Here is a 53,483-nt window from a genome sequence, read left to right as displayed (position 1 = left end):
CATCGGGCTGGAGACCGAGACCGCGCGCCTCGCCGCCGCCCGCCGCACGCCCGAGGACCTCGCGGCCCTGCGGGCGACGATCGACGACCTCACCGTCGCCCACGACCGCACGGCGTTCCGGCTGACCGACTCCCGGTTCCACGCCGCGCTCGCCCGCGCGGCCCGCAGCTCCCGCCTCGGCGCGGCCGTCGAGACGACCCGCGCCGAGCTGTTCAACACCCACGACCTGCTCCCGTTCATCGACCCCGTGCAGGAGTCGGTCGACGACCACCAGGCGGTGTTCCGGGCCGTCGAGGCCGGCGACGTCGACGCCGCGGCCGCGGCCATGCGCGACCACATCGAGCACACCCGCACGCAGCTGCGGGCCATCGTGTTCGCCACCGACCCGCTGCCCACCGAGCCCGCTAGCTGATCAGGTCCGACAGCAGCTTCGCGGCCTCCGTCGTCGCCCCGATCTGTTCGGTCATCACCGACGCCCGCGCGGCCGGCCCGGCGAGGCACAACGCGCCCACGACCTCCCCGCCGCGGCTGCGGATCGGCGTCGCGCAGCAGGCGATCCCGTCGGTCAGCTCGCCCCGCTGGTGTGCCACGTCGGTCCGGCGCACCTGTGCGAGCTCGGTGTCGAGCACGTCCGGGTCGATGATCGTGTGCTCGGTCAGCTGCCGCAGCTGCGGCAGCGCCTGGCGCCAGTCCGGCAGGTGGGCGAGCAGGAGCTTGCCGGCCGCCGAGGCGTGCGGATGGCGCAGCAGGTCGTGCTCGGAGTGCAACGGCCGGTCGGGGTCCTGGTCGCCGACCCGGACCGTGGCACCCAGGTAGATGATCAGGTGCACCCCGAACCGGATGCGTCCGCGCAGCTCGTCGAGCACGTCGCGGGCCGCCGACGGCACGAACGGCGGGACCGCCGCGGTCACGATCTCGTCCATCTTGCGGCCGATGGCGAAGCCGCGCAGGTCGTCGACCCGGACCAGGAACTCGCTGGCCGTCAACGTGTTCAGTAGCCGGTAGCAGGTCGCGGGCGGCATCCCCACGAACGCCGCGAGCTCCTTCGCCGTCACCCCCGTGCCCAGCCGGGCGACGGCCTCGATCAGCCGCATCGCCCCGTCGATCGGTGCGGGTGGCCTGCCACGCCGTGGCCCCGAGGTCACCGGAAGATCCCTCGTTGCGCGCCCCGGGAGACGTCGGAGGCGATCGTCTCGTCGTAGACGCCGACGGCCGCCAGCCGCGCCGGCGCGCGTCGGCGCAGCACCAGCGCCAGACATCCGCTGCCGAACAGCACGGCCAGGAACACCGACACCAACACCGGCTGCTCGCTGAACGTCTGCACGATCGCGAGCGCGATGATCACCGTGAGCAGCAGGGCCGCGGTGACCGAGACGACCCAGCTCGCCCGCGTCGCCTCCCCGATGCGGCGCAGGAACAGTGGCGTCGCCACGCAGACGACGACGTAGGTGCCGAGGTAGCCGAGCGCGGACAGGGTCAGCAGGTCGGCCAGCGCATGCTGCTGCGCCCCGGCCAGGATCAGGATGCAGGGCGTCACGACGACGGGGGGCAGCACGACGGCCAGGGCGCGCGACGGCGTCCGGTAGCGGGGGTGGGTGTAGCCCAGCCCGCGTGGCGCGACCCCCTCGCGACCCATGCAGAACAGCACCCTGACCAGCGCGTTCAGCGACGCGAGCGCGCAGCTGAACCACGACGCGGCGATGGCCAGGTCGAGCACGATCGACATGACCATCGGCTGGTGCGCCGCGACCAGGTCGGACACCGGGGTGACCTCGTGGCTGATGGTCGGAGTCGGCATCGCGACCGACTGCACGAGGCTGGAGAACAGGTAGAGCACGCCGGCGGCGGGCACGGTCCAGCGGACTGCCCGCGGCACCGACTCCAGCGGCTTGGCCGCCTCGACGCTGAGCGTCGTCGCACTCTCGAACCCGATGAACGCGCTGATCGCGATGACGATGCCCACCGCGAGGGGGCGGATGTCGGGCTTCCACGCGAGCACCGCCGACAGGTCGGCAGTGGGCAGGACGACGACGAACAGCACGATCAGCACGACCAGCACCAACAGGATCGACACCGACTCGACCAGCAGGGTGACCCGCGCCGACAGCCGGATGCCGGCGACGAGGACGACGCCCACCGCGACGCCCGCCACCAGGACGACCCCCACGGCCAGCGGGGGGCCGACCGACGGCGGCGCGCCCAGACGCTGAGCCAGGTCGGCCAGGTAGAGCCCGACGGCGAGCAGTCCCGCCATTGCCACGACCGCGTAGCCCAGCAGTGCCGACCAGCCGGTCACGAGTGCGCCGCCGGGGTGCAGCGCCCGCGCGCTGTAGCTGTAGAGGCCGCCGGGTGCGCGCATCCGGCAGGCGAACTGCTGGATGCACCAGCTGACGAGCATGCAGACGACCGTGGTGCACACGAACGCGAGCAGCGCGCCCGGTCCGGTCGCGCCCAGGACGATCGCCGGGATGATCGCCGCGGCGCCGCTCGGGGCCACTGCCGCGACCGACTGCGCGAGCACGGGCAGCGGGCCGAGGCGCCGTCGGTCCAGCCCGGTCACCGACGACCGCGCGGGCAGCTCGGGACGAGCGACACCGTGCATCCGCACCTGCCTTCCTGCCGTCGAATCCCGGCACGAGCGCAGCGAGCGTACGTCCCGGAACGGCGCGCGGCACATTACAGACATGTTTCGTGGGGTGGGAAAAGATGCGTCGACAATTCTCGGCCGGATTTGTGGCACAGGGTTGGCAGCGCGGGAAGCGGTCTCTACTGTCGAGGCACGCCGAGCGCCGTCGATGTCATTCCGCGGGTGCTTGAAAGGGTCGGCCCGGAGCTGTCCGGGAAATGATCGGTCGCGCCATTCCTTCATCGTCGAGGGGAGATGTGCATGAGTCGTGAACCGCGTTGTCGCCATTCGGTGGACCCGTTCTAGCGGGTCTCGGCACTTCTCTCACCAGTAGTCATCGATCGCGTCGGCCGGCGCGGGGTGGACCGCGGGACGGCCACGCCCGTTCCCGACGGATTCGACGAGCGATGTTCGAATTCGTGTACGAACGCCCACCCCCAGCCACCCGGAGTCGCCGTGCCTGCATCTCTCGATTCACGTATGGCCGCGTTGGCGCGGCGGGACCGAATTCTTGCGATCACCTTCACGGTCCTCATGTGGGTGGTCCTGGTCTTCGTGTTCTTCGCCGCCACCGCGGTCGCCCCCACTCCCGCTATCACCGTGGTCCTCGCCGTGGCCACCCTGCTGCTCGGGGTGTTCAACACGGCGTCGCTGCTCGCGCTGCTCACGCGCTATGCGGCCAACCGCGAGCTGATCTACCGGCCCGACGTCGTCCACCTCGACCAGCTCCGCGCCGCGCGCGGGACCAAGGACTGACTCCATGGCCGAGTACCAGCCACCCGAGCAGAGCCGGCGCGGACAGCTCGTCGACGCCGCGACCATCCTCGTCCTGCTGTTCGCCACCCTGTTCGTGACGACGTTCCTGGTGCAGGACACCGCCACCGGTGCCGACGCCGCGGCCGCCGAGCGACCGGTCGCGGAGATGCCGGTCAACCCGGCCGAGCGCCGGCAGTACCAGGCGCTCATCGACTCCGGCGCCACCGACCTGGCCACCGTGAACGCCGCGATCGACTCGCACGCCGACCGCCGGGACAAGTACGCCATCAACGTCTGGGCGCTGCTGGGCACCGCGGCGCTGCTGGCGATCTACCTGGCCTTCGTCTACCGCACCTCGTTCCGCGAGTACCGCGAGGTCATCGAGGAACGGTTCGGGCCCAGCGAACGGGAGCGGACGCCATGACCACCGCGAGCATCCTCAACCTCCTCGCCTGGGTCCTCAGCGCGGTCATCGCCGCCTGGCTGGTCTACGACGTCGTCCGCGTCGCGCGGACCCACGACGAGGAGGACCTGATCAACGCCGCGGAGATGTTCGACGACCTCGACCCGCAGGCCGCCGTCCCCACCCCGTCGTCGCCGTCGGCGAAGGAGGACGGCCGATGACCGCCGCGGGTGAGTCCGGCGCCGCCACCACCGCGGCGCAGGCGCCCGGGCACCACGCCCCGGCGCTGCGCAAGGTGTTGTCGCCCATGCACATCTGGGCGCTCGGCGTGGGAATCGTCCTCGTCGGCGAGTTCATGGGCTGGAACTTCTCGGTGGAGAAGGGCGGCATGTACGGGGCGCTGGTCGCCGCCTGGTTCGTCGGCTTGCTCTACACGTGCATCGTGATGATCAACTCCGAGATCACCTCGGCGATCCCGGCGGCGGGCGGCCAGTACGCGCAGGCCAAGCACACCGTCGGCCCGCTGATGGCCTTCAACGTCGGGCTCTACCTGACGCTGGCCTACACGATGCTCGAGGCCGCCAACGCCAACGTGCTCAGCTACCTGCTCAGCCAGCTGTCGTCGCTGACCGGCAGCTCGGAGGAGCTGTCGCCCTACGCGTTCGCGACGCTCGCGATCATGGCGCTGGCCTGGCTCAACTACCGCGGCGTCTTCGCGGCGCTCTCGCTCAACTTCGTCATTACCGGCTTCGCGTTCATCACGATCATCGTGCTGTTCTTCGGCGTCTCCGGGTGGAACCCCGCCGTCTCCCTGCACCTCGACGGGCTGATCGGCAGCCTTGACAACGGCCTGCCCTACGGCTGGATCGGCGTCATCGCCGCGTTCCAGTTCGGGATGTGGTTCTACCTCGGCATCGAGGGCACCGCCCAGGCTGCGGAGGAGTGCCGGTCGGCATCGCGGTCGGTCCCGATCGGCAGCATGGCCGGGATCATGACGCTGATCATCGCGGCCGGGCTGACCTGGTACGTCTGCGCGGGCCTGCTGCCGTGGCACTACCTCGGGGTGTCGATCACGCCGCTGTTCGACGCCGCCCGCGTCAGCGGCAGCGGTGTGCTGGTGCTCCTGCTGCTGCTCGGCACCCTCTTCGCGACGATCGCCTCGGCCAACGGCTGCATCAACGACGCCTCGCGCGCCTGGTTCTCGATGAGCCGCGACCGTTACCTGCCGGCGTGGTTCAGCGCGGTCCATCCGCGCTACCGCACACCGTTCCGCTCCGTCGTGTTCCTGGTGCCGATCGCGATCGCGTTCGCCCTGCTGCCGGTGCTGCTGAACCAGCCGACGCTGCTCGCCACCGTGATCACGTTCTCGATCCTGTCGGGCCTGCTGACCTACAGCTTCATGGGACCGAACTTCATCCGGTTCCGCACGCTGTGGCCGATGGGCACGATCACCCGCGGCTACGTGCTGCCGCTGCACCCGGCGCCCGCGATCGCGCTGCTGTTGTTGTCGGGCATCGTCTTCTTCGCGACGTTCCTCGGCTACGGCACCGCGCTGCTCTCGCTGCTGGCGTTCTACCTGCTGGCGTCGATCTGGTTCGTGAAACGCCGGTACAGATACGTCAAACGCGGCGCCCAGTTCACGGCCGACCTGCCCCGGCCCCGTGGCTACTGAGCAGGCCCTCACCCTGGCGGCGGCGGCGCTGGTGGTGCTGGCGGTGGCGTACCGGGAGATCCGCCGGTCGCGGGCCGAGCGGGCGGCGCGCGACGGCCTGTTCGACGCGGTCGTGTGGATGCTCTCCGACGCCCGGGTCCACACCGGACCCGGCCGCTACCCCGTCCTCACCGGGTCCCACGGCGGGCACCCGGTGCGGGCCGACGTCGTCGTCGACAGCCTCACGCTGCGCAAGCTGCCGCTGCTCTGGCTCGTCGTCACCGTCTCCCGGCCGGTCGCGGTCGACGGGACGGTCGGCGTGCTGACCCGGCCGGGAGGGACGGAGGTGTTCTCCCGCAACGCCTCCCTCGCCCACCGGGTGCCCACCCCGGACGGTTTCCCGGTGCCCGCGCGCATCGCGACCTCGCGCGCGGTCGACGTGCCCCGGCGCGTCCTCGCGGCGCTGGGCGAGCGCGTGCGCGACGACCGCGTCAAGGAGATCGAGGCGGGGCCGGCCGGGGTGCGCGTCGTGTACCGGCTGGCCGAGGCCGACCAGGGCCGCTACCGGGCCGGCCGGCGCGTCGACTTCGGGATGCCCACCCTCACGCCGCTCGCGCTCGCGGCCCTGCTGACCGGCCTCGACAGCGTCGCCGAGGCCCTGACCCGGGAGCACGTCCGATGACACCCCGCCCGCCCCTGCTCGTCCTCGCGGCCGCGATCGTGCTGCCCGGGGCGGGCCACGTCCTGAACCGGTGCCCCGTCCGCGGCCTGATGTTCGTCTTCTACATCCTGCTGCTGGGAGTGGTCACCTACCACCTGACGACGCCCGACCACTCCATGATCGGGCGCCTCGCCGGCGGGCTGTTCGTCTACGCGATCAGCGTCATGGACGCCTACCGGACCGCGGCCCTGCGCGCCGCGCCACAGCGGGCCGGCCGGGCGTGAGGAGAGGTCGGGCGGCACCCCGGCGCCCGGCGCCCCGGACCGGGACCATCGGCCCTCCCCGGACCCCGCCCGGAGGGCCACCCTGTGACCCGCTGTCCGCTCGCCCGAGCCCGACGAGAACGGAGGTCAGTGATGAGTGTGATCGTGATCGTGGAGTTCCCCGGTGCCCGCGTCGACGCGTTCACCGCTGCCTACCAGCGGCACGCGGAGACGATGGCGGCCATCACCGCGGACGGGAGGAGCAGGGGCGCGCTCCACCACATGTTCGTCGAGAACGAGAACGGCGACGTCATGGCAGTCGACGAGTGGGAGACCCGCGAGCAGTTCGACGCGTTCTTCGCCGCGCAGGACGACATCCGCAAGGTCATCGCCGAGGTGGGCCCCTCGGGCCCGCCCCGGACGACGAGCTACCGCGTCATCGACACCGCCGACAGTTTCTGAGCCCGGCCGCAGCGCCACGGCCCTCCCGGGCGGGCGCCCGCCCGGGGAGGGCCGTGGCGGGCGTCAGCCGGTGTGCACGCGCACCGCGAGGTGCTCCAGGCCGCGCAGCCCGTTGTTGAGCAGCGGTCGCGACGCCGTGACCTCGAACCGGGCGACGCGGTCGGCCAGGTGGTTGAGCAGCGCGCCCATCTCCATGCGCGCCAGGTGCATCCCGATGCACACGTGCTCGCCGCGCCCGAACGCCAGCTGGTCGGACGGGCGCCGGGTGATGTCGAACCGCTCCGGGTCCGGGTACTTGCGCTCGTCACGGTTGGCCGACCCGTAGAGCAGCGCCACCCGGGTGCCCGCCGGCAGTGCGACGCCGTCGACCTCGTGGTCGTGGGTGAGCACCCGGGTGAACTGGGCGACCGGCGACTCGATCCGCAGCGACTCGTTGATCGCGTGCGGCACCCACGACCGGTCCGCGCGCAGCAGGTCCCACTGGTCGGGGTGCGCGGCGAACAGCGCGATCGTGTTGGTGATCGCCAGGATCGTCGTGTCCAGGCTCGGCGTCACGTAGTCGAGCATCATCACCGGGCACTTCTCCCGCGGCAGCTCGCCGCGGTCCGACGCCTGGTAGAGCTGGTCGGCCCAGCCGCCCGGGGTGATCTTCCCCGGCACGGCCTCCGTCGCCGCGAACGCCAGGAACTCCTCGACCAGCGGCATCGCCGCGGTGAACCGGTCGTTCACCGGGCCCTGCACGTCCCAGATCGCGGCGGCCCACTCCAGCATCCGGCCGCGGTGGGTCTCGCCGAGCCCGACCAGCTCCGACACCAGCGTCATCGGCAGGTGCTCGGCCAGCTCCGTGGCGGCGTCGAAGTGGCCGCGGCCGACGAGCTCGGTCACCACCTGCTCGGCCGCGGCGTCCATCCGGTCGGCGATCTCACGCATCCGGTCCTGGCGCAGCGGCCGGCCCAGCACCCCGCGCAGCGTCGAGTGCTCGGGTGGGTCGCTGCACAGCGTGATGCCCTCCAGCTGCTTGTTGATCTCCGGGTCGACGAACACGCTCCGGGCGGAGGAGAACGTCTCCCAGTCCATCAGCGCGGTACGGACGTCGTCGTAGCGCGACAGCGCGAACGTGCCCTGACGACTCAGGTGCACGACCGGTCCGGCGTCACGCAGGCGCCGGTAGATCGGGTACGGGTCGATCCGTGCCTCGTCGGAGAACAGGTCGATGTCGTCGACGGGGATGTCGGTCGCGGCAGGTGTGACGGACACGGATCGGCCCTTCGCCGTCGGGGAGCACTCGGACCCACGACTCTGCTGGTGTCGACGCCGTGCTGTCCAGGCCGGGGGAGCGGCTGCCGAGCGGGCATCGTGCGACCTCCACGACCCGGGCCGGGAGCGGTCGGGTGCGTGCTCATCCCCACTCGATCGTGTGATGCCGCTGTCGGGGCCGGTCGTCCGCTGGTGGACTGCACGCGTGACGATCACCCGTCCGTGCCCGCGCGTTCGGCCGCTGCCGTGACCGAACGTGTGGCGGCGGCCGCCGCGCCCGCCCGGGCGCCGTGGCAGAGCAGGCAGGCCCGCGTCGTGGCCTGGCAGCTCGGGTACCTGGTGCTCGCGCTCGCGCCGCTGCCGCTGTGCCTGATCGACCTCGACCCGGGCCGCGGCTTCTGGGTCAACCTGTCCGTCGCCGCCGGGTTCATGGCGCTGTCGCTGCTCGGCCTGCAGTTCCTGCTGGCCGCCCGCTGGCCGCGCGCCACGACCCCGTTCGGCGCCGACGTGCTGCTGCAGTTCCACCGCCAGGTCACGGTGCTGATCGTCGTACTGGCGCTCGGGCATCCGACCGTCCTGTTCGTGTGGGACAGCCGCTTCCTCGGGCTCCTCGACGTCGTCAGCGCCCCGGTGCGGGCCAAGCTCGCGGTCCTGTCGGTCGTCGCGCTGCTCGTCCTCGTCGCGACGTCGGTGTGGCGCAGCACGTTGCGCCTGAGCTACCCGGCCTGGCAGGCCCTGCACGCGGGCCTCGCGCTCGTCGTCGCCGGAGCGGGGCTGGCGCACGTGATCATGATCGGCTACTACGTCGACCAGCGCTGGGAGCAGGCGCTGTGGATCGCCTACACGGCCGCGTTCGTCTGGGTCGGGGTCTACGTCCGCGTCGTGAAACCGATCGGGCGGTACCGGCGCAGGTTCCGCGTCGTCGCGGTGACGAAGGAGGCCGGCGGCAGCCACGGCCTGGAGCTCGAACCGGCCACGCCGGCCGCCGTCCGGGCGTTCGCACCCGGCCAGTTCGCCTGGATCATGGTCGGCCGCTCACCGTTCGCCCTGACCTACCACCCGTTCTCCTACGCCTCCAGCGCCGAGCACCCCGAGCGCGTCCGCTTCGTGATCCGCGGCATCGGCCCGTTCACCGCCGGCATCGGTGAGGCGGCGCCCGGCGCGGAGGTCTACGTCGACGGCCCGTGGGGACACTTCAGCCCGGACCGCGTCGACGCGACCGGGTGGGTGCTGATCGCCGGAGGCGTCGGCATCACCCCCATGCTCTCGATCCTGCTGACGCGCCGCGACCGCGGCGACCAGCGGCCCGCCTGGCTGTTCTACGCCGTCCGCGACGAGCAGTCCCTCGTCGCCGGCGACGTCCTCGCCGAGCTGGCCGCCGACCCGGGCGTGACGATCGTCCCGGTCCTGAGCAGGCCCTCGGACGGCTGGGGCGGCGAGCGCGGCCGGATCGACGCCGACCACCTGCGCCGGAACCTGCCTGCCGACGTCGCGGGGTTGCACGCCTTCGTGTGTGGGCCACCCGGTATGACCGACGCCGGCTGCGCCGCCGCCGAGGCGGCCGGGATCGACCCGCGCGCCGTCCACAGCGAGAAGTTCTCGATGGTATGAGAAGTCACCGCGAGCGCCGCACCACCGGCGCGGTCCTCGTCTTCGGCCTCGTGGTGCTGCTGGCGTGCCTGGGCTGGGCGGTCCTGGTGCAGGACGTCCGGCCCGACGCCTGCCAGGTCCGACCGCCTCCGCCGAACGCCCAGTACCTGCACTGCTGACTCCCGGCCCGTGCCGGTGCGCCGGATGCCGGACGCCGCGGCCACCTGCGCGACCGACCTGGACGAGATCCGCTACGGCAGCGCCGCCGCTGGCGCGCGGCAGGGCGGACCCGGTACGTGGCGCGCGACTCATTGCACTGAGTGCAGCGAAATTCCTAACCTCGATCAGGTGACGGCGTCGACGGTGCGGGATGCGCAGAAGGCTCGCACGCATCGTGCGCTCCTCGACGCCGCGCTCGCCCTGACCGCCGAGCGCGGCCGTCCGGGCCTGACCGTCGAGGCCGTCGCCGAACGGGCCGGGGTGTCGCGGCGGACCGTCTTCAACCACTTCGCGACGCTCGACGAGATCGTCCTGGCGGCCTGCACCGAGATGCTCGACGTCCTGGTCGACGGGTTCGTCGAGGCCGCGGCCGCCGCACCGCCCGGGGAGCCGGGCCTGGCCGCGGTGGTCGACGACGTCGTCCGCGCACTGCACGCCACGGACCTCGTCGGCCCCATGGCCTACCTGACCCACGTCCTCGGTGCCCCCGACCAGCAGGACCCACGGGTCGAGGTGATCGTCGACGCCGCGTTCGGGCGGTGCCGCCGGCACATGCTCGGCGCCGTCGCCGACCGCTACCCGGGCGTCGACCCCCTCGACGTGGAGCTCGTGGTCGGCTCCCTGCTCTCCGGCGTCCACGTGCTGCACGGGCACTGGTGGGAGCGCACCGGAGCGGGCGACGACGCCGCGTCGCGCCGTGAGTGGGAGCGCCTGCTCGAGCGTCTGACCCGCGCACTCCGTACCGGCTTCGGCCACTGACCGCCACTCTTCCCGGGAGCGTCTCCTCGTCATGGCAGAACTGCTGTACCGCCTCGGCCACCTCGCCGCCCGCCGTCCGTGGCGGGTCGTCGCGGCCTGGGCCACCCTCCTCGTCGCGGCCGTCGTCGCGGTCCTGTTCACCGGGGTCAACCTGACGGGCGCGACCTCGATCCCCGGCACACCGACCGAACGGGTCTCCGAGCGGCTGCAGGCCGAGCTGCCCGGCGCCGGTGGCGGTACCGGGCTGGTCGTCCTGCACACCGTCGACGGGCAGCCGTTCACCCCTGCGCAGCAGGCCGCGGTCTCGGCGGCGCTGCAGCGCGTCGGCGGGGTCGAGGGCGTCACCCAGGTCGTCGACCCGTTCGCCGTCGCCGCGAGCAGGGCCGCGCAGGAGCAGCAGCTCGCGGGCGGGCGCGCACAGCTCGACCAGGCGCAGGCGCAGCTCACGCAGGGGCAGGCGCAGCTCGACGCGGCCCGTGCCGCGGGCGTCCCGGCGCAGGCCCTCGCCGCGCAACAGCAGCAGCTCGACCAGGCCCGCGCGGGCCTCGAGGCCGGGACCGCGCAGCTCTCGGCGGGGGAGTCGCTCGCGGCGCTCGCCGCGGGCATCCGCACGGTGTCGCAGGACGGCTCCGCGGCCGTCGCGACGGTCGCGTTCGGCGCCTCGCAGACCGCCATCCCGACCGCGACCAAGGACGCCGTCGTCGCCGGGATGCGCGACGCCGCGATCCCCGGTGTCGACGTCGACTTCTCCTCCGAGATCACCCAGAACATCGACGGTATCGCCGGGCCGGCCGAGGTCGTCGGCGTCGTGATCGCCGCGGTCGTGCTGCTGGTCATGCTGGGCACCCTCGTCGCGGCGGGGCTGCCGATCCTCACCGCGCTCGTGGGCGTCGGCGTGGGCGTGGCCGGGGCGATGGCGTTCTCCGGCCTCGTCGAGATGACCTCGGTGACCCCCATCCTGGGCCTGATGCTGGGCCTCGCGGTGGGGATCGACTACGCCCTGTTCGTCGTGAACCGCCACCGCAGGCAGCTGCGGGCCGGTGTCGCGCTGCGCGAGTCCATCGCGCTGGCCACCGGCACGTCGGGCAACGCCGTCGTCTTCGCGGGCTTCACGGTCGTGATCGCGCTGGTGGCGCTCACGATCACGGGTATCCCGTTCCTCGGGTTGATGGGTGTGGTCGGCGCGGCGTGCGTCGCCGTCGCCGTGCTCGTCGCGGTCACACTGACCCCGGCCCTGCTGTCGCTGATCGGGCCGCGGCTGCTGTCGCGCAAGGCTCGCGCGCTGCCCCCGGCCCCGCAGGCCCCGCACCGGTCCCCGATGTCGACGGGATCGGCCGTGCTGCGCGCCGTCGGCGGGATCGCGCTGCTCGTGCTCATCGCGGTCCCGGCGCTGTCGATGCGGCTCGGGCTGCCCGACGGCTCGTCCGAGCCGCAGGACTCCACCCAGTACCAGGCCTACTCGACGGTCGCCGACAAGTTCGGGGCCGGGGCGAACGGACCGCTGGTCGTCGTCGCCGACCTGCCCCCGGGCCTGGACGAGCAGGGCCGCACCACGGCGCAGGCGACCGTCGCCCAGGAGATCGGCGGCGTCGCGGGCGTCGCAGCCGTCGCACCCGTCGCCGTCGCGCCGAACGGCTCGTTCGCGCTGTTCCAGGTGGCGCCCACCGACGGGCCGACGAGCGAGGCGACCGAGCAGCTCGTCGACGACCTGCGGTCGATGACGACGCCCTCCGCCCCGAACACGCCGCTCGGCGTCGCGGGCTCGGCGTCGGGCAACATCGACATCTCGGCCAAGCTGGCCGCGGCCCTGCCGATCTACCTCGCGGTCGTCGTCGGCCTGTCGTTGCTGATCATGATCGTGGTGTTCCGGTCGATCCTGGTGCCGGTCACCGCGACCCTCGGGTTCGTCCTGTCCTACTTCGCGGCGATGGGCGCTGTCGTCGCGATCTACCAGTGGGGCTGGCTGGGTGCGGTGTTCGGCGTGCACGACCCGGGGCCGGTGCTGAACTTCCTGCCGACACTGCTGGTCGGCATCCTGTTCGGCCTGGCGATGGACTACCAGCTGTTCCTGGTCTCGGGGATGCGCGAGGCGTTCGTGCACGGCTCACCGGCGCGGCGCGCCGTCACCGAGGGGCTGCACGCGGGCCGCGCCGTCGTCACCGCCGCGGCCATCATCATGTTCTCCGTCTTCGGCGGGTTCGTGTTCTCCCACCTGGCGATGATCCGGCCGATGGGCTTCGGGCTGGCCTTCGGTGTGCTGTTCGACGCGTTCGTGGTGCGCATGCTGGTCATCCCCGCGCTGATGCACCTGGCCGGTGAGGCCGCCTGGTGGCTGCCGAAGTGGCTCGACCGCATCCTGCCGAACGTCGACGTCGAGGGCGCCTCGCTGGAACGGGCGCATCCGGCGGCGTCGCCGGGGCAGCCGTCGCCGGCCCCGGCCCGGTAGGTGTGCGCCGGACCGGCCCGGGCCTGCGGTGCCGGGCTGCGGCCGGGGGTGCCGGGCACCCTCCCGGGCCGCGGCGCCGCCCGCCCGGCCGGTCGGGTCAGCCGTCGTGGGGACGGACCCCGCCGTAGGTCTGCCAGGAGGGGGAGATGAGCCAGCCCGCGTCGACGGGGATCGTCACGCCGGTGATCGCCGACGACTCGGGCCCGGCGAGGAACGCGACGGTGCTCGCGATCTCGGAGGGCTCGATCATGCGTCCCAGCGCGGTGGAGTTCGTGATCGACGACGCGTCCCGCTCGCCCGCCTCCAGCAGCCGCCGGACCAGCGGGGTCAGGGTGTAGCCGGGGGCGACGCCGTTGACGCGGACACCGGCGCGTCCCCACTCGCCCGCGAGGTTCTCGGTCATGCGGATGACCGCGGCCTTGCCGATGCCGTAGGAGTGCAGCGGCGTGGAGCGCAGGCCGGTGATCGACGAGATCGTGACGACCGTTCCCCGGCGGCGGGTCACCATGGCCCTGCCGAACCCGACGGCGGCCGACCAGGTGCCCCGGACGTCGACGCGCATGACCTCGTCCCAGGTCTCGGTGGCGAGCTCCTCGGCGGGGACCGGCAGGTGGGTGATGCCGGCGGCGGTGACGACGATCGTGACGGGCCCGACCTCGTCCTCGACGCGGTCGGCGCAGGCGCGCACGGCGTCGTCGTCGGTGACGTCGAGGGTGAGCGTGACGTGGTCGTCGCCCTTGAGGGTGCCGACGGCCTGCTGCAGCGCCGACTCGTCGATGTCGGTGAGCACGACGCGGGCGCCGCGTTCGGCGAGCAGCTGGGCGCACGCGAGCCCGATGCCGCTGGCGCCTCCGGTCACGACCGCGATCTCGCCGTCGAGTGTCACGTCGTCCTCCTGGGTCGTGTGCTGCGTGGACCGCCCGGCCCGGCCGATCTTCGACCGACCGGTCGGTAGGGCCGATGCTCGCAGGGGTGCGGCCGATGGTCAATCGCCGGGCGCGTAGCTGAACCACCGGTCGGTTACGGAGGCGAGGCGTCCTCGCACGCTGCCATGGATCGGCACGAAAGTTGACACCTCCGGCGACGGAAGCCACCCTGGCGAAGGGCGATAAACGACTCGTGGTTCGGCAACGACGTCGAGTCCGTCGCCTCCGGTCGTCACATCGTCGTGGGACAGGAGTGCACGTGAACAGGTTCGAAGGCAAGGTCGCGGTCGTCACCGGCGGAGTACAGGGGATCGGGCGCGGGGTCGCGCTGCGGCTCGCCTCCGAGGGCGCCGCCGTCGTCATCGGCGACCTCCAGGAGAACGACTCCACCGCCGCGCAGATCGTCGCCGACGGCGGCCGCGCCACCCACGTCGTCATGGACGTCCGCAAGCCCGGCGACTGGAAGCGGCTCGTCGACGAGGCCGTCGGCGGGTTCGGCGCGGTCGACGTGCTGGGCAACATCGCGGGTGTCGTCAACTCCGTCGGCCCCGACACCGTCGTCGACCTCGACGAGACCGGCTGGAACCTGGTGATCGACACCGACCTCAAGGGCGTCTGGCTCGGCATGCAGGCCGTCATCCCCCGGATGCTCGACAACGGCGGCGGCGCGATCGTCAACATCGGGTCGATGGCCGCCCTCAAGGGCCTGGAGAACCTCGCCGCCTACTCCGCGGCCAAGGGGGGCGTCGTCAGCCTCACCCAGCAGGCCGCGATGGAGTACAGCCCGCGCGGGATCCGCGTCAACTGCATCTGCCCCGGCACCATCGACACCCCGATCCTCGCCGGGATCACCGACAGCATGCGGGAGAACTTCGTCTCCGCCCACCTGATCCCGCGTCTGGGCACCGCGCAGGACATCGCCGCCGCCGCCGCGTTCCTGCTCTCCGACGACGCGAGCTTCTGCACCGGTGAGATCCTCCCCGTCGACGGCGGCTGGAACACCAAGGGCAGCGCAGGCTGACCCCGCGGCAGGACACGGCCGCGCTCACCGGGCCGCGGACCTGCCCGGGACCGGCAGCTCGCCGGTCGCGACGACGTCGTCCGCGACGTCGCGAAGCTTGCGGTTGGCGTTCTGGCTCGCCTCCCGCAGCTCCCGGAACGCCACGTCCTGCGTGCAGCACCGGCGCGCCATCAGCACACCGATCGCCGCGCCGATCGTCCGGCTCGACGCCAGCGCCTCGGTCAGCTGGTCGGCGCGCGCCCGGGTCGCGACGGCGGTCAGCGCGAGACGGGCCGCCGCCGCGGCGGCGGCCACCGCGTCGTGGTCCGGCCCGGGAACGCCCAGGTAGACGTTCAGACTCGCCGCGGTCCCTTCGCACAGCGGAAGGCTGAGCACCCCGCCGACCGTGGGCTCGCCCGCCAGCCGGTGCCGGAACCGCGGCCAGCGCTGCTCGCCCACGCCTGCGGCGAGGTCGAGGACGACGGGCTCGCCGGCCGTCATGGCGTGCAGGCACGGCCCCTCGGCGGTCTCGTACTGCAACCGGTCGGCCCGGTCGGCGAGCCGGTCCGTGCTGACGGCGGTGACCGGGGAGCGCCCGGAGCCGCGGGTCACGCTCACCGAGACGACACCGGGGACATGGTCGCGCAGCAGACCGATGACCGCGGCCTCGTACCGGGTACGGTCGACCGGGCCGGGCGCGGTGAGCAGGGCGGTGAGGTCGTGGAGTCGCGCGGCGAGGCCGGCCGCCGGGATGAGGACATGTCTGTCGCCGTTCGGGTACGCGTGGGCCGGCCGACCGAACGACACGGTCGATGCCGGTTGCCGCGGACACAGGGCGACGGGGGCAGGGCGACGGGGGCCCGTCACCGGGAAGTTTATGCGAACCGGGCGCGGTGCGCCCGCCGCCGGCCCGACCGGTGGGCCCCCGCCCCGCCGTGCATGTCGGACGACAGGTCCGGGCATACCGATCCGTCAGGGGCCCGCCGGGCCGCCACCGCGACACCTCCAGGAGACCTCCACCGATGGCGAACATCGACGTCGACCAGCTCACCGCCGGGCTGCGACGCCTCGAACCGGCCGACGAGGCAGACCTCGCCGGCGCACTCGACGCCGTCGTCGAGGCCTGCGTCGACGTGTTCGGTGTCACCGGGGCCGGGCTGATGGTGGCCGACGAGCAGGACTCGCTGCGCTACGCCGCCGCGACCGACGGGCCCGGCCGCGTCCTCGAAGAGGTCCAGACCGAGACCGGTCAGGGTCCCTGCATCGACACCTTCGTCCACGGCTCACCGGTCACCACCGACGACCTCGCCCACGAGAGCCGGTGGCCCGCCAGCCGCGGCATCCTCGTCGACCACGACGTGTACTCCGTGCTGGGCGTGCCCGTGCGGCTCGGCGGGGTGACGGTCGGCTCCCTCGACGTGTACCGCGACCACCCGCACACGTGGGACGCGTCGGAGAGGTCCGCGCTCGTCCGCTACTCGGCGGTGCTGGAGACGATCCTGCGGACCCTGCTCGCGGCCCACCGCTCCGACGAGCTCGCCCGCCAGCTGCAGTACGCGCTCGACTACCGCGTCGTCATCGAGCGGGCCGTCGGGTACCTGATGGCGGCCCGGCACACCGACGCGGTGACGGCGTTCGACCTGCTGCGGCGCGCGGCACGCAACCGCAGGCGCAAGGTCGCCGACCTCGCACAGGAACTCCTCGACGGCGGCAGCCTGGCTGCCGGTGACGGGCGAGGGTAGCGCCGCCACGCCCGGGTAAGCCGGGGCCATGACGTCCTTCGGCTACACCCTGATGACCGAGCAGCGCGGCCCGCGCGAGCTCGTCGCCGACGCGGTCGCCGCGGAGCAGGCCGGCTTCGACTTCGAGGTCATGAGCGACCACTACTTCCCGTGGCTCGACGAGATGGGCCACGCCCCGTACGCGTGGAGCGTCCTCGGGGCCGTCGCGACGGCGACCGAGCACGTGCCGCTCATGACCTACGTGACGTGCCCGACCGTGCGCTACCACCCGGCCGTGGTGGCGCAGAAGGCCGCGACCGTCGCCCTGCTGTCCGGGGGCCGGTTCACCCTCGGTCTCGGCGCGGGGGAGAACCTCAACGAGCACGTCGTCGGCCGGGGCTGGCCCACCGCCGACGTGCGCCAGGAGATGCTCGACGAGGCCGTCGCGATCATCCGCGACCTCCTCGACGGCGGGTACGTGACCCGGGAGGGCAGGCACTTCCGGGTCGACTCCGCGAAGCTGTGGGACCGCCCCGACGAGGGGGTGCCGCTCGCGATCGCGGTGTCGGGGGCCCAGTCGGTGCAGCGGTACGCGCCCGTCGCCGACGCCATGGTCGCCGTGCAGCCAGAGGCCGACCTCGTCCGCGACTGGGACGCCGCGGCCGGCGCGCAGCTGCCCAAGATCGGCCAGCAGCCCGTCAGCTGGGGCCCCGACACCGCCGCCGCGACCGACCGCGCCCACGCGCTGTTCCGCTGGTTCGGGGGCGGCTGGAAGGTCAACGCGGAGCTGCCGGGGACCGCGGGTTTCGCGGCGGCCTCGCAGTTCGTGCGCCCCGCGGACGTCGCCGACGCGATCCCGTGCGGGCCCGACGTCGACGGCGTCGTGGAGGCGGTGCGGCCCTTCGTCGACGCCGGGTTCACCCACGTCGCGCTCGTCGAGGTGGGCGGGGAGATGCAGCCGGACTTCTGCGAGTTCGCCCGGACCCGGCTGCTGCCCGCGCTGCGAGAGGAGTTCGGCAAGGCCGAGCAGCCGGAGATCGGCGTCCGCCGACGGTGACCCGCGCGGCTCAGGTCGGCGCGGCGGCGACCGCTTCCCAGTCGTCGGTGGCGGGGTCGTGGCGGACGAGCCCCGCCGCCGCGAACGCCTCCAACCAACCCGTCATCGGCCACCGGCCCCACCGGCGGCGGAACAGCGCGCCGTTGCGCAGGATGTCGTCGAGGTGCTCGACGGGCGGGTCGCTCACCGGGTGGTGCTGGTGGAAGGCGAGGGCACCACCCACCCAGCGCAGCCCGACCCCGGCCGCAGCGGCCGTGTACCCGAAGTCGGTGTCCTCGCCGCCGTACCCGCGGTAGCCCTCGTGGAACCCGCCGAGGCGCGTCCACACCGGTGTCGTCACCGCGAACGACAGTGACCAGAACAGGTCGTGGTCGGCGGCGTCGACGACCTCGCCGTCGGCGGGGGAGGGCCGGGCGGGGTGCGGTGCCGCGCTCGCGGCCAGTGCGTCGGCCCGGTAGCCGCCCTCGGGCGGTGGCGGCAGGTAGGCGACGGGCCCGCACAGCAGCCGGTCACCCGCCCCGGCGGCGGCCTCGCGGTAGCGACGGAACAGAGCCGGGCCGGGGATGCAGTCGACGTCGAGGAACACCAGCAGGTCCGCACCGGCCGCGGTCGCGGCGCCGGCGCCGACGTTGCGGGCGTGCGCGATCGGCAGCCCGCCCCCGCCGGAGCACACCTCGACGGTGCGGGCGGCCCGGGGACCGCCCGCACCGGCCACGATCGTCGCGACCTCGGGATCGTCGACGGCGACGACGACCCGCGTCGCCGGTGGGTCCTCGGCGGCGGCGAGCCCGGCCTGCTGCCGACGCAGGTGCGCGTGCCTGCCGTGCACCACGGTGATCAGCCCGACGTGCACGGCGACACCTCCCCGGTCAGCTCCCGGATCAGGCCCGCGGCACCGGCGGCCGCACCGCCGGGACACCACAGCCGCCACCGGTCGCCGTCGTCGGCGGTGGCGTCGGCGAGCAGCGTCGCCCACACCGCCGGGTCGGGCCAGCGCGGGCAGACGGTGGCCAGCCCGGCCGCCGCGATCGCCGACGACGCTGCGAACTGCTCGCCGTGGGGGCGGCGCTGGGGGACGACGATCGCGGGCCTGCGCGAGGCCGCCACCTCGGCCAGTGCGTTCTGGCCTGCGTGGGTGACGATGACGTCGGCGCCCCGCAGCAGCGGCCACGGATCGGGGACCCAGCCGTCGCCGCCACCGAGAACGGTCCAGGTCCAGTCCGGTGTGGCGCGGGCCGCCGCGGCGAGGTCGTCGTCACCGACGTCGCGGCCACCGGCGCCGAGCAGGACGACGACGCGGCGCCGCCGCGTCCGCGCGGGCCGGTGCCCCACGTCGTCCGGCGTGGCCGCGGCGGGACCCGCCGGGGTGCCGATCCGGTCGTCGTAGCGGGACAGGGCGCCGACGAACCGGGTCTTCGCGGTCCACGCCGACGGCCACGGCGGATCGAGCACCTCGCGGGGCCAGCACGCCAGCAGCGCGTCCGCGACGTCGTAGGCGCTGCGGTGGGCCCGGTCGGTCCGGTCACCGGGCATCGCGACGACCAGGACCGGCACCCCCAGTAGCCGGCACAGGAGCGCGACCTCCACCGACACGTCGACGACGACGAGCCGCGGGGCCGTCCGGGCGATCCACGACGCGATCGCGGCCATCCGGTCCCGCAACCCGGGGTCGTGTCGCGGCACCCAGTGCAGGACACCGCCCGCGGTCGGGTCCCGCGGTCGCGGGGTCTCGTCGTCGCGGCGCAGGTCCACCCAGTCGACACCGGATGACGACCCGTCGGTGGGCCGGGGCACGCTGCTGAGCACGGTGGCCGGGCCGCCGTGGGCGGCGAGGATCCCCAGGGCGCGGGTGAGGTGCCCACGGCCCTGGTGGTGGACGTAGTAGCCGATCACGCCGCCACCCCCGACGCCGCGGCCCGCGTGTAGAGCGCCACGTACTCGTCGACCATGCGCCGGTGGCTCCAGTGACGCTCGGCCCGGCGGCGGGCCGCCGTGCGCGACAACGACTCCACGACCGGGACGACGGCGGCCAGCGCCGCGGTGTCCCCGGCCGGCACCAGCCGCCCGCAGCTGTCGTCGACGATCTCGGGCAGCGCCCCGACGGCGAACCCGGCGACCGGTGTTCCGCACGCCAGCGCCTCCGCGACGACCAGCCCGTACGGCTCCTCCCAGCAGGGCGTGACCAGCATCGCCGCGGCGTGCGCCACGAGCCGGGTCAGCTCGGGGTGCGACAGGTGCCCGACGTGGCGGACGTCGCCGCCCAGAAGCGGCGCCACCATCGAGTCGAAGTAGGCGCGGTCGCTGACCGGGCCCGCGATCAGCAGCGGCCGGCCCGCCGCGCGGGCGGCGCGCACCGCGAGATGCGTGCCCTTCTCGGGGACGATCCGACCGGCCCACACCAGCGGCCCGCCGCCCGGGCCGGGCGGGCGTGTCCCGACGTCGACGCCGTTGCGGATGACCGTGATCTCCTCGGCGACGTGCCGCCACGCCCCCGCGGTGTGGCTGCTGACGGCCGTGAGGACCCCGTGACGTCCGCCCGCCGCGGCGACGGCGGACTCCAGCCACGGCGTCGGGGGGGTGTGCAGCGTCGTGACGAGCGGGACCGGGAGCGTCCGCGCCATCGCGACCGGCAGGTGGTGCAGGCTGTTGTTGTGCACGACGTCGAACTCGCGACCGCGGGCCAGCCGCAGCATGAGGTCGAGGTAGGCGTGGTGCTCGGCCATGAACCGCTCGGCGGGCATCGACACGTCGCCGCGCGCGGCGGCGCTGAACGCCAACGCCCGCATCTCCTCGACCCGGGCCCCGGGCACGGCGTCCGAACCCGGCGCGGCGAACACGGTGACCGCGTGCCCGCGCGTCGTCAGCTCCCGGGCGAGCAGCGCTGTGTGCGCCTCCAGGCCGCCCGCGAAGGGCTCGGCGATCGGGTGGTTCGACGACGCGATCAGCGCGATCCGCAGCACGGTCATCCACGCACCCGCTCGAGCGCGCGGGAGTAGATCCGGTCGTGGGCGTGGGCGAGCGCAACCCGCTCGGCCGTGCGCCGGCCCTGCCCCGGCCGCTGGGGCGGCGTGCTCCGGCATGCCTGCGCCACGGCGTCGGCCAGCGACGCCGCGTCGAGCCCGGCGGTCTCGTCGTTGCCGTAGCTCAGGCACGGCCGCTGCTCGCGGTAGTAGCCGCAGTCCGGGGCGACCACGGTCGTCCCCAGGTCGTGGCAGGCCTCCAACCACCCCGAGTGGGTGCCGAACCGGTACGGGAGCACGGACACGTCGATCTCGTCGCGCAGGTAGGCGAACAGCGCGGCGTCGGGGAAGAAGTCGTGGACCTCGAGCCGCAGCAGGCCGCGCCGCTCCGCGCGGCGCAACCGGCTCGCGACCTCGGGATCGTGACGCTCGCCGGCGGGGTCCATGACGTCGTGGTGCACGTCGACGCGCAGCGCCACGCCGTCGAGGTCGGCGACGGCCGCCGCCACCGTCTCCACCACGGGGAGGGGGTCGGTGTTGGTGCGCAGGCTCTTGAGATGGATGCCGACGACGCGTCCGTCACGGGGCGCGCGCGGCGCGTCGACGGCCGCGAGGTCCACGACGTGCGGGTGCGGCAGCACGGTCGCGTCGCGTCCCCAGCGGCGGGCGATCTCGTCGGCGGCGCCGCGGGTGAGCGTGATCAGCTCGGCGGCGGCGGGGATCAGTACGTCGAGCTGACGGTCGTGCTCGGCGCGCCGCGCATGGTGCGGGTTGCGCAGATCGTGGACGGTCTGGACCAGTGGGGTTCCCGTGGCGTCCAGCATCGCGACCAGCGCCCGGAGGTCGTCGACCGGCTGAGCATCGAATCCGAAGTGGATGTGGAACACGTCGAAGGACCGGTGGTTCCCGGCCACCCACGCCGGGTCGAGCATCGCCGGTGGCCACCAGACCGACTGGTCGCTGGGTGCCGTGCACGGCCGCGGATCGGGGAGCCTGCGCACACGGTCGCGCGCCACCGGGTTCGAGAGGTGCTGGACGTAGACGTGGCCGGCCGGTACGGACGCGACGGTCAGGACGTCGGCGTGTGGCGGACGGCGCACGACCGCGGCGCCGCTCATGACGCGGTGGCCGCGCCGCCGCAGCCGGCAGCAGTCGAGGTCGGGGTCACGGCGCGGGCGATACCCGGGGGCCGGGCGCGGGAAACCGCCGGCGCGCGCACGTCACCGACCGTGCCTGCCGATGCATCAACGTGTCCACCGTGGGAACCCTCCGCACCTGACGGAAAGGGGGTCGCGTGGACACGCACCTGTACCTGGGCGTGGACGCCCAGCCCACCGAGCTCGGCCTCGTCCGCCGTGCGGTGCAGACCTGGCTGGCCGCCCACGACTGGCCGGGCCCGGCGACCGACGCGCTGGTGTTCGCGGTCACGGAGGCGTTCGGCAACAGTGTCGAGCACGCGTACCGGGGGCTGGAGGCAGGCCGGGTGGCGATCGACCTCGACGTCGCCCCGGTGTGCGGACACCGCCGTGTCACGGCGGTGGTCACCGACACGGGACGCTGGCGGGACGGGGCCGGACGAACCGACTGCCGCGGGAACGGGCTGGCGATGATCCGTGCGATCACGCCGGGGATGGACGTGACGACGGGGGAGTCCGGGACCCGGGTGACCGTGTGGACCGACGACGACGTCGCGCCCACACCTCCCTGAACACCGCGCACGGCCGCGTCTGCGCAGGTCGGACGCCGACTTCGGCTCGTGGGGGTTGCGCCCGGGCGGACCGGGTACCCACTCGTGTTGTGGACCGTCCATGTCGAGGACGGACACAGCGGACGATCCGGGTCCGGCACGGACCGACGATCCGGCTCCGCAGAGATACTTCCAAGAGGTACAGCCAGCTGCCTCCCGGTCGCGAACAGCGAGGTGGCCCAATGCAACACGCCCCCCGAACCATCCTCGAACCACCGCAGCAGCGGGCTGCGTCCGTCGAGGACCCGCCCGCGCGACGGGCGCCGCCGCCCGGTCCCGGACCGAGCGAGTACGCCGACCAGATGCCGTTGCTGTACCACTACGCCACGTTGGCCGACGACGATCCGGACCGCGAGCGGATCCGCTCCCGGCTGGTCATCGCGTTCCTGCCCATCGTGGAGCACCTCGCGCGCAGGCACGGCCACGGCTACCGGGTCGCCGCGTACGACGACCTGGTGCAGACCGGGACCGTCGGTCTCATCACCGCGATCGACCGGTGGGACCCGCAGCGCGCCAAGGGTGAGTTCCTCGGATACCTGATCCCCTGCGTGCGGGGGGAGATCCTGCGCTACTTCCGCGACCGGACGTGGTCGATGCGTGTCCCGCGCCGGCTCAAGGAGCTCGGTGTCGCGATCGGTAAGGTGTCCGGCCCCATGACGCAGGAGCTCGGCCGCGCACCCCGGCCCAGCGAGCTCGCCGTGCGTCTCGACGTCGACCGCGAGGAGATCATCGAGGCGCTGGCCGCGAGCGCCGACCGGCACGCCGCACCGCTCTACCCCGTGGACGACGAGGGCTCCGGCGAGGAACGGATCGGGTCGGTGGAGAAGGCCTACGAGCGGGTCGAGTACGAGCTCGCGCTGCGGCCGCTGATCGCCGAGCTGCCCGAACGGGAGCGTCGCATCCTGCAGCTGCGGTTCTTCGAGGACCAGTCGCAGTCGCGGATCGCCGAGCAGGTCGGCGTGTCCCAGATGCACGTCTCGCGGCTGCTCACGCGCACCCTCCGGACGCTGCGCGACGGGCTGACGGCCGACGGGCCGGTGGGTGGACCCGGTTCACCGGGCTGACCCACCGGCAGGCGGCCGGCGCGCAGCCCGGGGAGGACGCGCCGCCCGGGGGAGACGCCGGTGCGGTCAGCGGCCCTCGGCGTGGTCGCGGCAGCGGTCGGTCTCCGGTCGCGCCTCCAGTCGCTCGTCGTCGACCTCGCGACCACACACCGTGCAGCGGCCGTAGCCACCGCTGTCGAGCCGTCCGAGCGCCGCCTCGACGCGCACACGTTGCTCACGCAGCGTGCTCTCGACGAGGTCGGCCTCCATCGTCTCGGTCGCGCGGGACGCCTGGTCGGCCGCGTCGACGGCACGCCGGTCGGCCTCGTCGGGCCGCAACGGGCCACCCTGGCGATGGGCGGCGGCGTCGGCGTCGATCCGTTCGAGCTCGGCGGTCAGCGCGGCGCGGGCACGGGCGTCGTCCATGTGGTCCTCCGGAGGATCGGGGTCGCCCCCTCGCGGACGAGCCGGACCGTGGAGGCCGGCCCTGCGGGGACGAACGCGCACGTACCCGGGATGCGCGCGACGAAACCGGCCGCGGGCTAGCCCTGCGCCGCGACGGCCTCGGGGCGCTCGACGGGGCTCTCGACGTCGGCGCCGGCCGTGGTGGCCCGGTCGTCGTCGCCGCGGCGGACGCGGGGTGGCGAGCCGGGCCGGGTGCCGGGGGAGGCGGGACGCCACAGCCGCAGGTCGCAGTTGTCGATGCTCACGTGTCGATCTCCTCGCTGGACCGGGCGTCGTCCCCGATCACCGACGATCGGATACCCGCAGTGATCGGCACGCAACCCCGTCACGCCCACGATCCGGTGTGCGGGCGCCGTCGTGCGGTCAGGGGCCGGCCGGGCACGGTGGCCGCCCTGCGCCACGACGGTTGAGACCGCGCGTGACGGGAACCCTTCCGAGTCAGACCGACGAGAACCCCGGGAGGGCGACCGATGACCTCGACGCGACGCCACCGCGACGACCGCGACGACGCCGACTCCGACGACGTGCAGGGGCAGCCGAACCCGCGTGAGGTGTTCGTCCGGCTGCTGCTCGACACCGTGCGCGACGACCCGTACCCGAGCGGGACCCAACTCGACATGATCGAGGAGTCGATCCCCGCGGAGCTGGTTCCCGAGTACGTCCAGCTCCTCGCGGACAAGTCGCGGGAGGGCTGCTTCCCGAGCACCGACGTGCTGCGTCGCATGCAGCGCATGTCGTCGGCCGGCGGTGCCACGCCCCGCTGCTGACCCGGCCCTCGCCCCTGGACCACCGGGGCCGTTGCTGCCTACCATCGGGGCGGGCTACAGCCTGCTGCCTCGCCGACCGGCCCAGGGAGCGCACATGGCTGACCGAGGACGCCCGTGACGACGGTGGGGACGTGAGGGCGGTCGTGACGTGGAGGCGGTGATCACGTGATGGCTGCCGTGCATGTGAAGGCACCTGCACACATCGACCCGCACGTCATCGAGGCCGAACTGGCGCGCGCGGTGAACGGCGACCGCAAGCACGCGATGACCGCGGAGGTCGCGTTCGCCCGCGACGTCATCACACCGCCACGCCGCGACCCGTTCCGGCGGCACGGGTTCGTCGCGATCCTGACCTTCGGGGACGGCGACCGGCCCCGGCGCCCGGCCCGCCGGGTGCGCAAGATCGTGCGCCGGGCCCTGCGCAAGCGCTTCGGGACGGACATGTCGGCCCAGGTCAGGACGGAGCTGACGACCGCCGAGATCGCCGCGTACTGGTGCAGCGTGCGCGGTGCGCCCCACCGCTCAGCCTGAGCGCCTGCCCGGCCGCGTCGCCCAGGGGCCGCGGGCCCGACCGTGTCGTGTCCAGGCCTGTCCGACCGTGGCGTCTTCGGGCCGGGCGGGCGGCCGGGGGTGTCCGAGGAATTCCCGAATGCCCGCGGGCCGCCACCCGCGGGCACCTCGTCCCCCGGACGGCGGTGCGCGGAAGCCGCCGGATGATCCGTTCACTGCGGCGGGCGGGCGAAATCGACGAATTCACGCCCGGAACGGGTAGCGCGCCACCCGGCTCGGGTAATTGGCGTCCGTCGCCCCACCGCAACGGGCGTGGGGCGCGGCGGAGGGGTGGACGCATGCGGCCGACGACGGCTCTGGAGTTCGACGCTGAACGGCACGTCTCGACGAACGGTCACCGGCCGCCGGACGCCGAGCGGCGGGCCGCCGCCCTCGCCGATCTGAAGGACAGCCTGAAGGAGCTCCTGCGCTCCGCACTGCGCGCGACGACGGGCCTCGTGCTGGACCAGGTGGAGGGCCTCGCCGGCATGTTCGACAGGATGGCGGCCGCAGGTGGGCTCGCCGCCGGCGGCCTCCTCGGCGGCCTACGTGCAGGAATGCAGGGCGGGAACCCGGTCTGGGGCGCGTTCAAGGGCGCGGTGGGGGCCCTGAGCCCGGGTATGCGCGCCGCACTCGTCGCGATCCTGCTGCTCGCGATCCTCCTCCTGCCGATCACGGTGGTGCTCCTGCTCGTCGCCCTCATCGTCCTGGTGATCGTCGCCGCGACGAAGGCGTCGTCGTGACGGGGCCCGGCCACCGGCGCGGACCCACCGACGGGGCCGGAGGTCCTGGCCCGGACGCGGTGGCGATCCGGATGCGCGGTGGAGATCCGTTGCACCGCATCTCGATCATCAGCTCCCGATGCGGCGTTCGGGGACCTCTCACCCGGTTGATACACGATCACCTCCGTGGAATGGGTCGGTGGCCTCCGCCGAACGGCGCAAATATCGTCGAGGACCGCCCCGAAGGTGTGCGTTCCGAGTGCTCCGGGTAATTGGATGCGACCCTGGTTCGCCCCCCTTGCGGTGTCGAATTCGATCACGAATTCGTCGTCGCGAACTCCCGGCGCGGACCACAGAGAAGGAGGAACGATGAAATGCGGCGCACGCGTCGCTCTCGGGGTGGCCGGTGGCTACTTCCTGGGCCGAACGAAGAAGATGAAGCTCGCCCTGATGCTCGGGGGGATGGCAGCGGGACGCCGCGCAGGCGGCCCGGGTGAGCTCCTCGCCCAGGGCAGCAAGCTGCTCGGCAAGTCGCCCGAGCTGGCGGCGCTGAGCGACCAGGTCCGCGGCCGGTTGCTCGACGCCGGCAAGGGCGCCGCGATGGCTGTCGCGGCCCGGCAGGTCACCGCGTTGACCGACAAGGTGGGCAAGCGGGTCGAGGCGTTGGGTGACGTCGGGTCCGGCGCGAAGGACGCGGGTACGGACGCCGCCTCGTCGGCCCGGGACACGGCTTCGGGGGCCGGCGGCAAGGTCTCCGACACGGTGCGGGGCCGCGGCCGGTCCGGCGACGACGACCGTGACGACGAACCCCAGGACATCGCAGACGAGGACCGTGGCGACGACCGTGACGACGGTGCTGTCGACGACCGGGCCGACGAACCGGACGACGCATCGGACAACGGCGTCGACGACCTGGAGAGCGACTCCGACGGGGCGGCCACCTCGGACGAGGCCGAGGAGCGTCCGGCTGCGCGCCGCCGCACCGCCAAGGCCACCGGCGGCGCCCGTCGCAGCGCCGCCGCCGGCAAGCGGGGCGCCGAGGAGACCGCCACGCGTGCGACACGGTCCGGCACGGCGTCGCGGACGTCGGGCGCCGCCGCCAAGACCACCCGGACCGCGGCGAAGACCGCCGGTGGCGCCGCCAAGACGACCCGGACCGCGGCGAAGTCGGCGTCGAGCGCAGCGGGCAAGAGCACCGGGCGGCGGAGGACGAGCAATGCCTGACACCAAACTCACCGACGCCCTGCCCACGGACGCGCTCAAGGAGTCCGGCCAGCGCCTGCTGACGCTGCTGGTCCAGCGCGCCGCCGAAGCGGCGACCGACCGCGTCAGCGGTCTGACCGACCGGCTGGACGGCGTCACCGAGAACGGCGGCACCGGCGTCCGCAAGGCGCTGAGCGGCCGCGGGTCCGACGACGACGACGACGATGACGGCCGCGACGACGACCGCGACGGGGACGGCGACGACGACTCGGACAAGGATTCCGGCGGCGGGTTCTTCGCCGGTCTCAAGGACAAGGTGTCCGGCCTGTTCGGCGGCGGTTCCGGCGGTGGTGGCGGCTCCGGCAGCGGCAAGAAGCTGAAGGTCACCAACATCGTCGAGGAGATCGACGTGGGCCTGCCGCTGCGCACCACCTACAACCTGTGGACGCAGCTGTCGGACTTCCCCAGCTTCATGAAGAAGGTGGAGAGCGTCGAGCAGGTCTCCGACGAGAAGACCCAGTGGAAGGCGCAGATCTTCCTGTCCCACCGCGAGTGGGAGGCGACGACCCTCGAACAGGTTCCCGACTCCCACATCGTGTGGCGGTCCAAGGGCGCGAAGGGGCACGTCGACGGCGCCGTCGCGTTCACCGAGATCGGCCCGAACATGACGCGGATCCTGCTGGTGCTGGAGTACTGGCCGCAGGGCCTGTTCGAGCGCACCGGCAACATCTGGCGCGCCCAGGGCCGTCGGGCCCGGCTGGAGTTCAAGCACTTCCGCCGCCACGCCATGGCGTCGGCGCTGCTGCGTCAGGACGAGATCGAGGGCTGGCGCGGCGAGATCCGCGACAGCGAGGTCGTCAAGACGCACGAGGAGGCGCTCGAGGAGGAGGGTCGGGCCGACGAGGACTCCGATACCGACGAGCGTGACACCGAGGCGCCCGACGACGAGTACGCCGACGACGAGTACGCCGACGACGCGGAGGACTCCGAGGACGACGAGCTCGACGGGGCGGACGACGAGTACGACGACGACTACGAGGACGAGGCCGAGGCCGACTCCGACGACGTCGCCGACGACCCGGAGGGCGCCGACGCCGAGTACGCCGACGACGACGTCGCCGACGACGCCGAGTACGACGAGGACGCCGACGACGAGTACTCCGACGACGGAGCACGCGATGCGGCCGACGACGATGCGCCCGACGACGACTACGACGAGGTCGCCGACGCCGACGCCGAGGCCGAAGAGGGTGCCGACGACGAGGCGGACGAGCCCGCCGACGAGCCCCCGGCCCGTCGACGCAACGCGCGCCGCCGGCCCGCGACAGCCGGAAGGAGCCGATGAATGACGGTCGCGACTCAGCCCGCAGGCGGCGGTTACGTCGACCGCGGCGGTGGCGGTGGATCCAGCGGATTGGCCGACGTCGTCGAGCTGATCCTCGACAAGGGACTGGTCATCGACGTGTTCGTCCGGGTGTCCCTGGTCGGGATCGAGATCCTCACCATCGACGCGCGGATCGTCGTGGCCAGCGTCGACACCTTCCTGCGGTTCGCGGAGGCCACCAACCGGCTCGACCTCTACGGCGAGGGCAAAGGCGGTAAGGACCTCACCCAGCTGACGCAGGGGATGATGGAGGGCGGCGCCAAGGGCAAGACCTCCGGTGTCCTGGACGCGGCCGTGGACAAGGTCGAGGAGGTGCTCGGCGGCAACCGCAGCGACGACCGCGAGGACGAGGACGAGCCGGTCCGCAGGCGGCCGCGGCAGCGTGCCCGGGAGCGTGAACGGTGACGGCCACCTACGTGTACGGCCTCGTGGCCGCGGGCACCGACCTCCCGGACGGTCTCGTCGGTCTGGGCCCGTCGGGGGAGGTGCGCACGGTCGAGCACGACGGCGTCGCCGCGATCGTCGGCGACGTGCCCGTGGACCGGCCTCTCGGCACCCGCGACGACCTGCTGGCCCACGAGGCCGTCGTCGACCGGGTCGCCGCGTCGACGACCGTGCTGCCCATGCGGTTCCCGGCCGTCGTGGAGGACGACCAGGTCGTCGACGAGCTGCTCGTCCCGCACCGTGACCGGTTCCTGAGAGCCCTGGACGCCCTCGACGGGTTCGTCCAGTACTCGCTGAAGGGTCGCTACGTGCAGGAGGTCCTGCTGCAGGAGATCGTCGACGAGGAACCGGCGGTCGCCGACCTGCAGGAACGCATCCGCGGCGTGTCCGAGGACGCCTCCTACTACGACCGGGTCAAGCTGGGCGAGATCGTCGCAAGGGCGATGGAACAGCGTCGCGACGTCGACGCCCGCGACATCCTCGACCGCATCGGCCCGTTCGCCGAGCAGGTCTCGAGCACCACCCCGAGCCAACCCGACGACGTCGTCGACGCCGCGTTCCTGGTGGCGCGGGACGCGGCGGAGGAGTTCGAGCGTGAGGTGGAGGAACTGGGCGGCGACACGCACGAATGGTTGCGGTTGCGGCTGCTCGGGCCGCTCGCACCGTACGACTTCGTGCCGGCGGAGGACTGATTCGTCGTGGGAGTGGTATCCGGTCTGCTGGGCCTTCCCCTTGCCCCTCTCCGTGGGGTCCTGTGGCTGGCCCAGCAGATCCAGGAGCAGGCGGAGGGGCAGTACTACGACCCGGCCCGCATCCGGGCCGAGCTCGACGCCGTCGACGAGGCCCGCCGCAGCGGCTCGCTCTCCGAGGAGGAGTGCGTCGAGCGCGAGAACGAGCTGTTGCAACGACTGATGGTCCGCCGGACCTGACCGGTGGGACGTGACGAGAGGGGGACGGCCGCAGATGACTGACGACGACCGCCCCCGCCGTCGGCCCAGCAACGGCCGGCGCCCCCGCCGGCGGGACACCGAGGGCGACGAGATCGAGGGTGGCGACACCGAGGGCGACGACATCGAGGGTGACGACACCAAGGGTGACGAGACCGAGGGTGACGACACCGGGCGGGAGGACGCCGGCGACACCGGCGAGTCGGCCGCTGCCGAGGACGTGGACCCCGAGGAGGTCGATCCCGAGGAGGTCGATCCCGAGGACGTCGATCCCGAGGACGTCGATCCCGAGGACGTCGATCCCGAGGACGTCGATCCCGAGGACGTCGATCCCGGAGACGCCGAACACGAGGAGCTTGATGGGACCGACGCCGACGGCGAGGCAGCGGACGAACCGGCACGACGTGGCGAGGACCGCCGTCCCCGCACCGCCCGCCGCTCGGGTCGCACCACCCCGGAGCCCGCCGAGCCGAGGTCGTCGCGGCGGCCGGCCCCCGCGCGCACGTCGGCCGGACAGAAGTCGGCCGGACAGAAATCGGCCGGCCGGAAGTCGGAGGCCTCGGGACGGAAGTCTTCGGGCAGTGGGTCGGCACCCCGCCGCGGCAGCAGTGGGCTGCTCCCCGCCGCCGCGGCCCGCCGCGCCGCCGAACAGATCGTCGCCCTCACCGGGCGCGAGCTGGAGAGCGTCGTCTCGGTCGAACGCGACCGCGACGACGGCAGCTGGCGGATCGGGATCGAGGTCGTCGAGACCCGGCGCATCCCCGACTCGGCCGACATCCTCGCGATGTTCGAGGTCCACGTCGACGAGCACGGCGAGCTGGCGGAGTTCCGTCGTGTCGGCCGGTACAGCCGCGGCCGGGTCCAGCAGGGAGGAGGACGATGACCAGCGGTGACATCCCGATGCCGGGACGCGTCGCCAGACCGGCCGGGCACAGGATCGAGTCGACGAACCTGGCCGACATCCTCGAGCGCGTCCTCGACAAGGGGATCGTCATCGCCGGGGACATCCGGGTGAACCTGCTCGACATCGAGCTGTTGACGATCAAGATCAGGCTGCTGGTGGCGTCGGTGGACAAGGCGCGCGAGATGGGGATCGACTGGTGGGAGCACGATCCCAGCCTCAGCTCCGGCGAGCGTGACGTGCACGAGGAGAACCGCAGGCTGCGCCAACGCATCGGCGAGCTGGAAGCCGACCGCACGGCGCCGCTCGACGAAGCACCCCCGCGGGCGCGGGCGGCGAAGCGGCGCGCGCAGCCGGAGTCCGACGGATGAGCCTGGTGTGGGTCTACGCCGTCCAGGACTCCGGAGCCGGTGACCCGCCGGAGGTGTCCGGTGTGGACGGGGAGCGGCCGCGGCTCGTCGTCGCGGAGCGGCTCGGCGCGGTGGTGGGTACCGTCGCCGACGAGAGGTTCGACGAGGCCGGGTTGGCCGCCGCGATGGCAGACCTCGGGCGGGTCGAGATGCTCGTGCGCGCACACCACCGTGTCGTCGCCGCGACGGCGCAGGACCGGACGGTGGCGCCGGTCCGGCTGGCGACCGTGTTCCGCGACGACGACGCCGTCGTCGTCATGCTGCGGGAGCGCCGCGACGCCTTCCACGGTGTGCTGGACCGGGTCCGTGACCGTCGGGAGTGGGGTGTGAAGGTCTACGTCGACACCGCGGCCGCCGTGCCGGACACGGCCCCGGAGCCGGGCCCGGCGGCCGCCGCGGACCGGCCGGGAACCTCGTACCTGTTGCGCCGCCGGGCCGATCGCGACCGGGGTGCGGCCGCGCGCGGACGTGCACGGGCCGTCGCGGACCGGGTCGCCGGGGTCGCCGGAGAGCACGCGGCGGAGGTCCGCCGGTTCGCGCCGCAGGACGCGCGGTTGTCGGGCCGCGCCGAGGAGATGGTCCTCAACGCGACCTTCCTCGTCGACCGCGCGGGGGAGCAGGACTTCCGGGACGCGGTGTCGAGTGCGGGCACGGGCGTGATCGTCGAGGTCACGGGGCCGTGGCCGCCGTTCTCCTTCGCCGACGAGGGTGGATCGTGAGCGGGCCGGTGTCGCTGTCGCACCCCGACGACGAGCTGAGCCTGGTCGACCTGCTCGACCGGCTGCTCGCCGGTGGGGTGGTGCTGAGCGGCGAGATCACGATCTCCCTCGCGGAGGTCGACCTGGTGCACGTGTCGTTGCGGGCGCTGATCAGTTCGGTGTCGACGCTGCGGCAGGGCGGGCCGGGGGGACCCGGTGCCTGAGCTGCCCACCAGGGTCGACGCCCAGCCCGACACCGTCGCCCGTGACCTCGGTCGGCTCGTGCTCACGATCGTCGAGCTGCTGCGTCAGCTCATGGAGCGGCAGGCGCTGCGCCGGGTCGACGCCGGCGACCTGCCCGAGGAGAAGATCGAAGCGCTGGGCGTCGGCCTCATGCGGCTGGAGGAGGCGATGGTGGAGCTGCGCGAGCACTTCGGGCTGGAGCCGGGCGACCTGGACATCGACCTCGGCCCGCTCGGCAGCCTGCTCGGGCCGGAGGCGGGGCAGCACCGCTGACCGCTGCCGGTGGCGACCTGGAAAAGGACCGGATTCCCGCGGAGCAATTGTCGACGACCGGCGGCACCCGGTCGGTCGCCCCACCGTGACATTTCCGCGCCGGGTACCCGGCGATCGGGCGGGCGAACACGGAAACCGGACCGGCACGCAATTGCGATGGCCGCGGCGGGTCGGCCCGACGAGGTGCGTCGGGCCGCCTTTGCCGCGATCCGTCCCCGTTCAGGCGCCCGGGTGGTCGGGGGTGCCGCCGCCGGAGTGCAGGCGGGCGAGCATCTCGGTGACAGCCTTGTCGCCGGCGTCGGTGAGCTGCTGGTCGGCGTAGATTCCCGACGCGGTCTCGACGCGGTCCCGGTCGGTCCCGGGGTCGGCGATCACCGCGTCCGGCGCCGTCCGTGGATCGGCGACGAGCTCTGTGACGGCGGCCCGCACGTCGTCGAGGGAATGCTGCTCCTCGAATGCGATGTCGGAGAGGCGACGGCCCATCGTGGCGACCTCCAATGATTTCCGGCGACGATTCCGTCACCTCGTGTCGTCGTGACAGCCGGCCGACTGTAGAATACCGCGTCCATTTCCGCGCGGCACGCAGAAGATTCCGGGGAATGGTCCGGAACGCGTCGCCGCACGCGCCGCCCGGCACGGGTCGCCTCACGGCGGCACCCCCCAGCGGTCGGGCAGACCGTCCGACGGACGTCGGCGTCGAGGGCCACCCGGGTCGGTGCCACGGCCGGCCTCGGTGAGCAGGGTGCGGACGGTCGTCGACCGGCGGCTCGTGCCAGGGCTGTCCGCTCGCCGCGGGTTCGGACTCCGGAGGGTTGAACCGTCCCGATCGTGGGAACGGACCCCCTGCGGGCGCCCGCGCGAGCGGCACCCGCCCGTACGAGGTAAAGAAAGCTGCCTCCCTTCACCCCACGTAGGGACGTTGCCTGTGCCCACGAGCGCTGCCGCGGCCATGTCCGACCAGAGTGCGACCCCGTCGAGGGGCGACCTCGGTCCGAGCGAGTACGCCGACCAGATGCCCCTGCTGCACCGCTTCGCGGCGCTGCCCGCGGGGGATCCCGAACGCGCCGAGCTGCGGTCGCAGCTCGTCATGACCTTTCTGCCGGTGGTCCACCATCTCGCGCGCCGCCACGGCACCGGCCTCGTCGGGCACGACGACCTGGTGCAGACCGGGACCGTCGCACTGCTCTCGGCGATCGACCGGTGGGATCCGGCGCGCGCACAGGGGGAGTTCCTCGGCTACCTGATCCCCTGTGTGCGCGGGGAGATGCTGCGCTACTTCCGCGACCGGACGTGGTCGATGCGGGTCCCGCGCCGGCTGAAGGACCTCGGTGTGGCGATCGGGAAGGCGACGGGCCCGCTGACCCAGGAGCTGGGCCGCGCGCCGCGGCCCAGCGAGCTCGCCGCACGCCTCGACGTGGACCGCGAGGAGGTCATCGAGGCGCTCGCGGCCCGGTCGGAGCGCTACGCGGCACCCCTGTTCCCCGTTGACGACGACTCCGACGGCGGCACCACGACCGAGACGATCGGTGCCGTCGAGGAGGCCTACAGCCGTGTCGAGTACCGCGAGGCGCTGCGGCCGCTGATCGCGGGCCTCCCGGAGCGGGAGCGCCGGATCCTGTTGCTGCGGTTCTTCGGCGACCGGTCGCAGTCCCAGATCGCCGAGGCGATCGGGGTCTCCCAGATGCACGTCTCACGGCTGCTGAGCCGGACGCTGCAGCAGCTGCGGGAGGGGCTGACCGCCGATCCGGGCGACGCCCGACCCCGCGCCACCCACCGGGCGGGGTGACGGCGCCGAGGGTCAGGCCGGCCCCCCGGCGGGCTCCGGCGACCCGGAGCCGGCGCCGGAGTCGGGTGGGCCCTCGTCACTGCCGCCAGGCTCGTCGTCGGTCCGTTCGTCGTCCGGCTGCAGCGCATCGGGCTCGTCGAGAGGATGGATGTCGCTCGGGCCCGTGTCCCCGTCCTCACTCATGCCGGGGCCTACCGCGCCACCGCGCCGGTAAACCCGAGGCAGGCCCGCGCGGTTGTGCCGCTCCGGCTCGGGGTAGTGCCCTCTCGTCCCGCCGGGCCCGGTCACGGCCCGGCCCCGTCGTCGTGCCGCCCGGCAGGGGTGGTGTGAGGAGACCTGCCCGTTGACCCTCTCACCGCCCGGCGTCCGCAGCCGACTGCTCGACGCCGCACCGCCCGATCCACTGCGGTCGCCGCCCGGTGCGACCTCCGCCGTCCCCGAGCTGCGGGCGCTCATCGCGGCCGGCGGGGCCGACCTCCCGCTGCCCGCCCACGGCGCCACGGCCCACCGGTGGGCGGGCCTGGCGCGGTGGGGCCGGACGGACCTGTCGTTCGCCCGGCTCGCCGAGGGCCATGCCGACGCCGTCGGGATCCTGGCCGAGGCCGGCCGCGCTCCCGACCCGGCGGCCGGATACGGGGTGTGGGCGGCACGCTCCGGTGGCACCGGCGCCGTGCTCGTCGGCGGTCCCGGGGCGTGGCGGCTGTGCGGCAGGGTGCGGTTCTGCTCGGGCGCCCACGACCTGGACCGCGCTCTGGTCGTGGCGCTGACCGCCGCCGGCAGCCGCGTCGCCGACGTGCGGCTGCGCCGTCCCGGGGTGCGGCCGGTCGAGGGGACGTGGGAGACGGTCGGCATGGCCCGCAGCGACAGCGCCGACGTCGAGTTCGCCGACGTGCCCGTCGCCGACGACGACCTGCTCGGCGGCGCCGGCTGGTACACCGCGCGCGCCGGGTTCTGGCACGGTGGCGCGGGCGTCGCAGCCGTCTGGCTGGGCGGCGCGGCCGGTGTCGTCGACGACCTGCGAGCGGGACTCGCCGACACCGAGCCGGACCCGCACCGGCTCGCCCTGCTCGGCGAGCTCCACGCCGGTGTCGCGGCGGCGGAGGCGCTGCTCGTCACCACTGCCGCGACCATCGACGACGCCCCCGCCGACCCGCACCGCGACGCCGTCCTCACCGTGCGCGCCGCCGTGGAGTCGGTGTGTCGCCGCGTGCTCGACGTGGCGCCCCGCCTCGCCGGGGTGGCTGCCCTGACCCGTGGCGGCCCGCTCGCCGGCAGACTCGCCGACCTCGGCGTCTACGTGCGCCAACACCACGGCGAACGCGACCTCGCCGCGCTGGGTGCCGCCGTCCTGGACGGTGCGCGGTGACCGCGCGGACCGTCGTGTCGCCCGCGGTGTGGGCCGCGGCGATCGCGGCGCACGACCTCCCCGCGATGGCCCTCGGCGGGGGCCCGCTCGTCGTGGTCGTCGCCCATCCCGACGACGAGACGCTCGGGGCCGGCGGCTACCTCGCCGCGGCACACGCGGCCGGCACGGACGTGCGCCTCGTCGTGGCCACCGACGGCGAGGCCGCGTTCCCGGGCCTCGACGCCGACGGTCGGGCCGCGCTGGCCCGGGCCCGCCGCGCGGAGCTGCACGACGCGCTGCGCGCGCTGGGCCTGCGCGAGGTCGACGTCACCTGGCTGGGGCTGCCGGACTCCGGGCTCGCGGACCGGCGCGACGAGCTCGCCGACGCCGTCGGCCCCCTGCTCGACGGCGCCGCGACCGCACTCGCGCCGTGGGCCGAGGACCCGCACCCCGACCACGCCGCGGTGGGCGCCGCCGTGTCCGCCGCCGCCCCCGCCACGACGGCGTGCTGGGCGTTCCCGGTCTGGGCGTGCGTGTGGGGGACACCCGACGAGGTGGCCGTGCCGTGGGAACGTGCGGCACGCCACGATCTCGACGCCGGGGCTGCCGGGCGCAAACGCGCGGCCGTGGCCGCCTTCACCACCCAGGTCGGCGCCGCACCCGACGGCGGGCCGCCCGTCCTGCCGCCGGACGTGCTGGCGCACTTCGCCTCCGGCGCCGAGCTGTTCCTGCGGGCGCCGCGGCGGGCCGGTGCCCCGGCCACCCGGTTCGCCGACCTCTACGCGACCGGCGACGGCGACCCGTGGGACACCCGGACCAGCTGGTACGAACGGCGCAAACGCGCGGTGACGCTCGCGTGCCTGCCCCGGGAGCGCTACCGGTCGGCGGCCGAACCCGGGTGCGGGACCGGTGAGCTCACCCGCGAGCTGGCCCGCCGCTGCGACGCCGTGCACGCGTCGGACTTCGCCCCGGCCGCAGTTGCCGCGACCCGCGCGGCCGTGGCCGGCGCGGGCCACGTCCGCGTGTCCGGGGCGGCGCTGCCGGACGCGGCCGCGTTGCCGCCGGGAATCGACCTCGCCGTCCTGTCGGAGGTCCTCTACTACCTGTCGGCACCCGATCTCGACGCGACGCTGGACCGGCTCGCCGACGCGGTCGTCCCCGGCGGCGACGTGCTCGTCGTGCACTGGCAGGGCTGGCCGGAGGAGGCGCCGCACGACGCACGGGCGGTCCGGGCACGGTTCGACGGCGACGACCGGTTCACACCGGTCGTGGAGCACGTCGACGACGGTTTCGTCCTGCACGTGCACCGCCGCCGGTGAGCCGCGCACACCTGCCGGTGCGGGCCGTCGCCGTCGTCGTACCCGCCCATGACGAGCAGGACCTGATCGGGCCGTGCCTCGACGCCCTCGCCGTCTCGGTCGACGCCGCGCCCCGCGGCCTCGTGGTGGTCGTGTCGGTCGTCCTCGACCGCTGCACCGACGCGACCGCCGAGGTCGTCCGCGACACCGTCCGGCGACGCTTCCGCCCCGGGAGGGTCGCCACCGTGGTCAACGGAGCCCCGCGCACGGTCGGCGAGCTGCGCACCCTCGGGCTGCACGACGGGCTGCGCCGCGTCGGGGACGTCCCCGGCGACCAGGTGTGGCTGCTGTCCACCGACGCCGACACCCGCGTCCCGCCGACGTGGGTCCGCGACCATCTGCGCTACGCCGACGGCGGAGCGGACGCGGTGGTCGGGGTCGTCGACCTCGACGGGTTCCACGCGCTGCCCACCGACGTGCAGTGCCGCTACACCGCGCTCGTCGACGCCGGGACGACCGCGGACACCCACACCCACGCCTACGCGGCGAACCTCGGGGTGCGCGCCGACGCGTTCGTCGCCGCGGGCGGGTTCCCCGTCGTCGCGGCGGGGGAGGAGCACGCGCTGCTCGCGGGGTTGCGGGCCGCGGGCAGGCCGATCACGACCCCCCTCGACCTGTGCGTGCACACCAGCGCCCGGACCCGCGGCCGCGCCGCGGGCGGGCTGGCCGACCTGCTGCGCGACCTCGCCGGCGCCGAGCCCGGGTGATCACCCCACGCGACGCCGACGGCCGGGCGACGGTCGTGACCGTCCGCACGACCCGTGGCGGCCCGGCCCGGCATGGCCCGGCACGGCAGGGCACGGGCGGGGCGGTGGTCCCGGCACAGAAACGGGCGGGCGCCGCGATCGCGACGCCCGCCCGGGACCGGTGGCCGACCGGCATCAGGCCTTCTGCGCGGCGTCCTTCTCCGTGTCGGCCGCCTCGGTGCTCAGCCGCCCGTCCGAGGACTCGAGGTGCGCGCGGACGAACCACTGGTACTGCTCGAGCTCGCCGGCCTGCGCGATCATCATGTCCTGGGTGACCAGGTCGAGCTTGTCGGTCGCGTCGATCGCGGACCGGTGGTCCCCGATCACGCCGGTGTAGACCAGATCGAGCGCACCGAGGTGGGCGATCGCGTCGGCACGACCGATCGAGTAGTCGTCCCAGCTCCGCTGCTCGACCAGCTCACCCGGCGTCCCGACCGGCGAGCCACCGAGGGTGGCGATGCGCTCGGCGACGTCGTCCACCATCGCCCGCACCCCGTCGACCTGCGGGTCCAGCATGGTGTGGACGGCGATGAAGTGCGGCCCGGTCACGTTCCAGTGAACGTGCTTGAGCGTGAGCGCGAGGTCGTTGAGCGCGTTGAGCCGACCCTGCAGCAGGGTGATCACGTTGCCGGCGGACTCGGCGTCCAGACCGGGCACGGTGTAGTGGACGCGGGCGTTGTGGGTCATGGTTCCTCTCTCCCGAGTTTCTGTCGGTGTGTACGGATGCGATGTGTACGGACGCGGGGCTGTACGGATGTGCGGTGTACGGATGCGGGGCCGCGATCACGTCTGGCGATGGCGTGCCCCGGGGAGCGCGGGGCGAAACGTGATCGGTCCGGTGGTTCGTCGGGCCACGGTGGGGTAGTGGCTGCGCATGCGACTTCTCCGGATGGGCCCGCGACCGGTGCCGCGGGAGCCCCGGCACCGGGCACCGCGGGCCCTCTCGACCTGCCCGGATGTCCGGTGAGCACCCACGACGGCGCCGCCGTGGACGCCGCGGGGACCGGGGCCGACCCTGCGGCGGTGTCGGCGCCCGGCCGGGTACCGGCGCCGGCGATGCTGGTCCGGGCCCTGGCCATCGGGCTCGCCACCGGTGCCCGCAGCATGTCCGCGGCCGCCGCGCTCGTCGTGACGGCCGTGCCGACGGACCCGGCACCGCTGCACCGGGCCGTGTCGACCCCGGCGAGGGTCGCGGCCTGCGCCGCTGCGGCGGGCGAGCTCGTCGTCGACAAGCTGCCCGCCGCCCCACCGCGCAGCGACCCGCCCGCCCTGGTGGCCCGGCTGCTCCTGGCGCCGGTCGCCGCGGTCGCCGCCGACCGCCGTGACGGCGCCGGCCCCGACCGCTGGACCGCGGTGAACGCGCTGGTGGCGACGGCGGCGGCCGGGGCGGCGGCCGTCGGCGGGGTCCGCCTGCGGGCCGCACTGGCGCGCCGCTTCGGCACCGACCTGCCCGGTGCGCTCGCGGAGGACGCGCTGGCCGTGGCCTCGGCCTGGGTGGGCAGTCGCCGCGCACCCGGGCCGCGAGCCACCCCCGGCGCCTGACCGGCCTGCGCGACCGGCACCGAGCACCCACGCCACGTACCCGCCGGGCATCGGTCCCGTCCAGGTGTGATCGCGGTGTCCGACGTCGAGGTGTGATCCGGCGACAGCGGGGTAGACCGACCAGCGACCCACCCACCCCACGACACGGAGGAGCGGCGGCGGGCCCCGAGCACGCGGGCGGTTCCCGGTGCCGGACGGAGATCGTCCTGCACCCCGCCCACGGGCCCGGTCCGCACTCGTCCTGGAGGTCAGCTGTGTTCGACCGGCTCCGATCCCTGTTCGGTAAACCCCGCACCGCCGAGGACGACGTCCGTCCGGACCCGGACGTCGCCCGCACCCGCGAGACCGGCGGGCGCGTCACCGAGGGCGGCGACAGCGCCTCGACCACCGGCGTCGGTCGCTCGGAGGAGTTCGTCGGCCGCACTGCGGGCCAGGACGAGGGCTTCGCGGGAGAGACGGGCGCCGAGGTCCGGCGCGACGGCGCGTCGTGAGCGGCCGGGAGCCGGCCTACGACGCGGTCGTCCTCGACGTCGACGGCACCCTCGTCGACACCAACTACCAGCACGCGCTGGCCTGGTACCGGGCGTTCCGCCGGGTCGGGATCACGCTGCCGGTGTGGCGGCTGCACCGCGCGATCGGCATGGGCGGCGACCAGCTCGTCGCCGCCGTCGCCGGTGACGAGGCCGAACGCGAGCACGGTGACACGCTGCGCGCGGCCTGGGCGGAGGAGTTCGAGCCGATGCTGGGCGAGGTCGCCGCGTTCGACCGGGTGCGGGAGCTGCTGCGTGCCGTCGGCGACCGCGGACCGAAGGTCGTGCTGGCCAGCTCGGGCAAGCCCGACCACGTCGCCGCCTACCTCGACCTGTTCGACGGCCGCGAGCTCGCCGAGGCGTCGACGACGAGCGAGGACGTCGAGCGGACCAAGCCCGAGCCCGACCTGGTGGCGGCCGCCCTCGACCGGGTCGGCGGGGGTGACGCGCTCGTCGTCGGCGACACGGTGTGGGACATGGAGGCGGCCGCCCGGGCGGGGCAGGACTGCGTCGCCGTCCGGACCGGCGGGTTCTCCGCGGCCGAACTGCGTGCCGCCGGGGCCCTGGCGGTCTACGACTCCGTCGGCGACCTGTGCGACGACCTCGACGCGGTGCTGTCCGGGTCCCCGTCGGTGGTGACGGCGCCGTCGGACTCCCCGGCTGCCTCGGTCGCCGGCTGACGTGCGGCGAGCCGCTGCCGCTGCGGCACGACCGTGTAGGCGGGGTCGCGCGCGGTCACCATCCCGGCCTCGAACACGCCGTAGCGGGTGGCGACCGAGCCGGCGTTGAGCAGGAGCGCGGCGACACCGTCGACGACCCGGCTCGCCCGGCCGCCGACGAGCCCACCCGCGATGGCGGCGGCGCCGCCCACGGCCGTCGCGACCCGGGCCGCGCGCAGCACCGATCCGGCCCGGCCGGTGCGGAACGCCTTCGCGGAGAAGCGGTCCCGACGTTCGACGACGGTCGTCGCGGCCAGCTCCAGCGCGGCCCCGGCGACCGCGACCCGCCGCGCGGGTCCCGCGTCCCGGGCGAGCAGCGCGGTCGCGCCGCCTGCCGCCAGCGCGCTGCCCGCGAACAGGAACGGCAGCTCCCGGTGGGCGTCGTGCCATGCGGGAACGGCGGTGTCGGCGAGCAGGACCGCGGTGTAGGTCGTCATCGCCGGCCCCAGCACCCCGGCGCCGACACCGGCGATCCGGCCGAGACCGGGCGCTATCCCGGTGAGCTCGGACGCGGCCGTCGCGCCCGCGAGGGTGCCGAACGGCGCGAGGATCCACGACCCGACCGACAGCGGCGACGTCGGCTTGAGCACGCGCAGCATGTTCAGGAACCGCTCCGGCCGCCCGAGGTCGTGCACGAGGAAACCGACGCTGGCGCTCGCCCCGACCGCCGCGGCGAGGCGGCCGGTGCGGCGCAGCGAGGACCGGCCGGTCGCATCGGCGAGTGCGGCCAGCGACGCCGACACCCCGGCGACCCCGCCCAGGTAGAGGTAGGCGGGCACGTCGGGCACCTTCCACACCGGTGGCTTGAGGATCGGCCGCCCGTAGTACGAGGTGAACTCCGCCTCCGGCACCATCACCCGCTCGCGCCTCGGGCTCATCGCGCACCCCGCCCGCCCGCGAACGCGGCGGCGACCACGCCCGCCACCGTCAGGGCGGCGGCCGCCGCGTGGCGCCACATCGACGGCAGGTCGCGCGTCGTCACCACGGGGTCCGGGGGCAGGCCGTAGACCTCGGGCTCGTCGAGGAGCAGGAAGAACGCGCCGTCGCCGCCCACCCCGTCGTCGGGGTCGTGGCCGTAGAGGCGGGCCTCGCCGACACCCTGGCCGTGCAGGGTCGCGAGGCGTTCGTCGGCCTCGGCGCGCAGCTCGTCGAGCGGGCCGAAACGGATCGACTCCGTCGGGCACGCCGTGGCGCAGGCCGGCATCAGGCCCGCGCCGAGACGGTCCTGGCACATCGTGCACTTGAACGCGCGGCCGTCGCCGGGACGCTGGTCGATCACCCCGTAGGGGCAGGCGGGGATGCAGTAGCCGCAGCCGTTGCAGATGTCCTCCTGCACGAGCACGGTGCCGTGCTCGGTGCGGATCAGTGACCCGGTCGGGCAGACGTCGAGGCAGGCGGCGTGGGTGCAGTGCTTGCACACGTCCGACGACATCAGCCAGCGCACCTCGGTGGCGTCGCCGTCGTCGCCGGGGGGACCGCCCGGCATCCCGAGGTCGACGGTCTGCTCCACGAACGCCACGTGCCGGTAGGTGCTCGCGCCGAGCCGGCCGGTGTTGTCGTAGCTCATCCCGGTGAGGACGTCGTCCTCGGCCGGGAGCGCGTTCCACTCCTTGCACGCCACCTCGCAGGCCTTGCACCCGATGCAGACGGAGGTGTCGGTGAAGAACCCCACCCGCTCGGGATGGTCGACGTAGCCGGCGTCCGACGCGGGGTCGGCCAGCGGGCCCGAGAGCCTGCCCATGTCAGTCCTCCAGGCCGGCGGCACGCCGGCGGTCGGCGAGGAACGCGACGAGCTGCGGGCCGCGCGGGCGTCGCCCGGGGCGGATGTCGCAGGTCGCGGCCTTGGTCTCCATGATGTGGACGTTCGGGTCGAGCACGACGCCCAGCAGCTCGTTGGCGGCGTCGCCGGTGGACAGGCCGTTGGCGCCCCAGTGCCACGGCACCCCGATCTGGTGCACGACCCGGTCGCCGTGGCGCAACGGTTTCGCGCGTTCGGTGACGAGGACGCGGCCCTCGATCGCCGACCGCGCGGTGACGACGTGCGCCCAGCCGCCGTGCTGCAGGCCCCTCTGGGCGGCGAGCGCCGGCGACACCTCCAGGAACATCTCCGGCTGCAGCTCGGTCAGGTGCGGTGTCCAGCGGCTCATGCCGCCCGCGGTGTGGTGCTCGGTGAGGCGGAACGTCGTGAAGACGAACGGGAACACCTCCGAACCCGGGGTCCCCGGCGCCGGGTGCAGCCTGTTGTCGGGCCGGTCGAAGTGCTGCCGGGCCGGGTTGGCCTGCCGGCCGTAGAGCGCGTTGCGCATCGGGGACTCGGCCGGCTCGTAGTGCGTCGGGAGGGGGGCGTCGGCGAGGCCCGCGGGGGCGTGCAGCCAGGCGCGCCCGTCGGCCTGCATCACGAAGGGTTCGGCGCCGCCGATCGCCGCCGCCGACCGGGCGTCGGCGGGGGCCTCGTAGTCGGGCGGGGTGTCGACGGGGAAGTCCGGCACGTCGGCGCCGGTCCACCGCCCGTCCTCGGCGTCCCAGTGGATCAGCGCCTTGCGCGCACTCCACGGCTTCCCGTCGGGATCGGCCGAGGCCCGGTTGTAGAGGACGCGCCGGTTCATCGGCCACGCCCAGCCCCATTCGGCGGCGACGAGGTCCTGCTCGCCGCCGGGCCGCCGCCGGGCGCTGCGGTTGACGCCGCCGGCGTAGACGCCGCAGTAGATCCAGCAGCCGCAGCTCGTCGAGCCGTCGTTGCGCAGCGCGGTGTAGCCCGGCAACGGGTTGCCGTCGGCATCGGCGCCGTTGATCTCGCGCAGGACGGCGTCGGCGCTCGGCTCGCCGGTGTCGTCGACCGGGTAGTCCCAGGTCAGGTCCTGCAGCGGGCGGTCGCGCGGATCGGCGGAGCCGGCCAGGCGCTGCTTGAGCCGCCGGCCGAGCTCGTAGTAGAACCACAGGTCGCTGCGGCAGTCCCCGGGCGGCTCGACGGCCTTGTGGTGCCACTGCAGCAGCCGCTGGGTGTTGGTGAACGTGCCGTCCTTCTCGGTGTGGGCGGCCGCGGGGAGGAAGAACACCTCGGTCGCGATGTCCTCGGTGCGCATCTCGCCCGTCTCGATGTCCGGGCCGTCCTTCCAGAACGTGGCCGTCTCGATCATGTTCAGGTCGCGCACGACGAGCCATTCGAGGTTCGCGAGCCCGGCCCGCTGCTGGCGCGCGTTCGCGGTGCCGACGGCCGGGTTCTCCCCGACCACGAAGTAGCCGGGCACCTTCCCGTCGATCTGGTCCATGACGGTGTGGAAGGAGGAGTGGTCGCCGGTGAGGCGGGGCAGGTGGTCGAAGCACCAGTCGTTGTCGGCCGTCGCGGCGTCGCCGAACCACGCCTTGAGCAGGCTGACGGTGTAGGCGTCCATGTCGCCCCAGAAACCCTTGGTGGCCGAGTTCGACTCGATGAACGTCGCCAGGTCCTCGTCACGGTGCGCGTTGGGCATCGGGATGTAGCCGGGGAGCAGGTCGAACAGCGTCGGGATGTCGGTGGAGCCCTGGATGCTCGCGTGCCCGCGCAGCGCCAGGATCCCGCCGCCGGGACGGCCGATGTTGCCCAGCAACGACTGCAGCACCGCCGCGGCGCGGATGTACTGCACGCCGACGGTGTGGTGGGTCCAGCCCACGGCGTAGCAGAACGCGCTGGTGCGGTCGCGGCCCGAGTTGTTCACGAGCGCCTCGGCCACCCGCCGGAACGTCTGCGGCGGGATGCCGCAGACCTCGTGGACCATCTCCGGGGTGTAGCGGGAGTAGTGGCGGCGCAGCACCTGCAGCACGCAACGCGGGTCGGTCATGGTGTCGTCGCGTCCGGGGTGGGTGTGGACGGGGGACCCGCCGGACCCGGCGATCTGCCCGCGTTCGTGCTCGTGGGCCTGCTCGTCGCCGTGCCCGTCCCGGTCGTCGTCCAGCCCGAGGTCGCGCCGGCCCGACGCCGGGGGTGCCGTCCCGCCCTCGTACTGCCACGTCTCGGTGTCGTAGGTGCCGGTCTCGGGGTCGAAGCCGGAGAACAGGCCGTCGAGGTCCTCGGTGTCGGCGAAGTCCGCACGCAGCAGCATCGGCGCGTTGGTGTACGCGCGGACGTACTCGGTGAAGTACGCCTCGTTCTCCAGCACGTGGTGGATGAGTCCGCCGAGGAACGCGATGTCGGTCCCCGCCCGGATCGGGACGTGCAGGTCGGCGACCGCCGAGGTGCGGGTGAACCGCGGGTCGACGTGGATCACCGTGGCGCCCTTGCGTTTCGCCTCCATCACCCACTGGAAGCCGACCGGGTGCGCCTCGGCCATGTTGGAGCCCTGGATGACGATGCAGTCGGAGTTCACGAGGTCCTGCTGGTAGTTCGTCGCCCCGCCGCGACCGAAGGAGATCCCCAGACCGGGGACCGTGGAGGAGTGTCAAATACGGGCCTGGTTCTCGATCTGCACCGCGCCCATCGCGGTGTAGAGCTTCTTCATGAGGTAGTTCTCCTCGTTGTCGAGGGTCGCCCCTCCGAGGCTCGCGATGCCCATCGTGCGACGCAGGTGCCTGCCCTGCTCGTCGGTGTCCTGCCACGTGCGGCGCCGGGTGTCGAGGACCCGGTCGACGATCATGTCGACGGCCGTGTCGAGGTCGAGGTCCTCCCACTGCGTGCCGTGCGGGCGGCGGTAGCGCACCGTCGTCGCGCGCAGCGGCGAGGTGACCAGCGACAGCGTCGAGGAACCCTTGGGGCACAGCCGCCCACGGCTGATGGGGGAGTCGGGGTCACCCTCGACGTGGGTGACCGTGCCCTCGCGGGACCACACCTTCTGGCCGCAGCCGACCGCGCAGAACGGGCACACCGAGTCGGTGACCGTGTCCGCGTCGGCGGTGCGGGCGCGCAGCGCGTCGGTACGGGCGGACCGGGCGGCGGCACCGCGGCCGAGACGGTCGCCGCCGGTGAGCTGGCGCGCAAGCGGCCACCTCATGACGCGGCCGGGTCCTGCCGGGCCCCGAGCGCCACGACGTCGGAGGCGACCGGCACGCGGGTGGAGCGCGCGGCCCTCACCCCGTCGACCGGCTCCCGCGTCCCCGACCCCCCGGACGAGGACGTCGACGTGCGGTTCGGGGTCACGACGCAGAGAGCCGGCATGCCGGGTCGGTACCCGGCCCGCCTGGCGTGAAACCCCGACGCGCGGGGTACCAGCCCGGTCATGACGACGGGACGTGCGGTGCTGTGCCCGAAGCGGATGCGGTTCGGACCGTGCGGAGGAGTGCGCGCCGACCTGTCGTGCGAGGTCGGGGCGGTGCGCTGCCCGTTCGCCACGCTCCAGGAGCCGGTCGCGTGGGACGGCGCGCCGCCGCCGCGCCGCCGCGTACCGGCCCTGTTGGCCGCGGAACCCGTCGTGCTCACCGACCTGACCCTGCCACCTTTCGACCGGGAGGGCCTCGCCCGAGTCGTCCGCACCCTCGCCGGAACCTGCGACGGCCTGCTCGTGGGCGAGCACCACAACCGGCCCGACTTCCCCCCGACGCAGATGACCGCGCTCGTCCGGGATGCCGGGGGTGCGCCCGTCGTGACCCTCACCTGCCGGGACCGCAACCGCGTCGTCCTCGACCAGGAACTGGCCGGGCTCGCCGGGGAAGGTCCGGCCGCGGTGCTCTGCGCGACCGGTGACGCCCGCGCCGCCGGGGTCCGGCCGGAGGTGACGCAGGTGTTCGACCTGGACGGGACCACGCTGGCCGCACACGCCGCCGCGGCGGGTCTCGCCGTGGGGGTCCCCGAGTCACCGGGGGCGCCGCCGCTGCGGCTGCGACCGGGGCGTCTCGCGCAGAAGCAGCGCGCCGGTGCACAGTTCGCCGTCCTCAACCACGTGCCGGGGCCGACGCGCCTCGCCGACTTCGCCGACCGTTCCCGCGCGGCCGGGGCGACGTTGCCGCTGCTCGCGGGCGTCGCCGTCTACACCGACGAGCGGTCGGCGAGGGTGCTCGCGGCGTTCCCCGGCCTGCACCTCGACGCTGACCGCGTCGCCACCGTGCTGTCGGCACCCGACCCCGTGGAGGCCGGTATCGCCGAGGCCGTCGAACAGGCCCGGGCCCTGCTGGCCGTCGACGGAGTCGTCGGGGTCAACCTGTCGGGCCTCGCCTCGGCGAGAGGACCGGCGGAGGGCGCCGCGGTGAAGGCGGCCGTCGGGCGCGCGCTCAAGGACGCCGCGTGAGCGCGGACGCCGCCGGCGGCGAGCCCATGGACGCCGAGTTCGACGTCATGCCCCGCTGGATCGCCGGGGCGGTGGCCGCGCTGGGGACCGACCACGCGATCCCGGCGGCCTGCCGGGGCAGCGTCGGCCCGGCCGGGCTGGCCTGGCTGGCCGACCACACCCACCTCGGTCCGGGCTCGGTGCTCGTCGACGTCGGCGGGGGCATGGGCGGCCCCGCCGCCTGGGCCCGCCACGAACGCGGCGCGGTGCCCGTCGTGGTCGAACCGCAGCCGGGCGCGTGCGCCGCGGCGCGGCGGATGTTCGACCTGCCCGTCGCGGTCGCGACCGGCACGGCCGTCCCGGTGGCCGACGCCGCCGCGCCGGTCGTCTGGTGCCTCGGCGTCGTGTGCACGACCGAGGCGAAGGCCCGGCTGGTGCACGAGCTGCGGCGGATCGTCGCGCCGGGGGGCCGGGTGGGTCTGTTCGTGCTCGTCGCCCGCGGCGAGGTCGTCGACGCGCCGGAGGGCAACAGCTTCCCGACCGACGTCGAGGTCGCCGCCCTGCTCACCGGCGCCGGGCTCGACGCCGACGCGGCCGTCGACGTCGCCGACCTGCCCGCCGCCCCGCGTGACTGGCAGGACCGGGCCGACGCGGCCGACGACCTCGTCCGTGACCGGCACGGCGACGACGCCGCGTGGACCCGGATGCACGAGCAGGAGGCCCGCCTCGGTCGGCTCCTCGACTCCGGTGCCGTCGCGGGACGGCTCGTCGTCGCCCGCAGGCCGGTCGCCGACGCCGCCCCCGTCAGCCGAAGCGGCGCCGCATCACCAGCGGGAAGAGCAGCCACAACCCGGTGAACACGGCCAGCCCGGCCGCGGCGGCCACGACCCCGGCGGCGGCGCCGAGCACGACGTCGAAGATCAGGTCGAGGACCGCGACCACGGCCAGGCCCAGCGTCGCGAGGCCGCCGACCGCGAACATCTGCCCGGCGGCGACCAGCGGGCCGCGGGCGTGACGGCGGAACAGCAGCCGGTGCAGCAGGACGGGTGCGATCAGCAGACCGGTCGCCGTGATCGACAGCCCGGTCGCCACCAGGTAGACGACCCGCTGATGGGTGACCAGGTCGGGGAAGCGGCTCTGGAACGGCACGGTGAGCAGCAGCCCGGTCAGCAGCTGCACGCCGGTCTGGGCGACGCGCAGCTCCTGCAACAGGTCGTTCCAGTTGCGGTCGAGCCGTTCGGTCTCCGTCTCGTCGCGGGCGGCACGGTTCCAGGCGTCGTCGGCGGGTTCCTCCGACGGATCGGCGGTGTGCGGGTCGGCGGCCACGTCGGGACCTTTCCTCGTGCGCCTGGACTGCTGTCTGCATGGTGGCACGCGCGGCAGCGACGCGTCGGACGTTCGGGCGGCCCCGGTGCGGGGTAGAACCGGCTCCGGAGGTGGTGTGCGATGACGGTCGAGCTGACCGTGCCGACGACACCCGGACGCGTCTTCGCGGTCCTCACCGACGGCTGGAGCTATCCGCTGTGGGTGGTCGGTGCGACGCACATGCGCGACGTCGACGAGGACTGGCCCGCCGTCGGGTCCCGGCTGCACCACAGCGTCGGGGCCTGGCCGCTGCAGGCGCACGACCACACCGAGGTCGTCGCCGTGCGCCCGGACGAGCTCCTCGAGCTCAGGGCGCACCTGTGGCCGACGGGCTCGGCCCGGATCCGGCTGACACTGCGGCCCGTCGCCGCCGGCACCCACGTCGAGATGGTCGAGTACGCCGACTCCGGGCCGCTGGCCCTCGTCCCGCGCGCCCTGCAGGCCCGGGTCCTCGCGCCCCGCAACCGGGAGGCGCTGGCCCGCCTCGGCGCCATCGCCACGCGGCGGGGCGTCACGTGAGCGACACCGTCGTCGACGCGGTCGTCGTCGGCGCCGGGCACAACGGGCTCGTCGCCGCGAACATCCTCGCCGACGCCGGCTGGGACGTACTGGTCTGCGAGGCGTCGGCGGCTCCCGGCGGGGCCGTGCGCAGCGCGGAGGTCACCGCGCCCGGGTTCGTCAACGACCTGTTCAGCGCCTTCTACCCGCTCGGCGCGGCCTCGCCCGTGCTCCGCGAGCTCGACCTGGAACAGCACGGTCTCCGGTGGTGCCACGCCCCGGCGGTCCTCGCCCACGTCACCCCGGACGACCGGTGCGTCGTCCTGTCCCGCGACCTCGACACCACCGCCGCCGGGCTCGACGCCTGGGCACCCGGCGACGGCGACGCGTGGCGGGGGCTCGTCGCGCAGTGGCAGCGCATCCGGGACCCGTTGCTGGACACCGTGTTGCGCCCGTTCCCGCCGGTGCGCGGCGCACCGCGGCTGCTGCGTGCCCTCGGCACCGCGCAGGCGCTGCGGTTCGCGCGGATGCTGGTCCAGCCCGCCGCCGCGTTCGGCCGCGAGCACTTCGCCGGTGACGGCGCCGCCCTGCTGCTGGCGGGTAACGCCCTGCACACCGACGTCGGTCCCGACGCACCCGGCAGCGCCGTCTTCGGCTGGCTGCTCACGATGCTGGGCCAGGACGTCGGCTTCCCGGTCCCGGAGGGTGGGGCGGGGCGGCTGACCGACGCGCTCGTCGGCCGCTTCGGCGGTCGCGGCGGCCGGATCGACGTCGGGCGCCCGGTGCGCCGGGTGCTGGTCGCCGGCGGCAGAGCGCTGGGCGTCCGTGACGGCGACGGGGTCGCGGTCCGCGCCCGGCGCGCGGTGCTCGCCGACGTCGCCGCGCCGCTGCTGTACCGCGACCTCGTGGGGGAGGAACACCTGCCGGGTGCGTTCGTCGACGACCTGCGCCGCTTCGACTGGGACCTCGCCACCGTCAAGATCGACTGGGCGCTCGACGGCCCCGTGCCCTGGACCGCGCCGGGAGCCCGCGACGCGGGGACGGTGCACCTGGGCGTGGGCCTCGACGGGCTGCGTGGCTACGCCGCCGACCTCTCCGCGGGCCGGGTGCCCCGGGAGCCGTTCGTGCTGTTCGGGCAGATGACCACGACCGACCCGACACGGTCACCCGCCGGCACGGAGTCGGCCTGGGCCTACACCCACGTCCCGCGCGACCTCGGCTGGACCGCCGACGACGTCCGCCGGCACGCCGACCTCGTCGAGGCCGTCGTCGAGCGCAACGCCCCCGGGTTCGCCGGCCTGGTCCGCGCCCGCAGCATCGCCGGACCGGCCGACCTGCAGGCGCGCAACCCGAGTCTCGTCGACGGCGCCATCAACGCCGGGACGGCCGCCCTGCACCAGCAGCTCGTGTTCCGGCCGACGCCGGGGACCGGCCGCGCCGACACCCCCGTCGATCGGCTCTTCCTCGCCGGCGCGTCGGCACATCCCGGCGGTGCCGTCCACGGTGCCCCCGGCGCCAACGCCGCCCGTGCGGCGCTCGCGGCCTCCGGCGCCGCGGGACCGCTCTACCGGGCGGCGATCCGCGCGGTGCACCGCCGCGTCCACCCGCCCGAACTGCCCTGACCCGCCACGCGTGACCGGCGGCGGCGGGGACGCGGTGACCCGCACGTGTGGCCGGCCGCGTGCGGGGTAGCCGTCGTGCGGGCGGGCCACCGGGTCCGCGGCGCGACACCGGAGCGGATGACGAGGTGACAGATGGCGGACACCGTCGGCGACGTGCTGCTCGCGCGGCTGCGCGACTGGGGTGTGCGGGAGGTGTTCGCATACCCCGGTGACGGCATCAACGGGCTCGTGACGGCATTCGGCCGGGCCGACGACGACCCGGCGTTCGTCCAGGTCCGCCACGAGGAGATGGCCGCGCTCGCGGCGGTCGGCCACGCCAAGTTCTCCGGTGGAGTGGGGGTGTGCGCGGCGACGTCGGGCCCCGGCGCGATCCACCTGCTCAACGGCCTGTACGACGCGAAGCTCGACCACGTTCCCGTCGTCGCGATCGTCGGGCAGACCGCGCGCAGCGCGATGGGTGGGGCCTACCAGCAGGAGGTCGACCTCCACACCCTGTTCGCCGACGTGGCCGGCGCCTACCTGGTCGAGGTCGACGTCCCCGAACAGCTGCCCAACGCCGTCGACAGGGCGTTCCGCACCGCGCTGACCCGACGCGCGCCGACCGCGATCATCGTGCCCAGCGACGTCCAGGAGCTGACCTACAGCGCCCCCGAGCACGAGTTCAAGCACGTCCCGGCGGGTGGGACCACGGTCCTGCGGGCGCCGGCGGCCGTGCCGCCCGACGACGAGCTCGACCGGGCCGCGGAGCTGCTCGACGCGGGCGAGAAGGTCGCGATCCTCGTCGGTCAGGGCGCGCGCGGTGCCGCGGCCGAGGTCACCGCGGTCGCCGAGGTGCTCGGCGCGGGCGTGGCGAAGGCGTTGCTGGGCAAGGACGTCCTGCCTGACGACCTGCCGTGGGTGACCGGTGCGATCGGACTGCTCGGCACCCGGGCGAGCTATGAGCTGATGCGCGACTGCGACACCCTGCTGATGATCGGCACCGGCTTCCCGTACAGCCAGTTCCTGCCCGAGTACAAGGACGGGACACCGACGGCGCGGGCCGTGCAGATCGACCTCGACGGCGGGGTCGTCGGAATGCGGTACCCGACCGAGGTGAACCTCGTGGGTGACGCCGCGACGACGCTGCGGGCGCTGCTGCCGCGGCTGTCCGGGCCGGCCGACCGGGCCTGGCGCGAGACCGTCGAGTCGAACGTCGCGAGCTGGTGGCGCACCGTCGAGTCCCAGTCGATGCTGGACGCGAAGCCCGTCAACCCGATGCGGATCGTCCAGGAGCTCTCGCAGCGGCTTCCCGCCGACGCGATCGTCGCGGCCGACTCCGGCTCCGTCGCCAACTGGTACGCGCGGCTGCTGAAGGTCCACGGCGATGTCCGGTGCTCGCTGTCGGGCACGCTCGCGACGATGGGCGCCGCGGTGCCCTATGCGATCGGCGCCAAGTTCGCCCACCCCGACCGGCCCGCGATCGCCCTGGTCGGGGACGGTGCGATGCAGATGAACAACCTCGCCGAGCTGCTGACCATCGCCCGCTACGCCCCACGCTGGGCCGACCCGCGGCTGATCGTGTGCGTCCTGCACAACAACGACCTCACCCAGGTCAGCTGGGAGCTGCGGGCGATGGGTGGGGCGCCGCGGTTCGACGCGTCGCAGGCGCTGCCCGACGTCTCTTACGCCGACTTCGCCGCAGGCATCGGGCTGCACGCCGTGACCGTCGACGACCCCGACGCGCTCGGCCCCGCATGGGATGCGGCGCTCGCCGCGGACCGGCCGTCGCTCATCGACGTGCACTGCGACCCCGACGTGCCCCCGATCCCGCCGCACGCGACACCGGAGCAGGCGGTCTCGGTGCTGCAGGCCGTCCTCAAGGGCGACCCGGACGCAGGTCACCTCGTGGCCCAGGGCATCCGGACGAAGCTGCGCGAGCTGCTGCCGCGCAACGGGTGAGACCGCTGCCGGCGGGTACCCCGGCACTGTCACGGGGGTTCAGCAGGGGGCGTGCGGGGCGCCCCGGCGCCGGCGGTCGGCCCCCGCCGCCGGGGTGGGTGCGTGGCGCCGTCGACGGAAGGACACGCGGATGTCGGACGGGATCGGTGAGCAGGCGACCCGGGAACTGTTGGCGGAGTTCGGCGGCCGGGTCGACGCCGCGGACGTGCGCGCCGAGGTGCGCCGTGCCCTGCGCGAGCTCGACGGCCAGACCCCGCGGGGCGGGGTCACGGAACTGGTGCACCGCCTCGTGCGCATCCGGCTCCTCGACCGCCTCGACCCCGACCGCCTCGACCCCGGCCCCGGCACGACCGAACCGGACCGCCCCGACCACCGCGAGCACCTGGGGACGCCCCACCCCGTCGACGACGGGAAGCTCGGGACGGGAGCGCAACGGGAACGCGAGCAGACCGGCGCCGGCGGGCCCGTCGACGGGCCCTGACGGGCACCGCTCTCGCGTCCGGCCCGGACGCACCGACGGACGGAGCGGGTCGAACGCTCGAGGTCAGGACGTCACGGTCGCCGTCACCTTCGCGACGGTGTCCGCGTCGGCCTGGAACTGGCCCAGGACCTCCTTGATCCGCGTGGTACCGGCGTCACCGGCGGGATAGGGCCGGTACGCCACCAGCGTCTGTGCCCACCCGGCGGCATCGCCGACCCCGGCGTCGCGCAACGTCGCAGCCAGGTCCTTCTCCGATGCGTCGTTGACCGACGTCTTCTGCGGTGCGACCGCGGTCGGGGTCGCGACGGCCGCGCCCGGGTTGTCGCTGCCGCTGCGCGAGCCGCCCTGGCAGCCCGCCACCACGACGGTCGCGAGTGCTGCCGCCAGCACGGCGGCCGCGACGCGGTGGGCGGTCCGGCGGTCCGTGTCGGTACCCATGTCGATCTCCCTGTCGTTTCCGGGGACGGTCGACCGACACCTACCCGCCACGACAGGAATCAGACCTTCGTGATGCAGCGGACCGCTGCCGCACCGACCCGCACGGTCGGCCGCCGTCCCGGCGGGAGGTCAGAGCACCACGACCGAGCGGAGGACCTCGCCGCGTTCCATGCGGTGGAAGGCCTCCTCGACGGCGTCGAGGCCGATCTCCTCGGAGACGAACTTGTCCAGCGGGAGCCGGCCCTGCAGGTACAGGTCGATCAGCATGGGGAAGTCGCGGGAGGGCAGGCAGTCGCCGTACCAGGAGGACTTGGTGGCGCCACCGCGGCCGAAGATCTCGATCATCGGGATGTCGAAGGTCATGTCGGGGGTGGGGACGCCGACGAGGA

The 53,483-nt window shown here is 74.0% G+C and carries 62 protein-coding genes and 1 pseudogene (1 of these 63 running past the window's edge); 43 read left to right on the top strand and 20 right to left on the bottom strand.

Features of this window, described 5'->3' with window-relative positions:
- Positions 1-412, top strand: the 3' portion of a protein-coding gene (locus AB7F12_RS25030; RefSeq protein ID WP_428499381.1) for a FadR/GntR family transcriptional regulator. 308 nt of this gene lie to the left of the window's left edge; only the last 412 of its 720 coding nucleotides appear in the window; its start codon lies beyond the left edge, outside the window; it ends in the stop codon at positions 410-412.
- Here AB7F12_RS25030 and AB7F12_RS25025 read toward each other — a convergent pair.
- Together AB7F12_RS25025 and AB7F12_RS25020 are read right to left on the bottom strand one after the other, a co-directional pair.
- A complete protein-coding gene (locus tag AB7F12_RS25025) occupies positions 405-1,094 on the bottom strand; it encodes an IclR family transcriptional regulator (protein WP_428499382.1) in 690 nt (229 codons plus the stop codon). The genes AB7F12_RS25030 and AB7F12_RS25025 overlap by 8 nt on opposite strands.
- A 47-nt stretch (positions 1,095-1,141) precedes the next feature.
- Entirely contained in the window at positions 1,142-2,602 is a 1,461-nt protein-coding gene (locus tag AB7F12_RS25020) for an APC family permease (protein ID WP_428499383.1), read from the bottom strand.
- Positions 2,603-3,106: 504 nt separating this feature from the next.
- Here AB7F12_RS25020 and AB7F12_RS25015 point away from each other — a divergent pair.
- The 7 genes from AB7F12_RS25015 to AB7F12_RS24985 all read left to right on the top strand — a co-directional run bounded on the left by AB7F12_RS25015 (position 3,107) and on the right by AB7F12_RS24985 (position 6,822).
- Positions 3,107-3,382 (top strand): hypothetical protein, encoded by a 276-nt coding sequence (locus AB7F12_RS25015; protein WP_428499384.1) that lies wholly within the window; start codon positions 3,107-3,109, stop codon positions 3,380-3,382.
- A gap of 4 nt (positions 3,383-3,386) precedes the next feature.
- Positions 3,387-3,806: a hypothetical protein gene (locus tag AB7F12_RS25010; RefSeq protein ID WP_428499385.1), complete on the top strand. Its 420-nt coding sequence runs from the start codon at positions 3,387-3,389 to the stop codon at positions 3,804-3,806.
- A complete protein-coding gene (locus AB7F12_RS25005) occupies positions 3,803-4,006 on the top strand; it encodes a hypothetical protein (protein WP_428499386.1) in 204 nt (67 codons plus the stop codon). The genes AB7F12_RS25010 and AB7F12_RS25005 overlap by 4 nt, the downstream gene beginning before the upstream one ends.
- A complete protein-coding gene (locus AB7F12_RS25000; protein ID WP_428499387.1) occupies positions 4,003-5,457 on the top strand; it encodes an APC family permease in 1,455 nt (484 codons plus the stop codon). The genes AB7F12_RS25005 and AB7F12_RS25000 overlap by 4 nt, the downstream gene beginning before the upstream one ends.
- On the top strand, positions 5,447-6,118 hold the full coding sequence (locus AB7F12_RS24995; RefSeq protein ID WP_428499388.1) for a hypothetical protein: 672 nt from the start codon (positions 5,447-5,449) through the stop codon (positions 6,116-6,118). Before AB7F12_RS25000 ends, AB7F12_RS24995 begins: the two co-directional genes overlap by 11 nt.
- On the top strand, positions 6,115-6,381 hold the full coding sequence (locus tag AB7F12_RS24990; RefSeq protein ID WP_428499389.1) for a hypothetical protein: 267 nt from the start codon (positions 6,115-6,117) through the stop codon (positions 6,379-6,381). Before AB7F12_RS24995 ends, AB7F12_RS24990 begins: the two co-directional genes overlap by 4 nt.
- A 132-nt stretch (positions 6,382-6,513) precedes the next feature.
- Positions 6,514-6,822: a hypothetical protein gene (locus tag AB7F12_RS24985; RefSeq protein WP_428499390.1), complete on the top strand. Its 309-nt coding sequence runs from the start codon at positions 6,514-6,516 to the stop codon at positions 6,820-6,822.
- 63 nt (positions 6,823-6,885) lie between these two features.
- Here AB7F12_RS24985 and AB7F12_RS24980 read toward each other — a convergent pair whose 3' ends face one another.
- Positions 6,886-8,079, bottom strand: a complete 1,194-nt coding sequence (locus tag AB7F12_RS24980; RefSeq protein ID WP_428499391.1) for a cytochrome P450 — start codon at positions 8,077-8,079, stop codon at positions 6,886-6,888.
- Between the two features lie 246 nt (positions 8,080-8,325).
- On the opposite strand from AB7F12_RS24980, the gene AB7F12_RS24975 reads away from it, so the two are divergent.
- From AB7F12_RS24975 to AB7F12_RS24960, 4 genes are all read left to right on the top strand, one after another.
- Entirely contained in the window at positions 8,326-9,690 is a 1,365-nt protein-coding gene (locus AB7F12_RS24975; protein ID WP_428499392.1) for a ferredoxin reductase family protein, read from the top strand.
- Entirely contained in the window at positions 9,687-9,848 is a 162-nt protein-coding gene (locus tag AB7F12_RS24970; protein ID WP_428499393.1) for a hypothetical protein, read from the top strand. Before AB7F12_RS24975 ends, AB7F12_RS24970 begins: the two co-directional genes overlap by 4 nt.
- 169 nt (positions 9,849-10,017) lie before the next feature.
- Positions 10,018-10,647, top strand: a complete 630-nt coding sequence (locus AB7F12_RS24965; RefSeq protein WP_428499394.1) for a TetR/AcrR family transcriptional regulator — start codon at positions 10,018-10,020, stop codon at positions 10,645-10,647.
- 31 nt (positions 10,648-10,678) lie between these two features.
- A complete protein-coding gene (locus AB7F12_RS24960) occupies positions 10,679-13,093 on the top strand; it encodes an MMPL family transporter (protein WP_428516940.1) in 2,415 nt (804 codons plus the stop codon).
- Between the two features lie 97 nt (positions 13,094-13,190).
- Here AB7F12_RS24960 and AB7F12_RS24955 read toward each other — a convergent pair whose 3' ends face one another.
- A complete protein-coding gene (locus AB7F12_RS24955; protein WP_428501954.1) occupies positions 13,191-13,979 on the bottom strand; it encodes an SDR family NAD(P)-dependent oxidoreductase in 789 nt (262 codons plus the stop codon).
- A gap of 299 nt (positions 13,980-14,278) precedes the next feature.
- On the opposite strand from AB7F12_RS24955, the gene AB7F12_RS24950 reads away from it, so the two are divergent.
- Positions 14,279-15,040 (top strand): SDR family NAD(P)-dependent oxidoreductase, encoded by a 762-nt coding sequence (locus tag AB7F12_RS24950; protein ID WP_428501953.1) that lies wholly within the window; start codon positions 14,279-14,281, stop codon positions 15,038-15,040.
- Between the two features lie 24 nt (positions 15,041-15,064).
- On the opposite strand, the gene AB7F12_RS24945 is transcribed toward AB7F12_RS24950, so the two are convergent.
- Positions 15,065-15,826 carry an ANTAR domain-containing protein gene (locus tag AB7F12_RS24945; RefSeq protein ID WP_428501952.1) on the bottom strand — a complete coding sequence of 254 codons (762 nt, stop codon included), beginning with the start codon at positions 15,824-15,826 and terminating at the stop codon, positions 15,065-15,067.
- A gap of 215 nt (positions 15,827-16,041) precedes the next feature.
- Here AB7F12_RS24945 and AB7F12_RS24940 point away from each other — a divergent pair, with 215 nt between their 5' ends.
- Positions 16,042-16,761 (top strand): GAF and ANTAR domain-containing protein, encoded by a 720-nt coding sequence (locus AB7F12_RS24940; protein ID WP_428501951.1) that lies wholly within the window; start codon positions 16,042-16,044, stop codon positions 16,759-16,761.
- Positions 16,762-16,789: 28 nt separating this feature from the next.
- Positions 16,790-17,797: a TIGR03557 family F420-dependent LLM class oxidoreductase gene (locus AB7F12_RS24935; RefSeq protein ID WP_428501950.1), complete on the top strand. Its 1,008-nt coding sequence runs from the start codon at positions 16,790-16,792 to the stop codon at positions 17,795-17,797.
- Positions 17,798-17,807: 10 nt separating this feature from the next.
- Here the strand turns inward: AB7F12_RS24935 and AB7F12_RS24930 are convergent, their stop codons facing one another.
- From AB7F12_RS24930 to AB7F12_RS24915, 4 genes are read right to left on the bottom strand one after another with little or no spacing between them, the layout of a single operon-like run.
- Positions 17,808-18,650 carry a glycosyltransferase family 2 protein gene (locus AB7F12_RS24930; RefSeq protein WP_428501949.1) on the bottom strand — a complete coding sequence of 281 codons (843 nt, stop codon included), beginning with the start codon at positions 18,648-18,650 and terminating at the stop codon, positions 17,808-17,810.
- Complete coding sequence (locus AB7F12_RS24925; protein ID WP_428501948.1) at positions 18,635-19,690, bottom strand: glycosyltransferase; 1,056 nt, start codon at positions 19,688-19,690, stop codon at positions 18,635-18,637. The genes AB7F12_RS24930 and AB7F12_RS24925 overlap by 16 nt, the downstream gene beginning before the upstream one ends.
- Positions 19,687-20,763, bottom strand: a complete 1,077-nt coding sequence (locus AB7F12_RS24920) for a glycosyltransferase (RefSeq protein WP_428501947.1) — start codon at positions 20,761-20,763, stop codon at positions 19,687-19,689. The genes AB7F12_RS24925 and AB7F12_RS24920 overlap by 4 nt, the downstream gene beginning before the upstream one ends.
- Complete coding sequence (locus tag AB7F12_RS24915) at positions 20,760-21,875, bottom strand: glycosyltransferase family 1 protein (protein WP_428501946.1); 1,116 nt, start codon at positions 21,873-21,875, stop codon at positions 20,760-20,762. The genes AB7F12_RS24920 and AB7F12_RS24915 overlap by 4 nt, the downstream gene beginning before the upstream one ends.
- A gap of 176 nt (positions 21,876-22,051) precedes the next feature.
- Here AB7F12_RS24915 and AB7F12_RS24910 point away from each other — a divergent pair, with 176 nt between their 5' ends.
- Both AB7F12_RS24910 and AB7F12_RS24905 read left to right on the top strand, forming a co-directional pair.
- Positions 22,052-22,465, top strand: coding sequence for an ATP-binding protein (locus AB7F12_RS24910; RefSeq protein ID WP_428501945.1), 414 nt, complete (start codon positions 22,052-22,054; stop codon positions 22,463-22,465).
- A 221-nt stretch (positions 22,466-22,686) separates the two neighbouring features.
- Positions 22,687-23,568: a sigma-70 family RNA polymerase sigma factor gene (locus AB7F12_RS24905; protein WP_428501944.1), complete on the top strand. Its 882-nt coding sequence runs from the start codon at positions 22,687-22,689 to the stop codon at positions 23,566-23,568.
- Positions 23,569-23,634: 66 nt separating this feature from the next.
- Here the strand turns inward: AB7F12_RS24905 and AB7F12_RS24900 are convergent, their stop codons facing one another.
- Positions 23,635-23,973: a TraR/DksA family transcriptional regulator gene (locus tag AB7F12_RS24900; protein ID WP_428501943.1), complete on the bottom strand. Its 339-nt coding sequence runs from the start codon at positions 23,971-23,973 to the stop codon at positions 23,635-23,637.
- A 116-nt stretch (positions 23,974-24,089) separates the two neighbouring features.
- Positions 24,090-24,257: a hypothetical protein gene (locus AB7F12_RS24895; RefSeq protein WP_428501942.1), complete on the bottom strand. Its 168-nt coding sequence runs from the start codon at positions 24,255-24,257 to the stop codon at positions 24,090-24,092.
- 225 nt (positions 24,258-24,482) lie between these two features.
- On the opposite strand from AB7F12_RS24895, the gene AB7F12_RS24890 reads away from it, so the two are divergent.
- The 13 genes from AB7F12_RS24890 (at position 24,483) to AB7F12_RS24830 (ending at position 32,553) form a co-directional block, all read left to right on the top strand.
- Positions 24,483-24,779 (top strand): hypothetical protein, encoded by a 297-nt coding sequence (locus tag AB7F12_RS24890; protein ID WP_428501941.1) that lies wholly within the window; start codon positions 24,483-24,485, stop codon positions 24,777-24,779.
- Between the two features lie 168 nt (positions 24,780-24,947).
- Positions 24,948-25,310, top strand: coding sequence for a hypothetical protein (locus AB7F12_RS24885; protein ID WP_428501940.1), 363 nt, complete (start codon positions 24,948-24,950; stop codon positions 25,308-25,310).
- 317 nt (positions 25,311-25,627) lie between these two features.
- Positions 25,628-26,071 (top strand): hypothetical protein, encoded by a 444-nt coding sequence (locus tag AB7F12_RS24880; RefSeq protein WP_428501939.1) that lies wholly within the window; start codon positions 25,628-25,630, stop codon positions 26,069-26,071.
- Positions 26,072-26,419: 348 nt separating this feature from the next.
- On the top strand, positions 26,420-27,274 hold the full coding sequence (locus AB7F12_RS24875) for a hypothetical protein (protein ID WP_428501938.1): 855 nt from the start codon (positions 26,420-26,422) through the stop codon (positions 27,272-27,274).
- Positions 27,267-28,598, top strand: a complete 1,332-nt coding sequence (locus AB7F12_RS24870) for an SRPBCC family protein (protein ID WP_428516942.1) — start codon at positions 27,267-27,269, stop codon at positions 28,596-28,598. Before AB7F12_RS24875 ends, AB7F12_RS24870 begins: the two co-directional genes overlap by 8 nt.
- Positions 28,599-29,042 (top strand): gas vesicle protein GvpJ, encoded by a 444-nt coding sequence (gene gvpJ / locus AB7F12_RS24865; protein WP_428502389.1) that lies wholly within the window; start codon positions 28,599-28,601, stop codon positions 29,040-29,042.
- Positions 29,039-29,773, top strand: coding sequence for a GvpL/GvpF family gas vesicle protein (locus AB7F12_RS24860; protein ID WP_428502388.1), 735 nt, complete (start codon positions 29,039-29,041; stop codon positions 29,771-29,773). The genes gvpJ and AB7F12_RS24860 overlap by 4 nt, the downstream gene beginning before the upstream one ends.
- 6 nt (positions 29,774-29,779) lie before the next feature.
- Entirely contained in the window at positions 29,780-30,010 is a 231-nt protein-coding gene (locus tag AB7F12_RS24855; RefSeq protein WP_428502387.1) for a gas vesicle protein GvpG, read from the top strand.
- A 34-nt stretch (positions 30,011-30,044) separates the two neighbouring features.
- Entirely contained in the window at positions 30,045-30,911 is an 867-nt protein-coding gene (gene gvpO, locus AB7F12_RS24850; protein ID WP_428502386.1) for a gas vesicle protein GvpO, read from the top strand.
- Positions 30,908-31,300, top strand: coding sequence for a gas vesicle protein (locus AB7F12_RS24845; RefSeq protein ID WP_428502385.1), 393 nt, complete (start codon positions 30,908-30,910; stop codon positions 31,298-31,300). The genes gvpO and AB7F12_RS24845 overlap by 4 nt, the downstream gene beginning before the upstream one ends.
- On the top strand, positions 31,297-32,058 hold the full coding sequence (locus AB7F12_RS24840) for a GvpL/GvpF family gas vesicle protein (protein ID WP_428502384.1): 762 nt from the start codon (positions 31,297-31,299) through the stop codon (positions 32,056-32,058). Before AB7F12_RS24845 ends, AB7F12_RS24840 begins: the two co-directional genes overlap by 4 nt.
- Entirely contained in the window at positions 32,055-32,261 is a 207-nt protein-coding gene (locus AB7F12_RS24835) for a gas vesicle protein (protein WP_428502383.1), read from the top strand. The genes AB7F12_RS24840 and AB7F12_RS24835 overlap by 4 nt, the downstream gene beginning before the upstream one ends.
- Positions 32,254-32,553, top strand: coding sequence for a gas vesicle protein K (locus tag AB7F12_RS24830; protein ID WP_428502382.1), 300 nt, complete (start codon positions 32,254-32,256; stop codon positions 32,551-32,553). Before AB7F12_RS24835 ends, AB7F12_RS24830 begins: the two co-directional genes overlap by 8 nt.
- Before the next feature lie 219 nt (positions 32,554-32,772).
- Here the strand turns inward: AB7F12_RS24830 and AB7F12_RS24825 are convergent, their stop codons facing one another.
- Positions 32,773-33,036, bottom strand: a complete 264-nt coding sequence (locus AB7F12_RS24825) for a hypothetical protein (RefSeq protein WP_428502381.1) — start codon at positions 33,034-33,036, stop codon at positions 32,773-32,775.
- A 466-nt stretch (positions 33,037-33,502) separates the two neighbouring features.
- Here AB7F12_RS24825 and AB7F12_RS24820 point away from each other — a divergent pair, with 466 nt between their 5' ends.
- Entirely contained in the window at positions 33,503-34,339 is an 837-nt protein-coding gene (locus AB7F12_RS24820) for a sigma-70 family RNA polymerase sigma factor (RefSeq protein ID WP_428502380.1), read from the top strand.
- 12 nt (positions 34,340-34,351) lie between these two features.
- Here the strand turns inward: AB7F12_RS24820 and AB7F12_RS24815 are convergent, their stop codons facing one another.
- A complete protein-coding gene (locus tag AB7F12_RS24815; protein WP_428502379.1) occupies positions 34,352-34,522 on the bottom strand; it encodes a hypothetical protein in 171 nt (56 codons plus the stop codon).
- A 160-nt stretch (positions 34,523-34,682) separates the two neighbouring features.
- On the opposite strand from AB7F12_RS24815, the gene AB7F12_RS24810 reads away from it, so the two are divergent.
- Genes AB7F12_RS24810 through AB7F12_RS24800 form a run of 3 tightly spaced genes read left to right on the top strand, consistent with a single transcriptional unit; the run spans position 34,683 to position 37,749 of the window.
- On the top strand, positions 34,683-35,705 hold the full coding sequence (locus AB7F12_RS24810; protein WP_428502378.1) for an acyl-CoA dehydrogenase family protein: 1,023 nt from the start codon (positions 34,683-34,685) through the stop codon (positions 35,703-35,705).
- Positions 35,702-37,003, top strand: coding sequence for a PIG-L family deacetylase (locus tag AB7F12_RS24805; RefSeq protein ID WP_428502377.1), 1,302 nt, complete (start codon positions 35,702-35,704; stop codon positions 37,001-37,003). The genes AB7F12_RS24810 and AB7F12_RS24805 overlap by 4 nt, the downstream gene beginning before the upstream one ends.
- Positions 37,000-37,749, top strand: coding sequence for a glycosyltransferase (locus tag AB7F12_RS24800; RefSeq protein WP_428502376.1), 750 nt, complete (start codon positions 37,000-37,002; stop codon positions 37,747-37,749). The genes AB7F12_RS24805 and AB7F12_RS24800 overlap by 4 nt, the downstream gene beginning before the upstream one ends.
- 174 nt (positions 37,750-37,923) lie before the next feature.
- On the opposite strand, the gene AB7F12_RS24795 is transcribed toward AB7F12_RS24800, so the two are convergent.
- Complete coding sequence (locus AB7F12_RS24795; protein ID WP_428518008.1) at positions 37,924-38,475, bottom strand: Dps family protein; 552 nt, start codon at positions 38,473-38,475, stop codon at positions 37,924-37,926.
- 276 nt (positions 38,476-38,751) lie between these two features.
- Here AB7F12_RS24795 and AB7F12_RS24790 point away from each other — a divergent pair, with 276 nt between their 5' ends.
- From AB7F12_RS24790 to AB7F12_RS24780, 3 genes are all read left to right on the top strand, one after another.
- Positions 38,752-39,330, top strand: coding sequence for a hypothetical protein (locus tag AB7F12_RS24790; RefSeq protein ID WP_428501893.1), 579 nt, complete (start codon positions 38,752-38,754; stop codon positions 39,328-39,330).
- A 254-nt stretch (positions 39,331-39,584) separates the two neighbouring features.
- Complete coding sequence (locus AB7F12_RS24785) at positions 39,585-39,821, top strand: hypothetical protein (protein WP_428501892.1); 237 nt, start codon at positions 39,585-39,587, stop codon at positions 39,819-39,821.
- Positions 39,818-40,540, top strand: coding sequence for an HAD family hydrolase (locus tag AB7F12_RS24780; RefSeq protein WP_428501891.1), 723 nt, complete (start codon positions 39,818-39,820; stop codon positions 40,538-40,540). Before AB7F12_RS24785 ends, AB7F12_RS24780 begins: the two co-directional genes overlap by 4 nt.
- On the opposite strand, the gene nrfD is transcribed toward AB7F12_RS24780, so the two are convergent.
- From nrfD to fdh, 3 genes are read right to left on the bottom strand one after another with little or no spacing between them, the layout of a single operon-like run.
- Positions 40,432-41,457, bottom strand: a complete 1,026-nt coding sequence (gene nrfD, locus AB7F12_RS24775) for an NrfD/PsrC family molybdoenzyme membrane anchor subunit (RefSeq protein ID WP_428501890.1) — start codon at positions 41,455-41,457, stop codon at positions 40,432-40,434. The genes AB7F12_RS24780 and nrfD overlap by 109 nt on opposite strands.
- The gene (locus AB7F12_RS24770) at positions 41,454-42,320 is read right to left on the bottom strand and encodes a 4Fe-4S dicluster domain-containing protein (RefSeq protein WP_428501888.1); all 867 of its coding nucleotides are present in this window, start codon (positions 42,318-42,320) and stop codon (positions 41,454-41,456) included. The genes nrfD and AB7F12_RS24770 overlap by 4 nt, the downstream gene beginning before the upstream one ends.
- A gap of 1 nt (position 42,321) precedes the next feature.
- Positions 42,322-45,543: a formate dehydrogenase gene (gene fdh, locus AB7F12_RS24765; protein ID WP_428501887.1), complete on the bottom strand. Its 3,222-nt coding sequence runs from the start codon at positions 45,541-45,543 to the stop codon at positions 42,322-42,324.
- 225 nt (positions 45,544-45,768) lie between these two features.
- Between fdh and AB7F12_RS24760 the strand changes: the two genes are divergently transcribed.
- Together AB7F12_RS24760 and AB7F12_RS24755 are read left to right on the top strand one after the other, a co-directional pair.
- Positions 45,769-46,773 (top strand): methylenetetrahydrofolate reductase, encoded by a 1,005-nt coding sequence (locus AB7F12_RS24760; protein WP_428501886.1) that lies wholly within the window; start codon positions 45,769-45,771, stop codon positions 46,771-46,773.
- Positions 46,770-47,609 carry a methyltransferase domain-containing protein gene (locus AB7F12_RS24755; protein ID WP_428501885.1) on the top strand — a complete coding sequence of 280 codons (840 nt, stop codon included), beginning with the start codon at positions 46,770-46,772 and terminating at the stop codon, positions 47,607-47,609. Before AB7F12_RS24760 ends, AB7F12_RS24755 begins: the two co-directional genes overlap by 4 nt.
- On the opposite strand, the gene AB7F12_RS24750 is transcribed toward AB7F12_RS24755, so the two are convergent.
- Positions 47,557-48,078, bottom strand: a complete 522-nt coding sequence (locus tag AB7F12_RS24750; RefSeq protein ID WP_428501884.1) for a DUF6328 family protein — start codon at positions 48,076-48,078, stop codon at positions 47,557-47,559. The two genes, AB7F12_RS24755 and AB7F12_RS24750, sit on opposite strands and share 53 nt — an antisense overlap.
- 120 nt (positions 48,079-48,198) lie before the next feature.
- Between AB7F12_RS24750 and AB7F12_RS24745 the strand changes: the two genes are divergently transcribed.
- The 4 genes from AB7F12_RS24745 to AB7F12_RS24730 all read left to right on the top strand — a co-directional run bounded on the left by AB7F12_RS24745 (position 48,199) and on the right by AB7F12_RS24730 (position 52,656).
- Positions 48,199-48,636, top strand: coding sequence for an SRPBCC family protein (locus AB7F12_RS24745; RefSeq protein ID WP_428501883.1), 438 nt, complete (start codon positions 48,199-48,201; stop codon positions 48,634-48,636).
- Positions 48,633-50,237 (top strand): phytoene desaturase family protein, encoded by a 1,605-nt coding sequence (locus AB7F12_RS24740; protein ID WP_428501882.1) that lies wholly within the window; start codon positions 48,633-48,635, stop codon positions 50,235-50,237. The genes AB7F12_RS24745 and AB7F12_RS24740 overlap by 4 nt, the downstream gene beginning before the upstream one ends.
- A gap of 132 nt (positions 50,238-50,369) precedes the next feature.
- The gene (locus AB7F12_RS24735; protein WP_428501881.1) at positions 50,370-52,175 is read left to right on the top strand and encodes a thiamine pyrophosphate-requiring protein; all 1,806 of its coding nucleotides are present in this window, start codon (positions 50,370-50,372) and stop codon (positions 52,173-52,175) included.
- Positions 52,176-52,305: 130 nt separating this feature from the next.
- A complete protein-coding gene (locus AB7F12_RS24730) occupies positions 52,306-52,656 on the top strand; it encodes a hypothetical protein (protein WP_428501880.1) in 351 nt (116 codons plus the stop codon).
- A gap of 63 nt (positions 52,657-52,719) precedes the next feature.
- Here AB7F12_RS24730 and AB7F12_RS24725 read toward each other — a convergent pair whose 3' ends face one another.
- The gene (locus AB7F12_RS24725) at positions 52,720-53,094 is read right to left on the bottom strand and encodes a hypothetical protein (protein ID WP_428501879.1); all 375 of its coding nucleotides are present in this window, start codon (positions 53,092-53,094) and stop codon (positions 52,720-52,722) included.
- A 129-nt stretch (positions 53,095-53,223) separates the two neighbouring features.
- Positions 53,224-53,483, bottom strand: a pseudogene (locus AB7F12_RS24720) (S-(hydroxymethyl)mycothiol dehydrogenase); the annotation flags it as partial.

The sequence above is a fragment of the Pseudonocardia sp. genome (assembly GCF_050250275.1).
GTDB lineage: Bacteria > Actinomycetota > Actinomycetes > Mycobacteriales > Pseudonocardiaceae > Pseudonocardia.
This window is presented reverse-complemented; position numbering and strand designations above follow the sequence as displayed.

Bases quoted from the DNA above. Each gene is read 5' to 3' on its own strand.
- AB7F12_RS24730 (WP_428501880.1), top strand. From the start codon at position 52,306: ATGTCGGACGGGATCGGTGAGCAGGCGACCCGGGAACTGTTGGCGGAG.
- AB7F12_RS24870 (WP_428516942.1), top strand. From the start codon at position 27,267: ATGCCTGACACCAAACTCACCGACGCCCTGCCCACGGACGCGCTCAAG.
- AB7F12_RS24845 (WP_428502385.1), top strand. From the start codon at position 30,908: ATGACCAGCGGTGACATCCCGATGCCGGGACGCGTCGCCAGACCGGCC.
- AB7F12_RS24960 (WP_428516940.1), top strand. From the start codon at position 10,679: ATGGCAGAACTGCTGTACCGCCTCGGCCACCTCGCCGCCCGCCGTCCG.
- AB7F12_RS24985 (WP_428499390.1), top strand. From the start codon at position 6,514: ATGAGTGTGATCGTGATCGTGGAGTTCCCCGGTGCCCGCGTCGACGCG.
- AB7F12_RS24760 (WP_428501886.1), top strand. From the start codon at position 45,769: ATGACGACGGGACGTGCGGTGCTGTGCCCGAAGCGGATGCGGTTCGGA.
- AB7F12_RS24725 (WP_428501879.1), bottom strand. From the start codon at position 53,094: ATGGGTACCGACACGGACCGCCGGACCGCCCACCGCGTCGCGGCCGCC.
- AB7F12_RS24915 (WP_428501946.1), bottom strand. From the start codon at position 21,875: ATGAGCGGCGCCGCGGTCGTGCGCCGTCCGCCACACGCCGACGTCCTG.
- AB7F12_RS24935 (WP_428501950.1), top strand. From the start codon at position 16,790: ATGACGTCCTTCGGCTACACCCTGATGACCGAGCAGCGCGGCCCGCGC.
- AB7F12_RS24745 (WP_428501883.1), top strand. From the start codon at position 48,199: ATGACGGTCGAGCTGACCGTGCCGACGACACCCGGACGCGTCTTCGCG.
- AB7F12_RS24875 (WP_428501938.1), top strand. From the start codon at position 26,420: ATGAAATGCGGCGCACGCGTCGCTCTCGGGGTGGCCGGTGGCTACTTC.
- AB7F12_RS24880 (WP_428501939.1), top strand. From the start codon at position 25,628: ATGCGGCCGACGACGGCTCTGGAGTTCGACGCTGAACGGCACGTCTCG.
- AB7F12_RS24820 (WP_428502380.1), top strand. From the start codon at position 33,503: ATGTCCGACCAGAGTGCGACCCCGTCGAGGGGCGACCTCGGTCCGAGC.
- gvpO (WP_428502386.1), top strand. From the start codon at position 30,045: ATGACTGACGACGACCGCCCCCGCCGTCGGCCCAGCAACGGCCGGCGC.
- AB7F12_RS25025 (WP_428499382.1), bottom strand. From the start codon at position 1,094: ATGCGGCTGATCGAGGCCGTCGCCCGGCTGGGCACGGGGGTGACGGCG.
- gvpJ (WP_428502389.1), top strand. From the start codon at position 28,599: ATGACGGTCGCGACTCAGCCCGCAGGCGGCGGTTACGTCGACCGCGGC.
- AB7F12_RS24815 (WP_428502379.1), bottom strand. From the start codon at position 34,522: ATGAGTGAGGACGGGGACACGGGCCCGAGCGACATCCATCCTCTCGAC.
- AB7F12_RS24990 (WP_428499389.1), top strand. From the start codon at position 6,115: ATGACACCCCGCCCGCCCCTGCTCGTCCTCGCGGCCGCGATCGTGCTG.
- AB7F12_RS25020 (WP_428499383.1), bottom strand. From the start codon at position 2,602: ATGCACGGTGTCGCTCGTCCCGAGCTGCCCGCGCGGTCGTCGGTGACC.
- AB7F12_RS25015 (WP_428499384.1), top strand. From the start codon at position 3,107: ATGGCCGCGTTGGCGCGGCGGGACCGAATTCTTGCGATCACCTTCACG.
- AB7F12_RS25010 (WP_428499385.1), top strand. From the start codon at position 3,387: ATGGCCGAGTACCAGCCACCCGAGCAGAGCCGGCGCGGACAGCTCGTC.
- AB7F12_RS24770 (WP_428501888.1), bottom strand. From the start codon at position 42,320: ATGGGCAGGCTCTCGGGCCCGCTGGCCGACCCCGCGTCGGACGCCGGC.
- AB7F12_RS24885 (WP_428501940.1), top strand. From the start codon at position 24,948: ATGGCTGCCGTGCATGTGAAGGCACCTGCACACATCGACCCGCACGTC.
- nrfD (WP_428501890.1), bottom strand. From the start codon at position 41,457: ATGAGCCCGAGGCGCGAGCGGGTGATGGTGCCGGAGGCGGAGTTCACC.
- AB7F12_RS25005 (WP_428499386.1), top strand. From the start codon at position 3,803: ATGACCACCGCGAGCATCCTCAACCTCCTCGCCTGGGTCCTCAGCGCG.
- AB7F12_RS24795 (WP_428518008.1), bottom strand. From the start codon at position 38,475: ATGACCCACAACGCCCGCGTCCACTACACCGTGCCCGGTCTGGACGCC.
- AB7F12_RS24890 (WP_428501941.1), top strand. From the start codon at position 24,483: ATGACCTCGACGCGACGCCACCGCGACGACCGCGACGACGCCGACTCC.
- AB7F12_RS24970 (WP_428499393.1), top strand. From the start codon at position 9,687: ATGAGAAGTCACCGCGAGCGCCGCACCACCGGCGCGGTCCTCGTCTTC.
- AB7F12_RS24825 (WP_428502381.1), bottom strand. From the start codon at position 33,036: ATGGGCCGTCGCCTCTCCGACATCGCATTCGAGGAGCAGCATTCCCTC.
- AB7F12_RS24840 (WP_428502384.1), top strand. From the start codon at position 31,297: ATGAGCCTGGTGTGGGTCTACGCCGTCCAGGACTCCGGAGCCGGTGAC.
- AB7F12_RS24920 (WP_428501947.1), bottom strand. From the start codon at position 20,763: ATGACCGTGCTGCGGATCGCGCTGATCGCGTCGTCGAACCACCCGATC.
- AB7F12_RS24905 (WP_428501944.1), top strand. From the start codon at position 22,687: ATGCAACACGCCCCCCGAACCATCCTCGAACCACCGCAGCAGCGGGCT.
- AB7F12_RS24900 (WP_428501943.1), bottom strand. From the start codon at position 23,973: ATGGACGACGCCCGTGCCCGCGCCGCGCTGACCGCCGAGCTCGAACGG.
- AB7F12_RS25000 (WP_428499387.1), top strand. From the start codon at position 4,003: ATGACCGCCGCGGGTGAGTCCGGCGCCGCCACCACCGCGGCGCAGGCG.
- AB7F12_RS24940 (WP_428501951.1), top strand. From the start codon at position 16,042: ATGGCGAACATCGACGTCGACCAGCTCACCGCCGGGCTGCGACGCCTC.
- AB7F12_RS24735 (WP_428501881.1), top strand. From the start codon at position 50,370: ATGGCGGACACCGTCGGCGACGTGCTGCTCGCGCGGCTGCGCGACTGG.